The following is a 57,671-nucleotide window of genomic DNA, read 5'->3' as shown; positions in this document are numbered from 1 at the left end:
GCCTGCTCATGACCGAGGTGCGGAAGTATCTTTCGCCCGAGAAGCCGACGATCAAGATGATCCATGAAGGCGTCCAAATCGCCTTCGCCAAGCGTAATGCCGAACGGGTGAAAGTTGGGCTGGGTGTGTTGACCACGCCAAGCCGTGAGACGGTCCGCCGCGCTGTGCGCGAACTCGATCCCTTCCAAGTGACCTTGGCCCGGGAAGGCGAGGCCGCGGCGCGGAAGAAGTACCGCCCGGTGCTCAACGGCCTGGATCTCACCCGGCCGCTTCAGCGGGTGGAAATCGACGAATGGCAAGTCGACCTGATCACCCTCATGAAGGACTCCGGCATGTTCGATCTCCTGACGGACGAGGAGAGGACTGCCATGGGGCTCGACAAAAAGAAGGCGCGCTGGTGGATCACCGCAGCGATCTGCTGCACCACGCGCTGCATCCTCTCCATGGTCCTGAGCCGGGAGCCCGGGGGCGAGGCCGCTACCCAGGCGGTGCAGATGATCATGACGAACAAGGGCAAGTGGGCAGACGCCGTCGGCGCGCTCACCGCCTGGGACATGCATGGTCGGCCCGAATTGATCGTCACCGACGGAGGCCTCGCGTTCAAGTCCGAACGCTTTCGGTTCGCATGTGCTGATCTGGCGATCGCTACGGAAATCGCCATCAACGGCGTTCCGGAAGTTCGCGGGACCATCGAACGTGTGTTCAAGACCTTCGTCCTGGATCTGATGCCGCGCCTGTCTGGCCGTACCTTCTCCAACATTCTGGAGAAAGGCGACTCTGACCCCACCAAACGCGCTGCGCTGACCGTAGATGATCTGACCTTTGCGCTGGTTCGCTGGGTCGTCGACATCTACCACAACACGCCTCACCGTGGGCTGGACGGAGAGACGCCCATCGCCTGCTGGCGTCGTCTGAGCACGCAATGGGGTGTGATGCCGCCGCCGGACATGCACACTGCGCGCACCGTGTTCGGCCAGCATAAGACCGCTACGCTGGATAAGACCGGGATCACCATCCTCAAGGTCCGCTATCACTCCGAGAAACTGGCGACGTGGCTCCGTCGTGAGGACAGCTGCACCGTCAATGTCCGCTGGCATCCCAAGGATATCGGAGCCGTTTCGGTTCAGCTGGGAGATCGGTGGCATGAGGTGCCGTCTGTTGACGCCAGCCTCGAAGGGGTCTCCGCACAAACCTGGCTGACGGCAACCCGCACGGTTCGTGCCGGCAACCCGAAGTCGAACCGGCTGGATCTGCCGGCGGTCCGTCAGGCCATCAAGGCGATCGAAGAGCGCAACGAGGCAGCCATGGTTGCGGCGAGCCTGAACCTCGAGGACTGGTCTGGCGACGCCATCGAACGTGCGGAAAGGAAAGTGCTCGCGGGTGTGGAATTCCACGAGCGCGCCTCCAGCCCGCAGAACGACAGCGAGCTGGGCCGTGCCATTCGCGATCACGTCGAGCCCGCCGATGCCGCGCCTCCGGTGCAGCGCAACGCGGCGAAACGTGCCGGCAGCGCGCCCAAGACCCAGACGACCCTGAACATCGAAGAGGACTGATCATGTCGCATCTCGCTCAAACCGCACGTGCGCTCGAACATCTTCGGAGCCTCCACGTTGGCTCCGATATGGATACCGAGCTGACGGGCCAACTCGCGCGCCTCCTGAAACGGGACGACGAGGGGGAACTCTCCCCCGAGCCGATCCGCTTTACCCGGACCAATGAAACGCGCGGTATCATGGTCGTGGGCGGCGCCGGCAGCGGCAAGTCCCACCTCGTTCATCGCGCCCTCATGAAGTTTCCTGTCCTGGCAGAGGGGGAGTACGGCCGCCCGAGGTTCCTGGAATGCTCCGTACCGAGCCCGGCAACCCTCAAGAGCATGGTGCTGGAGATGCTCGAGAAGAGTGGCTACGGAACTGTGTCGCCGACCCGGCAGGTCTGGTCGCTTGTCCAGATCCTTCGCGAGCGCATGCGCGTGACGGGTACTGTTGTCCTGTGGATCGACGAGGCCCACGACCTGTTTTGCGCGGACAGAAACCTCATTCTGCGCGCGTTGAAGTCCCTGATGCAGGGGGATGATGCCGTGATCGTTGTCCTCTCCGGCACCGAGGAGCTTGCGCAGGTTATCCGGACGGACCCCCAGGTTCAGCGGCGCTTCTCGACGGTCGCTTTTGCGGCGTTGGTTCCCGAATTGCACGGTGACCTCTTCCAGCAAATCGTCGGTGACTACTGCCATCGGGCTGGCCTTGGTGCGCCGGTCGAGGCCGACCTTGTCGGGCGGGTCTTCCATGGGGCGCGCTACCGGTTCGGCAGGGCGATCGAACTGATCGTGCGCGCGATCGAGGTGGCCCTCTACGCGGAGGCCTGCGATCTGACGATCGATCACTTCGCCCGTGCCTGGGCCATGCATGAAGGGTGTCCTGCCGACCAGAACGTGTTCTATGCCGAGCAGTATCGGCTTCTGCGCCTCGATCAGGCCTCCGAGGTGGCACCGCGTGTCTCGACGCGGCGGAGGGGCTGAGTCATGGCGATGCTTTTCCCCCACCTGCCGTTTCATCCGGATGAAACTCCGCTCTCCTGGGCCGCGCGTAGCGCGGCCTTTCACACGGGTGGGCGCCTTGTGCCGTTTTTGAACGACCTTGGCATCGACCTCTGGTCCTTGAAGCGTGGCGAAGAGTGTGCGCTTGCGCGGCTGTGTTCGATCTCGGGGCAGGAGCGCGCATCAGTCGCGCATAACGCTGTGACAGCGCTCGGCGATCGGCAATATGCCCTCCGCGGTGAGCGCTTCGCTGCGGAGTTCCTGACTGGGCCCGTCACCCGCTTCTGCCCCTCCTGCTTGGCCGAGGATGCCGCGGGTGCTGCGCGCCCCGCCACCAGGTGGCGGCATCGTTTGATCTGGTCCCTGTCCGTGGTCAGGGTATGTCCCGTGCATCAGATCCCGTTGCTCAGCCGCCGCGGCGGGAAATGGGACGACGGAGCGCATGAACTTCAGGCGTTGCCTTGGGAGAAAGAAGCGCTGGCGGTCGGACCTAACGCCTCGCTGCGGCCTTCGCCGCTGCAGGACTATGTCGTCGCGAGGCTGGCGGGCGCTTCCGGCCCCGCATGGCTTGATGGCCAGGGGATCGAGCAGGGCGTCCGTGCCACCGAAATGCTGGGTGCGGTCATCGCGTTCGGAGCTGGGCAGAAGGCCTCCAACATGACCGAGAGCATGTGGGATGAAGCCGGCCGCGCGGGGTGGCCGGTGATGAGCGAGGGGGAGGCGGCGATCCGTACCACCTTTATGGATCTGTTGAAGCGTTCCGAGACCAACACCGGCTCCATGCATCCCAAGACTGCTTATGGCATGCTCTATGCTTGGATGTCCGCATCGCGGCTGACAAAGGATCCCGGGGCCATCCGCCCTCTTCTGCGGGAGCACATCCTCGACACGGTGCCCCTGACAAAAGGGCAAATCCTCTTGGGCAGCCCTGTTGAGGTCCCCCGTGTCAGCAGTGTGGCCAAGATCGCGGCCGGAGAACTCGTACATCCGATGACGCTCCGGAACCTGCTCGCCGACCAAGGGGCCATTTCCGCCTCTGACCGGGAGGCCCCGTGCGGTCATATCTTTCTGCGCTACGACGCCGCGCGCCCGTCCATTCGGATGCTGAAGCATGCTGTGCCGGTCAGCCGCTTGCCGGAGTTTCTGGGAGCATCACGCCCTATGGTCGCAGCCCTTCTTGAGATCGGGGCGCTCACGCGGCTTACGGGGGTCGAGGCGGCTTCCAGCAAAATGAGCAAGGCAGTCGATGGGCTGGAAATGGCGGCTTTCCTGGAGCGGATGCAGGTGCGCCTTCCCGAAGTCGCGGAGAAGCCGACGACCATGGTGACGCTCGCCAAGGCTGCAGAGAAGGGGAGGGTGAAGATGTCCGTCATTCTATCGATGTTGCTGCAGGGGCGCTTGCTGCGTGCATGCCGTTTGGCCGGTGCCGCTGGCCTGGCGGCCGTTCTCGTGGATCCTCAGGAGATCAAGTCGAAGCTTGCGCTTCCCCGTCCCGGGATGAGCGGGGAGTTGGCGCTCATCATTCTCGGGTTCGATCCCTCCCGAGGCCGTCGCGTGTTCTGCCATCCCGAAGCGGCACCGCTGATCGCATCCGAGCCTTATGGCGAGGACGTCTGGGTTTCGCCCGCGGCGCTCGAGAACTTCCGGCAGAAATACGTGACCAAGAAGAGGCTGCCTCTGGTCATGGGTGCAAGACCGCTCGCCATCGAGAAGTTGCTTCGTGAACGCGGGGTCAAGCCGATCTGGGACCCAAGGGAGTTCGGTGCTGCTATCTATGAGAAGGCAGACCTGCCCAAGGTTTGATCCGGACGCCGACGACTTTGAATTGGATGCCGCCGAAAGGCGGCATTTTTCTTGGAAAATCGATGGACATTAATCCTGTGCCAAAAGGACAAACTGGCCGCCGCCGGTGCGAAGGGGATTTCTTGCAGTGATTTATTTCAATGAGTTACGGGTATGTCGAGTGACCCCAATGGCGTTTTTTAGGTGGGTCCTACAAGTCAGAGAAAGCAGACGAATGCGCAAACGGAAGCATAAGTCTGCGCAAGGGGTGTCAAGGGCGAAACGTACCGCCTCGTGCCCTTCGGCTGCTCTCTGACGGACGGTGATAGAGGCGCTGGAGCAGACGCTCCGGCGCCTTTCGCGTATGAAGGGGATGTGCGGTTCGTGATATGAAGTCGCGGAGGGCCGTCGTGCCGTCGCTATGCGCTCCTGAGCACGGCGCAGCGGCGCTCGCGATGGTGAGACCCTGAACACAAGGTTGCTTTGAAACGGTGGAAGCTCTGACGAAGACTATGATGCAGACGCAAACTGTCGCTACGATCCTGAACCGATATCAGCGTCGGAGAAATTGTCAGGTGCCCATCACGGCAACCGATGTCTATGCCGACGGCATTGCGCGCGTCTGTGGAGAAGAAGTTGACCTTGACCCGGTCGAACGAGGCCTTATCCACCTCAAGCGTCAGAAGGTAATTTCTGGCCGAAGACTGGTCGCCCTCCTTGGCCGCCACCAGCGCGAGATTAGACCTGAGTGACGCCTCGCGAGGGCTTCCTGGGCCAGTTGACACAACGCTACCCAGGAAGACACTGAGCGTCGCGGCTCTGGGAACAAAGTGATGGCTTCAACCGGCCCGTAGACACCGCTCACGTCCGGCGCAGGAAGGCGAACTGACCTGGCTCGAAGGGCGGGAAGCGGTCTTTAGCCGCAGCGCAGCTAGCAGCGCAGCTAAGCGTTACCTGGCATGCTCGTCGTGTTCCACATTGAAGAATCCGGCATCATGCAAACAGTCCTTAAGGAGAGACATAAGATCCTGACTTACGTGCGCTTCGAGATTTCTCCTGCCGCCTGGCTGATTAGAAAGGCGATCGTTCAAATTCGATAACAACTTTTTACCATATGCTCTCTCTATATTCGCCCCCTCGTTTTCTGGCCAAAGATCATTTGTATTAGGGCTGCCGCCGTCCTTCCAGAATTTTTGGTTTGCCTCTTGGCGCTTTTTCCGGAACTTGTTTCGAAACTCTTCTGCGCTGCGATCAATTTCAGCCTGCACAAGCTGTTCACCTTCTGCAGCGTCCATCTCATATACTGCAGAAACGTGATTTGGCGTGCAGTGATATGATTCGATATCGCAAAGTGGGGGCGAGAAAACCACCATATCTCGATTAATATACTCCGAACCCCATACAGACACTTCGCCGTCTGTCATGAAATCGCGGTCTCGATGGATAATGATGATCGGATTGTTGTTATAAAGTTCGACCATCGCCTTGATTGCTATGGAAGAAGCTGCATTGTTGATTCCGTTGTACGAAATCACTTTAACACGCTCCGACAGGCCCAGGCCATCAACGCACTTCTCGAGTGCTTTTTTGCCCTTGTCCTCGGTGCAAATAATGCAGTCTGCACCTTGGGAATCAAGTTGATCCAAGGCGCCAATATCCATAAGAACGCTGGCCAAATCTTTGCACTCATCAGACTCAATCTTACCATCCTTCATCCATACTATTTTAGCGGTAGCTGATGCGGCAGCGACCAAGTGTCGACTGTGAGTGGTGACGACAATTGTCGAGCCATACAATTCCGAAAGCTTGTCGAAGGTCTTAGCTAGTAAGGCTTGGCGAGATGGGTGAAGGTGATTGTCTGGCTCGTCGACCAACAGAAACTTAGGTTCGAAGAGGCATACATAGGCAACAATCTGAACGAGCTGGAGGATACCAGTGCCAGTCAGATCAATTGGGACGCTTTTACCTCCTGCTTGGGAAAACTCCACATCAACGAAGAGGTCCCTTTCCGCGTCATGCTTAATTCCGATTTCGCAAGGACCTATGATATCCTCAAGGATGTTCTCGACTTCCGGTATTTTATCTGACTCTTTGAGTATTCGAATGATATTTCGAAATACCAGGTTTGCCTCTCCTCCGGCGGCCTTCAGAAAGACTGATGCGTAATTCTTGTGCTCTTCCCTGTGGGGAATTCCAGATATTCCGGGAACGAATACAGAAAACATACTTTTTGGGTCGCAAATTTCCGCCCCAAACCCAGGATACGTTCCGCTCCTGTCCACCCCTACGCTTCCATAGTTTCGACCTTTATATATCTCAACCCGATAACTTGCTACTGTATCATCATTTGCCTCCCCCGTAAATTCTATGCGCCCTCGTGAACCAGTAGCCTTATTTTCATATGGTGCATGATGTCCAAGCAAAGTGAATTCGGAAGTAGGGGAGTATCTTAGCTCAGACTCAGGAAGGACCTGCTCTTTTCTTTCCAAAGAAAGCTTCGCACATGATGCCGCCATATGAATTGCCTGGAGTACGCTGCTTTTTCCGGAGTTATTCCCACCAACAAGGTAATTCACCTTCGATAGGGAGATCTCAACCTCAGAAATCCTTTTGAAGTTAGAAATATTGATCTTCGTCACTTTCAAAGTAGAATACCTTCTTCGTTTTGCACAGATTAGACTGGCACACCACGAAATCCGCTGCAAGGCCCCAGAAGCGCTGTAGAGGCGGGTAACGGTGCAAAGGCGCCGTGCATGGCGGGGTGTCAGATATCGGATGAGGTGAAGTTGATATTCAAAACCTTGGTTCCGCGCCGCAGCATAAAAGGATTGATGGATGGCTGCTAATGGGATGTGCCGGCTGCTTCCCCCACCGTTGGGTTATCCTGCATTGGGATCATCCGCGCCAAAGGAGAAGCAGCCATGTGTGCGAAGAAGACAGGAAGCATTGAAGACTTGGCGGTTGTCGGCATCGACATCGGCAAGGATACATTCCATCTGGTCGGTTTCGACTGCTCGGGTCAGCTGGTTTTGCGCAAGCAGATCAAGCGGCTTGCGCTGGAGGCAACGTTCGAGAAGTTGCCGCAATGTGTGGTCGGGATGGAGGCTTGCCTCAGCGCCCATTTTGTCAGCCGAACGCTGCGGCGGATGGGGTTCGAGCCACGGATCATCCCGGCGATTTACGTGAAGCCGTTCAACAAGGGTCAGAAGAACGATTACAACGACGCCGAGGCGATCGCCGAAGCCGCTCTGCGGCCGAACCTGCGGACGGTGACGGAGAAGAGCCAGGACCAGCTCGACCTTCAGGCCCTGCACCGGGTGCGCGCGCGGCTGGTGTCGCGGCGCACGGCGACCATCAACCAGATCCGGGCCTTCCTGATCGAGCGGGGCATCACCGTCAGGTCGGGGCTGCGGGCGCTGAAGAATTCCTTTGAGACGATCCTCGAACAGCGGCGGGACGAGATCTCGCCCCGGATGCGAGGTATCCTGATCGGGCTTTACGGCGACTGGCTCTGGCTGGACAAACGGATCGAGGATGTCTCCGACGAGATCGAAGGGATCAGCCGAACCGAAGAGAACTGCGCCAACATCATGACAATACCCGGCATCGGGCCAATGATCTCGACGGCGATGGTTGCGGCCGTCGGCAAAGGCGAGGCATTCGACCGGGGGCGCGATTTCGCCGCCTGGGTTGGCTTGGTGCCCCGACAGTTCAGCACCGGCGGGCGAACGATCCTCGGCCGGATCACCAAACGCGGCAGCCGCTATCTGAGGATGCTGTTCGTGCAAGCTGCGAAAGTGATCATGATGCGCCCTCACCGATGGTCCGACTTCAGTTTCGGCCCGTGGCTGACCGAGGCAGTCGCCCGTATGCCGCGAAACAAGGCGGCCATCGCGCTTGCCAACAAGCTGGCTCGGACCGCCTGGAGCCTTCTGCGGCACGGCACCCGGTTCGACGCCTCACAAGACGCGGCGATGGAAGCGATTTGACGCCTTCCACAGCCACCAAGGAGTTCGCGATAGAGACGACAGCATGGAACGGAGAAGATACGCCCCCAGAGTCTGACGGCCCAAATGGTCATTTTGGACCTTGCCGGTAATGAGACCACGGCGCGTGCGTAACCCCATCAAGGCCACGGCCCGCGAGCCGATCAACAGGCCGGATACATATGAGCGATTTCCGAAGTCGTGCCAAATTCTTGATTGCGAACAGCAGCCGGCACATACATTTGGGCCGACACCAGGCGCTAGCAGCGCCTGGCATGAGCGGCAGGATTGGGCTGCCAGGCGCCAGAAGCATGGTTTCTTGGATCGACCGAGGTGATCTAGCCAGGTCGCTAATAACGATCCTTGATGTACATATTGTAAAATGACCCCTTTGACCTGGCAGCTAAGAATTCGTGAAAAACACTCTCGGGGACGCCGTAATAGTCGTATCTTCCGGTTTCATGAAACCAGATCGAAAGGGTTCCGCTAGTCCACTCGATGCGAGAAATGGCGGAAGATCTTACGTATGGCATATGCACCTCAAGTTTGCTGCGTTTCCCAGCAGCCTAACGCATTTCTAGAGGACAGGTAGCCATGGCTAGATGACTTGTAAGGGTATTCTAGAGCGCCGGAGGCTGTGGCGATGCTTGAGCCCACATCGTGTTAGCCCGTGTGACCAGTCATCCGCGGCACCTGCCACGAATGTCCGGAGAGGGCCGCGAGCGCCATATGTCCCGTCCTGGAGGCTTGCCCAGACTGCCGCACCGCCGCATGGCTACTTCGAGCCCGATGCTGACATTGTCAGGTGCCCCCTCGCAGCGCAGCGTTGATCCATGGGAGCCCAGACGACTTTTGATCCGCGCGAGAGATCACGCCACGCTATCAGGCAACTCGATCATGATCCTCCGAAAACTGGCGTGCAGCAAGCAGCACCGGCATCAGTGCTTCGCCGCGGTCAGTCAGGCGATACTCCACCCGAGGTGGCTTTTCACCGAAATCCGTCCTCCGGATCAGCCTGTCGGCCTCAAGCTCGCGCAGATGTTGGGTCAGCATCTTCTGCGAAACATCGGGGATGTCGCGCAGGAGCAGGGAGCTGCGCTGCATCCCGTCTGCATAAAGTCGGAACAGGATAGGCAGTTTCCATCGCCCGCTGATCATCTTCAGGCACCGGGTGACCTGAGCCACCGCGCCGTCCGGTCCGAGGCAGACACTCCGGTCGAGCTCGGCTACAGGCACCTTTTTGTGCGTTCTTGCGGGGTCCATCATGTCGCTCCTACATCACGGCTTCACCATAAAAGGAGCCCGACCATGAATCTACATCTTCACGGCAAGATTGCCCTTGTGACCGGAAGCAGCAAGGGCATCGGCGCCGGTATCGCACGCGGGCTGGCACGCGAAGGCGCGGTGGTGATGGTCCACGGGCGCAACCGGGATCAGGCCACTGCCGTGGTGCGGCAAATCCAGCTCGACGGCGGGACGGCCCATGTCGTGACTGGGGATCTGACAGACGAAACAGAGGTCGATGCGCTGTTGAACGACGTACGCACCGTCGGAGATGTCGATATCCTCGTCAACAACGCGGGCGGCTCAGGTGTCGGCTCGGACTGGAGCACGACAGAAGCTGGCGTATGGGCATCGACCTATGATGCCAACGTGCTGGCGGCCATGCGTATGTCGAAGGCAGTCCTGCCGCAGATGCGCCATGCCGGGTGGGGACGGATTATCAACATCTCCAGCCTCGCCGCTCTGATGCCCCCCGCAGGCAACCCCGACTATTCGGCCGCCAAGGCCGCGATGCTGGCGATGTCCGCATCCATGGCCAAGGCTGTTGCGGCCGAGGGGGTGACAGTGAACACGGTATCTCCCGGGACGATCCGCAGCGAGAAGCTCGAACGCAAGTTCCGTGAGGTCGCGAAGCAAAAGGCTCTCGCGCCGGATGCGCCGTGGGAGGAAGTGGAAGCAGAAGTCCTTCCTCTCTTCGCGAGCGTCCCGATCGGGCGGGTTGGCACGTTGGAGGAGATCGCGGATGCCGTTGCCTTCCTTGCCAGTCCGCGGGCCTCTTATATCACCGGCTCGAACCTTCGCCTTGATGGGGGGATGCTTCCAACCATCTGACACACGCCCACAGGCAACCAAGACATTAATGAAAGGTCACGCGAATGAGCATCTTCGATCATGTCAGCCTCAAAACGACCCGTCTGGAAGAGACACAGCGGTTCTACGAAGCCGCCCTCGCGCCCTTGGGAATAGACAAGAAGTTCTATGTCGAGCGCGCCGAGGGTGGTGTTGCGGGCTTCGGGCGCCACGGAGTCGATCTCTTCATTGGCGCAATGCGGGGACCAGAGCCCACTCCGGTTCACATGGCCTTTTGCGCCAGGACCCGCGAAGAGGTGGATGCCTTTCACGCCGCCGCCCTAGCCGCTGGTGGAGCGGAAAACGGCGCCCCGGGCATACGGCCGAAATATCATAAAGCCTACTATGCCGCTTTCGTCATCGACCCCGCCGGAAACAACGTTGAGGCAGTTTTCCAGGGCCCTGCAGGAACGTGTGCGCCGTCGGCAGCCGGACGCAAAACCCAGAAGTGACTGGTCGCTTTAGTCCGCCCTGCCGACCTTCATCCTCCGAAAATGCTGCGCGATGGACGAATGACCGTTCTGCTGAAGCTGCACCGCGGCGATCGGCCAGGGGCTGAACGGCAGGTCTGGGCCGGGAGCGACGGCCGCCGCTGCCTGCGAGGCGCACGACCCGCTGCGCGGCCGAAGTCCGCTTCGAGCCCAAACCAGCCGTAGGTATCATGACTTGTTGTGTCCATCATTCTGCGATGCAGCGGGGATAGCGGTTCACCTCGCCCGAGCCTTCACCGAGAGCATCAGCGCGCCACGATCGAAAGTCGCAGCACTATTTGGCCAGGATTTCACCCGCGGACGGAAGCGTGACGTCGTAGCGCTCAAGGAGCGCCTTGCCGAATTCCTCGCGCATCTCCCTCGCGCGGGTGCTGCGCCAGTCCTGCTCGACCTTCGGTCGGATTGCTTCAAGAGGGGGCAAGACCGCAGGGCGGAGTTCGATGACGCGGACAAGATGATGACCGTAAGTGCTCTGGACCGGACCGGACCAGCCGGAACCGGCGAGTTCAGAGATGGTCCTGGCGAAGCCGCCGCCAAACAGCCTGTCGATCGCGGTTTCGGCACTCAGAGGCAGACGGGTAGGCAGCAGGCTGCCGCGGCTGAGTGTTGCCGGATCAGCGCCCTGTTCGAGGGCACGTCGCATAGCATCGGCATCGCCGGCATCTGCCGGAAGGAGAACCTGCTCGAATGCCAGCTTCGTGGGCTCGGCGAACCGTTCGGCATGGGCTTCAAGGTGGGCCTGCAGCACCGCGTCATCGGCCTCCAGTGTCGCCGCCCCGGCCTCTGATATGAATTCCATCTTCTGGCTGAGGCGCATTCGGATCACCGAGTCATCCTGATCGAGGCCGAGCGCGACGGCCTCGCGATACTGCGCTTCTTCCAAGGCCCAGGCCCGCATCAGCCCCTCGAGTTCAACCTCCGTGGGCGGACGGTCCCAGGTCGCTGTGAACCGGGCGACCAGTTGGCCCGCCTCGGCAGGCTGCAAGGTGATGGCTTCAGGATCAGCGACTGTCGGGCTGTCGTTCACGAGCCCGTAGATCGCAAACACGAGGCCACCCAAAACGAAGAAATGCAGGAGCGGAGACGAAAGAATGGTGCGTGCAGTCATCAAGAACGTCCGGTCTTCCTTGGGCAGAGTGGCTCACCATGCAGGCATTTCCAGTATTGGCCCCGTGCAGCAGTTCGGGACCAAAGCGTTGCGCCCCACCGGCGCAATCTTGGTGGGGCGCAGCGCTCAGATCATTCGGGCGCGTACCAGATCGGCGAGGTCCATGCGCGTTCCTGGATGGACGTCGGCAGACCGTCGGGAACATCGACGCCAAGCGCCTTGGCATCATAGGTCGACCACCGCGGTGTCGGAATTTGCAGAACCCGCGCATAGTAGACGGCGGGGACCGCCGGGTCGAAGTCGGGATCGGTCCAGGCAGCCGTCAGGTCCGCAGCACCAATATCGTTGGTGTAGCTGGCATCGGCCACGTCGACCGTGTTGCCAACCGGCTCGCTTCCGTCGGTGCGACCGCCTGAGAGCGCGACATCATAGATTTGTTCCTTCTGTTCGCCGTTCTCGACCCATCCCTTGATGACCTGAATACGGTCGAGATTGGCACCGTCCGCCTCCTTCATGGCGGCGATGAGGAAGGTCGGGGCCGTGCCCTCTGGCGCTGCAGCAAGGTCTCCGCCCATGGGCACGCCACCGTCATAGGCCGCCTGCAGCCAGTCGGCGCTTTCCATCATGTCTTCGGCGTAGTCATAGCCTCCGAACATCCGGACACGCATGCGCACGCCGGAGGTGGCAAAGGTCTCCTTGCGGACCATGGCGTCGAAGATCGCCTCGCGCGTGTTCGACTCCGCCCAGACCCCGGCCAGACCACCCGAGCTGAACTCACGGACCTGCTGCGCGGCGGCTTCGCTCACGCCGGGAGGCCCTTCGAGCCGGTGTTCCGGATTGTTCTCGAACCCGAACTTGCCAGTGTAGTTGTTCTCCTCGATCGTCGAGGCCGCATTGTGGGTGTCGCTATCGCCAATGAAGCCGTATTTGAACGGGTTGCCCTTGCCCTCGGCCTCGAGGGCCATGCCGCGGATCAGCGCCTCGCGCATGTAGCCGCCGACCTTGTGTTCCGGCGGCGAGGCGGTTGACTCCAGCGTGTAGTCCCAGAGTTCGAAATTGGCGAATTCATCGTTCGGGCTGATCGACGGATGCACTTCCGATGTGCCCTTGATCTGCGTCAGCTCATACAGCGGCTCATTGCGCATCCGCGTCTCGGCGTAGGCGCTGTCGATATCGCTGCCGCCATAGCTCGTCCCGATCGGGAACATGAGTCCGTCACTGGCATTGCCATTGTGAGGCACGGCGAGGAGCTCTGCACCTTGCACGCGCTGAAGGTCCATCCAGGCCCAGAGGTCTTCCTCCCGGTCGGACTCGATCGCCGAGAAGGCGTGATCGGACACGTTCTCTGTGTCGCGGAAAATGACGACCCGGTGGAGGTTGCGCCAGCCCGGGTTGGACGTCCATTCAAACCCGGCAAAGGTCGTGAATTCGCCCGGCTTGTAGTGCTGGTCAGCGATGTCGATGATCTTCTCCCACACGCTGGCCAGAAGAACCGGGTCACCGAGAATTGGGTCGTTCCTGCGGTTAGAGATGCCATCGAGGATCTCGGTGTAGGCGGCAAAGGAGGCGGTGGCATCGTCGCCGCTGATCGCCGCGGCGAGCGGGTGCTTGCTGACCGGGCTTTCCGGGTCGGCCATGAGCGGAAGCGCTCCAAGGTACTCGGCGTGATCGCCGACAGAATACCAGTCGAGCGGTCGCAGAATCTTCAGGTCTGGCCCACCTCCGCCTCCCGGGATCGCCTCGCCCCTTGCCCACCGGTAGGCTTCGTCGGGGCCGGAGATCGCGCCGTTGATATTGGCATCGAAAGACCACGCCGTGTGAACATGTAGGTTGCCAAAATAGGCTTCGCGCAGGGGGTTGACCGGTACATCCTGTGACAACGCGGTGCTCGCAGCGCAAAGTGTGAGCACCGAAGAGGTGACGAAAACACGTTTCATTCCAATCTCCTCGGTAAATATCTCAGACACAATCAAATCTCATGAAGCCAAAGGCTTCACGAATCCCAATATGTTAACATGGATAAGTTCCCGGTGAGGACTCTTTGTTGCCTCAGAATGATCCCGGCTGAGCCCGAACCAAAAACGCTCGTGGCGTAGGTACGGACCACGTGAAATCGGTCTGGGCATGAGATCTCAATTCCACATCTTTCGCGACTGCAGCGAACGGCAGCAAGGTCCGCCCTGCCGACCTTCATCCTCCGATGATGCTGCGCGATGGACGAATGGCCGGTCTAGTGAAGCTGGACCGCGGCGATCGGCAAGGGACTGAACGGCAGGTCAGGGCCGGAAGCAGCGGCACTTCCGGCTGAGGTCTCCCACCTGCGCATCAATCAGGCCTTCGCTGACGCACGCAGGTCTCGAGGCGAAGTTACCTCGCCGATGTATCGTCAGCCGCTGTCGAGAGAAGTGCTTCAAGGAGCCCTGGTTCAAGCCAATTCCGGTCTTCCAGAACCTCTGCATCGACAACGGTCGGCTGACGCTTCAGCTCTCCCAGGCCAGACGCCATGATGCGTGACATGCGATATTCGCCGCGTCGGCATAGATAGACGGAACCTGATCGACCGAGGAAACGGTATTCGAGGTCGTCCGCATGAATGGCTTGAATGCCGGAGTTTATGCGCCACGCATCCCCATTGAGATACCCTCCGCGCCAGCCGCCCAACACTCTGAGCTGAGTGAAAGTTCTGTCCTGCATCTTAAATAAAACTTTCAGAATTACCCAGTCTTCAGGTGAATATTCCATTTGCGTCGTGTCCATAGTTTGCTTGCGGTGGTGCGGTATTTGGGGGCGTGACACCGCTGACCAGGGTGGAAGCCCAATACAAGGATTTCATCGGGGTTTGCGCTCGTCGTGCCGTGAAACAGGATGGCCGGGGGCTCTACGGGAACCAGTTTCAGATCGACCGCGATGCTGTGCCCTTGGGTAACCCGGTTCCGACGCCCGTCCCCCGAGAGGGTGAAGCGTTGATTGTCCTTCTCCCCTACGATCTGGCAGAGGGTGTCGGCAGTGATCCGATGGCCGGCCATTTTCACTGCGCGCAAAAGGTCATCCACCAGGACCCAGCCGCCTTCGGCAAGGTTAAGCCCCACAAGTCCAGGTGCGTGGCGCAGGCTCCGGGATAGCAACCTTCTCGATTTCGACGTGTAGGTACGATCCGTTGTGGGTGCTCAATGATATTTCAGTTGGCCAAGGGGACTGGCCCGCCACGCAGTTCTTCGATCAGTTGGGTCATAAGCATGTGAAGCTCTTCTGCAGCGGCTTTCGCTTGGGGTATCGGCATGTTCTTTAGCTCGAACCTTTCAGGGGCAGCATATTTGTAGACGGTGCCAGCTTCTTGACGAGATAGTAGCCTTTCAAACAAATCTACAACCTGCTGCTTGTGCGCACACAGGTTATCTTCATCTGCTTTGCACAGAGGCTTCCAATCATACACTACGTCGGCGAGTGTCCGTCGGTAAAGGCAAGTGACCCAAATGGTTTTATGTGCCCTGCACGAATTGGCGTAGGCGTTGATTGCCTCTGCGTCTTCTCGATGCGCGAATAGGTATTTCATCTTTTTTCCTTTTGATGGAGAGTGAGGAGGCGTCCACAGAGCCGCAGGCTCAGGTGAAATTACCAGGATGATCCTGAATGGCAGAGCGCTCGAAAACCGCGCCGTAGTCCTGCCCGTCCGGACTGAAGGGCGCTAGACCCGCAGCCGCCAGCTTGGGCCGGAGTGCTTGCCAGGGCATGCCAAGCTCGACGGCCAGACCGCGCAGGGTCACGAACCGCCCATGGAAAACTGCCAGGTCACCTGGCGCCAGGAAGCGCTGCCGCGCATTGGTCTTGGGGTGTCGGCCCTCTGTGGACGGGACGTGCCCCTCCCGCACCAGCCGCATAGCGGCTGAGCGGGTCAGACCGCACTGGCGGGCAAAGACATCGATGCTGAGACCCGGCGCCTCGGGGCGATCCAGAAGACGCTCGATCTCGCCTTTCGTGACCACGATGCTGGCGTAGCCATCACGGTTGGTGTGCCGACCGATCCGCTGAACCCTGCCGCCCTCGAGCAGCTTCAGGACCGTGCCGGGGGAGACCTTGAGGCATTGCGCGGTCGTCGGGATGTCATCCCAGCCGTGCATGCTCACGTAGATCGGCTCAGCCCCGGTCAAAAGACGTTCCAGATACTGGTAGGCAGCACGGACGTCCCAGAGTGGCTTGTGATCTCCGCCGTCGATTGTGGGCGGGAAATGGCCCTCTTTTCGCAAAAGCTCGAACTGCGAGCGGGACATGTTCAATGCTTCCTGGAAGTCCTTTGCGGACACCAGGGTGTTGATCCGGTCGAGATGTGGCTGCGCTGCCCTGGCATCGAACAGCTCCCACTGGTCATCGCGGCCGGTCTCGGCGGGCCGGACGAGATCGATATCGACCAGCAACTTGCGCAGGCGCCGGGGATCTATGCCGAGCTCGCGCGCGGCGGTGCGGACCGAGTGGACCTTTCGCTCTAGCACCGGCTCTCCCATGAGGTCGTCGCCCGGACCTAACGGCCAGGTACTCGCAATGTGGTCGCGGAGAAGCTCCCGGAAGGGAGCGTAGGCCTCGCCCAGGAGGTCGAACGCGAGCCTGTCGTACAGCGCGCCGTACTTCTTCTTGGGGCCGTCGGTCGGCTCGCCAATGGTCTCCTGCAGCTGCATCAGGGTATCGCGGACCGTCGCTTCCCCTTCGGTCGCGAAGCGGAAGCCCATCTCGAAGGACATCCAGGCACGCTCCGGGCCGAACTTTTTCCACTTTGGGTATCTGACCGCCCAGATGGCGCGGCCGAGCAACTCGCAGAAATGTGCTGCGGCGTAGAGGTCGAACTGATCCAGCCAGCTCTCCGTGGGGGTGCCCGCGAGGCGCGCTTCGATCCATTCATCGAACGGGTTGGGGGCGCGAGGCTCCTTGTCCAGTTTTCCGGCCCATACGCCGGGCGCGATCTCGGCCAAGCGAGCGGCAGCGTCGTAGCGCCGGCTGACATTGGCCTCGGCCCATAGCGGAACGAGAGGATGGTGATGCTTCAGGCAGAGTGTCACAGGCCGGAAGAGCCAGTGGCCCCTGATGTACATGTCGCCTTCAAAACTGTCTGGGGCGGCTTCCGCATCCTCCCGCAGACAGGCAGGACAGCCCCGGACGGTGCTTTCCTTGATGGCCTTGGCATGAAAGCGATTGCCGCGGAACTCGTGCTCTCGGTTGCCCAGGTAGAGGGGCGACCAGCGCCGCAGGTCCTCGACGTCAGCCGCGCTGAGATCTGCCAGACGGGCCAGGGCCTCAGGATTGCCGTCGATCACCTTGCTGAAGGACAGCCCCATGTCGGTGCAGAAGCCCGCAGTATCCACGCCGTTCATCGCGGCGAGGCGCGATGCGAAGGAGAAGGCAGTTTCCCGATCCTGGAGATCGGGCGCGAGGGGGAGTGGTGTGGTCAACGCGGCGCCTCGTGGTCTTTTGAGTCTTCCTCAGCAGGCTCGGCCTTTTGCGCGCGAGAGGGCCTCGCTGTGGGGCATCGATCCTGATGAGCGTAAAGCAGGTGGCCGGGGATCGGCGCGGCGCTTTCGACGAAGCGTTTTACGCGCTGCGGATCAGGTTCAGCCGAGCGCGTGGTCTGCCGGTAGGCGATGACGACATGAACAAGGCCAACCAGACAGACCAGTATCCCCGAGATCGAAATGATCGCATCAAAGGGCATCATTCAGAACCTGGCCGTGTCTGGCCGAACGCGACGATGACATCGGTCGCGTAGTACGCGTCTCCTTCCGGCACGACAGGGCAGGCGCATCCCCTCAACGCATGGTGCAGAAAGGTGCGCGTTTCGGGTGTGACCTTGTCCACGAGGACAGGAATGCCGGTTTCGCTGCACCGAAGCGCGTACTCGAAGTCCTGCTCGAGTGCCTGTCGGTCGGCCGGCAGCTCCCCAACCTCATTCGAGGACTGCGTGTTCAGCGCCGCCGCAATGAAGCAGACCTCCGCCAGGTCATCCTCGTCGTCACCGTGATCTTCGTCCGGATAGCCGATTGAAACATTCTGGATACGTGTCCCTGCGACTGTGCAGGACAGCCGCCGGTGCGAATGTCCGAAGAACCAGGTGTCGATGTCGCTCCGCTCGAGGGCTTCGGTCAGGTTTGAGTGGAAGGCTGGCGTGAGGCCCTCGATTGGCCCTGCGGCGGACGGGTGCGGACCGTGGTGCGTGACAACAAAGGTCCTGCCACTACCGGCGAAATGTGGGGTCGCCAGTCGTTCTTCCAGCCAAGCGCGGTGTTCCCGATGCACGGCGATTATATCCTCAGGCGTAACCGGGACTATGCGGCGCGGCAGCACCTGGTCCGGGTCGAGCCACACATGACCGGGCGCTTGGATGAAGATCATGTCGAAGTCGCGCATGAATCGGCGGGCGAAGTTCTTGGCAGCCTCCTGATCCCCCAGTAGGTCGAAGTCCGTCCACAACGTGGCGCAGAGATACCGGTCGCTGCGATGGCGGAGTTCGGTCTTCTGCGCGAACCAACTCCCGCTGGCGTGAATCAGGTCACGGAGCCGGTTCTCGTCGTCAAGCCGCCCAGAATAGTAGTCATGGTTTCCGGGGAGGAGGTGGATGCGATCGGCGGGAACATAGCGGCTCAGATATGCGAGCGCGTCCTGCAGTGACGGGCCGAAACTGTCAGACAGGTCACCCGCGACGATCAAGGCATCGACGTTTTCCCCGAGGAGCCGATCTTCGAGGCCATGAAACTCGAGCGGGTTACTTCCATGCCAAAAATAGGACTTGAGGTGAAGGTCGGCCATTACTGCGACCGCCCCGCCATTGTCCGGGATTTCGATAACGGTAGGGGCGGCCAACATAGCCTCCGATGAATTCGAGCGAGTTTTGACCCACAGGGAGGGCAGGCCGCGTCACGGCTGATCGGGAGGAGTTGGAATGCTCGCCTCGCTCAGACGAGGGCAAAGTGCCCTCCGGCGGTACGGATTGCAAGCAATTGGAAATAAAGGGTTTTCGCAAAAATTCTGGCAGCCTCAAGCCCCTGGATTCGCTGGACTTAAGGCGTCGACAGGTTTCTTTTTCGCAAACGACCTTCATTTGGTCGTCACGCCTGCCTGGTTGTGACCCTAGTTTGGGGCCTATCCAGCCGAGGAAAACTGCAGGCCGCCGCAATCCGGCAGTCCGTATCCGGTACAGCATCGGGGTCTACGACGGGGCGTCAGCAGGCATCGGTGAAAAGCGTGATCAGACGGCATTCGGAGATATCCTCGACCACCAGCAGCTTGGATCGCCTTTGGATAGCCACGCCGCCAAGGATGCGGGGTGTGCCAGGGCGGAGGCAACCTCAACCTCATCGAGGCCCGGCAGGTGGGGCCGGCCCAGAGCTGCCGTTTATCGGCCGGTCAAGATGCTACAGTTGCAGCCCGCTTTGCTGCCATTAAATCTGTTCGGTATAATTCGTGTCGACGAAAAGGCACTCGAAACCTGGAAAAGATTGGCCTGATTGCAAAGGTTGCAATGATCGGGTTGAATGTCAGGAATTTCCTGAAAAATTTGGGGTAGGCGTGAGACTTTTCGACCAGACATATACAGGCGCTCTGCAATTCTTCAGCGATTTTGAGCAGATTCTTGATGTGGTGCGCGCTCCATGCTGAAAGGCGATGAGGTAGAAGATCAGGCGCCGGAGGGCGCAATCGTTGCGGAAGGCGTCAACTACTGGTTCGTTGGCGCTGCGTGGAACGAAGGCGATCAGACCCCGCGCTTTCTTGCCGACCGCATCTGGCAAAATGGCTACGACGACAAGTTTTCTCATCTCGTGCGTCAGATGAAGCAGGGCGATCGGATCGCGATCAAGGCGGCCTACACCCGCAAGCATGATGTCCCGTTCGAGAACCGGGGGCGCACGGTAAGCGCCATGCGCATCAAGGCGGTCGGGACGATCACCGGCAATCGCGGGGATGGGAAGACCGTCGACGTCGCTTGGGAAGAGGTCGATCCGCCGCGGGAGTGGTTCTTATACACTTACCGCACGACCGTGGCCCGGGCGCGCTTCGAGGATGACGACATGGCGCGGCAACTGGTGGCCTTCACCTTCGAGGGGAAGGACCAGGACATCGCGCGTTTCCTCGTGAATCCCTACTGGGCGGAGAAGTTCGCTGAAGACACCGAGCCACTGACCGTCATCGAGGAAGAGGAACAGTCCGACGGGGAGACCGACGCGCCCCCGGTTGAACCCGGCGTTGTTGCAGAAATCTCATCGTGAAAGATTCACATCACGAATCCAAGCGGTTAGACGGGCGTCATGAGCAAGCCCAAGCCCAAGCCCAAGCCCGCCCGCTACCGCACGACGAACTGGTCCGCCTACAACGCTGCGCTGACGAAGCGCGGGTCTCTGCTGATCTGGCTGGACAAGGAGATGGCTTGGCACGCGCCGCATGAGGGCCGCCCCGGACGCCCGCCAGTCTTCTCGGATGCGGCGATCCAGTTCTGCCTGTCGATCAAGGTGCTATTGAAGCTGCCGCTCAGGCAGACTGCCGGGATGGTCGCAAGCCTCCTGCGCCTCGCCGGGCTGGACTGGCCCGTTCCAGACTTCTCCACGCTGTGCCGCCGGCAGAAGACTCTTAAGGTGCAGATCCCCTATCGCCGTGCCGGCGGGCCGCTGAACCTGCTGGTGGACAGCACCGGCATCAAGTTCCTCGGCGATGGCGAATGGCAGGCCCGGAAGCACGGTTTGCAAGGCCGTCGCCAATGGCGCAAGGTCCATCTGGCCATGGACACCGCCACTTCCGACATCCGCGCGGTCGAGTTTACCCCCAGCCGGGAAGGCGACAGCCCCGTCCTGCCAGACCTGCTGGACCAGATCCCGGACGACGAAGACATCGGCACCGTGACCGCAGACGGCGCCTACGACACCCGCCGCTGCCATAGCGCCATCATCGCACACGGTGGCACTGCGATCATCCCGATCCGCAAGAACGGTTGGCCATGGAAAGGCGACTGCCCAGCTTCCCGGGCGCGCAACGAAACCCTGCGCGCCACACGTCACTATAGCAGGGCGTTCTGGAAGCGGTGGACCGGATACCATATCCGCAGCCGCGCCGAGGCCAGGATGCGATGCCTGAAGGCCTTCGGCGAGCGCATCGCCGCCAGAGACCCCGACCGCCAGACTGCCGAAATCCACATCCGCGTCGCCCTCATGAACCGCTTCAACGCCCTCGGCACAGCCGAGATCGTCCGCGTGACCTGAACCTGACGGGGAAAGGGCCCCCCACGCCTCAGGACGCCGTTCTGCAACAACGCCATTTCATGCAAAGGAAAAGGTTTGGAATCCTTCCTCCATCCATCGCGACATGGTAAGGGTCGAAATAAGCGGCGTCATGAGATAAGAATACTGTACAGCTCATTCCAGTGCGAGCAAAGCGAACTTGGAAGTCAGGATATGTCTGCGCGGTTCGAATGATGTCCGCTAGAGGCAATTTACTATCCACCCCTTCTTTTCCGTTGTTCAATTTGTTTCTGAACTGCTTTTCTGAAGAATTTGGATCAAGGAGAATGATCTTGGCAGGTACTCGCTTGTCGAGGCGATCCTGAAAATACTTCCAATGGCGGTTCACTCCTCGAGACAAGTATGAGGCGCCGGAGTTGGCGGCTAACTTGAGAGTCTGGGCTTCTTCAATCGTCTCCTGGGTGTCGGAATTTCTCCGACTTTTATCTGCCCGGCTCTGCATATTATATGTTTCTTCCAATCCATATGAAATCAATGAATCAGCAATGCGATCTGAGAGGGTTGAGTGAGCCAATAGCTCCACTCTATCCCTTGATGTGCCGATGACACGAACCGCGACATAAATAGCTACCGCGATCGCCATGACGATTAGGTAGGTTTGCCCTTCAACTTCTTCGTAGCTCAAAAGGTAGTTTGCGCCATAGCTAGATAGTCCGAACAAGCCGATATCTAATAGCAAAATTAGTCGAAATAGCGGACGTCTGCGCACTTTGTTTACCTCTTGGGATGTGATGCGCACTCTTTGGAGAGGGAGCAACTCCGATAGGTAAAAGCATAAGACGACTTCAATCTCAAGTTGGCCTCGTTTGTAGCAGAACAGTAGACCATGACGGCACACCTCGTGAGCTGCATGCGAACCTCTTTGTAGCGAAACGGTAAGGGAAGCCCCTTCCAGGCCAGAAGTGTAGGCTAGGTCGGGACTCGGACCGGCACCCCCCCTACGCGGTGCCGACATTCGTACGGAGTGCAGCGAAGGGCGGCTCCCCGCCCATGTCGTTGCTACCTTGGCCCTTGAACCGCGTATGATCGCTATCTTCGGCCTGGCTTGTCCAATTGGCGCTGCCGCTTTCCGGCACCTATTTAGCCACCTGTTCGCTTGCCTGCTTAACGACCTAACTTCGACTTTCCTGCGCAATCAGGGAAACGTACGCAGCCCAGGAAAGCCCCGTATCTTCCCCTCCGTTCCACGAGCCAGCCGTCGGTGCATTTCGGACACGGCTCCTGGACGGCTCCACACTCCGCGCAAATCTTCTCGCCTTGCGGTTCCTTGCGAACCGGAAGCCCGGTGCCGCAAGCGGGACAGGCGGGCATGCGATTGCCGCAGTGCTTGATGTGCTCGCAACGGTACCAGCCTGGGCCGTCGCCGCCGGGCATGAACAGCAGGCGCCCACCACATTGCTCGCATGTATGGGTGCGCTCCTGGGCTTCGCGTGGGCTGGCTACGTCATAGGCGGGATCTTTCAGCAACTCCGTGACGAAAGCTGAAGGGCGGGCCTCGGACGCCAGGATCGTCACCGTTCGTCGTGCCCGGGTCATGGCGACATACATCACGCGGCGCTCTTCCGCGTTGGCAAAGGGTTCCGCTTCGGGCGAGACAAGGGCGAGAAGCGGGTCGTCGACGATCATCGATGGAAAGCCCATGCGTGCGCGATCGGCGCCGAGCAGGACAACGTGGTCGGCCTCCAGGCCCTTTGAGGCATGGATGGTCTTGAAGGTGATTGTCAGGTTCGGATGCCGTCGACGGAGGCTGCGCATGTCGGGCTCGATAAAGCGATACCGGCCCAGCAAGAGCACCGTGGCCTTGCGACCGGGAGGAGCAGGCTCTGCCTTCAGAGCTTTCAGGGTGTCGTCCAGCACCTGATCGCCGGTCTCGCGCCGGGTCCAGGCAATCCGGATCGCGGGATGCTCTGCTTCGCCAGCAGGAACAACCGTCTTGGTGATCTGCGCCGGGTTGCACAGCACGAAGCGCCGGGCAGCCAAGGCGATTTTGTCGACCGACCGAAACGTCCGTCCGAGGTCGACCGTGCGGTGGACACCGGTGTGGCCCGCGAAGACGCCGCCGAACTCGCGACCGAAGTTGCGCATGATGTGGATGTCGGATCCAGCGAACCGGTAGATGGACTGCCAGTCGTCGCCGACCGCAAATATCCTCGCCTCCGGATGCTGGTTCTTGAGCGCCTGGATCAGCCGCGCCCGGCCGGTCGAGATGTCCTGGAATTCGTCGACAAGAATATGGCGGAATGGGCTGTCGTAGCGCCCGCTTTCCACCAGCGCGGTCGCGCGGTTCACCATGTCCTCGAAATCGATGCGCTCGCCCAGCCTGTCCTGATATTCGCGGTACACCGCCCCGAAGATCTTGAGAAAGGCCGCGCCGCGTTTGCCCATCTTCAGGGTCGTGGCCTTCGTTTCGCAATCATCCAGGCGATACCCACCATTCTTGAAGTGCCGCAGGAAGGTCGCGATCAGTGACGTGAAGCCGTCGACGACACCAAGGGATGTCACGCTGTCGTAGATCTCGAGGGCAGGGCGCGGGCGGAGCGTGACATGCGGCGCGACCTTCTCTGCCAGCGCTTCGAGCAGGCGACCTTCCTCGTTCTCCCAGCTATAGGTTTCGATCAGGGTCGTGCCGTGTTCGGCATGGACCTGGCGTTTCCACGCCATGCTCTCCAGGTAGGCGTCGCGATCGATGAAGGGGGCGGTCGTCAGCTCCTCTGTACCGTCCTTCCGCGTCGTCTTGCGGACGCCGAAATGCTCGAGATAGACGCCGCTCTCGGTGAGCCGGAAGTCCGGTGTGTAGGCGCGCCTGCCGGTCCCGGTCAGCTTGTGCTCGTAGGTCGGCTCGTATTCGTAGGCGATACCGTTCAGGTACAGCCAGTTGGCGATCATCAGCTCCTCGAAGCTGGCGACGGTGTCGCCCTTCAGGCTTCGCAGGTTCCGGCTTTCAACCTCGGAATACCACTTGTGGGCAGAGTCGTAGTCCCATGCGTTGGGGATATCTTCGAAGAAGCCGGCGAACCAACCTACCACGGTTCCGGCGATGTCGGCCATCCGGCTCACGATGTCGCGCAGGATGTCCTTGATCAACTGGAGGAAGGCCTTGTCGTCGGTGGCCGTCGATGCGAGGGGCGGCTTTTCGCCTTCGACCGTGCCGATGATCTCATAGGCCAGGGCGTGAAAGGTGCGCGCCATGATCGGCACGCCGCACCGCGCCTCAATGCGCTCGGACATCTCGGTGGCGGCATCCTTGGCAAAGGCCAGAAGCAGAAGCTCATGCGGCTGCCGGATACCGGCCTTCACCAGATAGGCGGCCTTGGCGGTGATGACCGAGGTCTTGCCCGAGCCTGCGCCGGCGAGGACCAGCGTCGCATCCTCATCGACCACGACGGACAGCCGCTGCGCCGGCGTCAGTGGCATGGACTCGACGGTATCGAAGAACTCTTTCCAGTCCGCCAGCTGCCGATCGACGAAGGCGGCGATCGCCGCATCGCGGAGTTGCTCTGGATTGCGCGCGAGCTCCATGATCGGAGCCAGCCGCGCCATCGTTTCCTCACCTATGGCTGCTGGGTTGAGCTTCTTCAGAACGCGAGCGTCGAGGTCGGCGGCCTGGCTTGCGACCGGGTCTACCAGGCAGGCGGCGGGATAGCTCGCCGGTGCCTTCAATCCCTCAACCGCCGTCAGCAGGGCCGCAATCGCGTCGTCTTCCCTAGAAAACTGGGCAAGATTGTAGCCTGACCAGGCTGTCTCGACAGCTTGCGCGAATGCTCTGGCGGGTGCCTCCTGGACCCCGGGCAGCAGGACGCAGGACTGGTTGCCGAGATCCAGGGTGAGGCGGGCGGAGACACGGCCACGCCGCACCACGGGACTTGCCGCGATCTCCGAGAGGTGGATCCTGGCATGCGTGCCGCCGGACGCCGCAATGGTGTCGTCCTGAAGTACCAGCGCTCGCGGGTGCTTGCGGAAGGGGTCGAACAGGAAGGCGGGCAGTGGGCGCGATACAAGTTTCATCGAAATCCAGACGTCGAGTTCCATTCTGAAATACCAGACGCTCCCCAGGTGGGAAGCCTTCTCATCCAGGTGGCATTGACTGGTTCCGAGTGCTTATCGACTGGAATACTGTACGTCACTTCGGCGACATACCTTTGTTCTTAAGCGTCCAGTGTCCGGATGCGGTGGTAGCGCGCTAAAGGGCGCGGGTCCCAAGGTCCCGGCCACCTTTCTCTATGCGGCCGGATGTCGAGGTTTGCGATTTGGCTGGATTGTCCCCACCAAGGGAACAAACTCGCCGATCTCCAAACCGCCGTAACAGCGTCTCCCATCGACACGCCCCTAGCCGCCGAGGTCTGGGCATCGGTGCAGAGGCGGCGGCCGGTACATGCTGTGCAGCTCTGGGGCGAGCTTGTGGAAACCACGTTACCTCAGGGGGTGATCACTCCAAGAAGCGTGGCAACTTTTTTCTCGCGATGCCCTGATCATCACCGTGCGAGAACATGTCCGCCATCGTCGCGCCGGCCCCGGAAACGTGGCGCCGATGGCCCTTGAAGTGGTCATCTGAAGAAAATTCAGAGAATATTTTTTCGAATTTTCAGGGGATTGACTCATTTCTGGCCAGAGCCTTCAAGGCCGGGCGCATTTTTCTGTTTTGGATTTTCAGCGGATTCGCGGACCTTCCCCTTGTGGAAGGTCGGCGGTCCACGAGGGCCAGCCCAGCCTGCGGGTCGCGGGGCTATGGAGGACTTGGCGTATTCCGCGCCTTTCGTCGTACATCGGCAGGGGGCATCAATCTTCGACATGAGACCCCGTCGAACAGCCAGAACTCGCAAGTGAGTCCTCCTCGCACATATCTGCGACACGCCTCGAGGGGAGGTCGCTGATTTGCATGAGTATAACCTGATGGAATATGGGTCGAACATTTTCGATTTTGACGACATATGGGTGGGTTCCCATAGTCGGCCATATCAAAACAACAGGGAAACGATCATGTCTGGAAACGCAGTGACAAATCTGAGGCGCATGCTGGGGCTGGCCGTGGCTTCCGGGGTGTCGATGACCAGTGCGGCCGCGATTGCCGCCACGCTGAATGTTGGCATCAACATGGATGCCACCAACCTCGATCCGCATCGTGCAACCGCGACCACCGATGTCGCGCTGGCGGGCTGGATGTTCAATGGTCTGGTACGGTTCGCACCGGGCAGTGCCGACCCGGCTTCCATCGAGCCGGACCTAGCGACCAGCTGGGAAACTTCCGAAGACGGGCTGACTTGGACGTTCCACCTGCGCGACGGTGTAGAGTTCCAGCGGGGCTACGGCCCATTGACCGCCAATGACGTCGTCTATTCCCTAGAGCGAGCGGCCGATCCGGAACGGTCGTCCTTCGCGAATGACTACGCCGCCTTCGAGAGCGTCGAGGCGCTTGATCCGGAAACCGTTCAGATCAAGCTCAGCGCGCCGGTTCCGGGCTTCCTTGGTCTGGTCGCCAACTACCACGGTGGCATGGTCGTCAGCCGCAAGGCCGCCGAGGAAAAGGGCGATGCGTTCAATGGTGATCCCGTCGGCACCGGCCCGTTCGAGTTCCAAGAGGCCGTGACCCAGCAGCACGTCGATCTGGTGGCGAACCCCGATTACTACCGCGGCGCCCCCGAGCTGGACGGTATCCGCCTGCAGATAATCCCTTCAGACTCCAGCCGTGAACTGGCCTTGATGTCTGGCGAGCTGGACTTGATCTACGGCAAGCGCGAACAGCGTTGGGTCGACCAAGTCAGTCGCAACGAGAACATAATTGTCGATATCTTCGCGCCCGGCGAATACCGCACCCTCTATCTGAACGAAACGCATGCGCCACTGGACAACATCAACGTTCGCGAAGCCGTGGCTCATGCCATCAACGTGGACGAGATCTCGGCCTTCGTGGGGGAAGATGTCGGTCCGCGCGGCTGCTCTGCGGTGCCCCCAGGCTACCTTGGCGAGAGCTGCGATGCAGGCATCTTCAGCCATGACCCGGAGTTGGCCAAGTCGCTGCTGGCGGAGGCGGGCTTCCCCGACGGGATCACGCTGACCGCGGTCGTTTCCTCCAGCTCGTCGCAGAAGCCGATCATGGAAGTGATCCAGGCGCAGCTGGCCCAGGCCGGCATCAAGATGGAGATGAACGTCGTCGATCACCCGACCTATCACCAGCAGATACGTCAGGACCTGAGCGACTTGGTCTTCTACGGTGCCGCGCGCTTCCCTGTGGCCGACAGCTACCTGAGCCAATTCTACCATTCGCAGGCGATCGTCGGCACGCCCACAGCCGTGACCAACTTCTCGCATTGCAAAGTGGCGGACGCGCAGATCGACGCGGCACGTGTTGAGACCAATCCGGAAACGCAGATGCAGCTCTGGGCCGAGGCGCAGAAGCTGATCCACGATGACGTCTGTGCCGTCCCCCTGTTCAGCCTGATGCAGGTCTGGGCGCGCAGCGAAAAGCTAGACTACGGGTACGAGCTGACGGGCAACCTGAACCTGGCGCCCTCGATCACCGAAAACACCGCGCTTGCGGAGTGAGCAGAGCTTTCAATACTTTTCTGAAGCTTGCAGACGGCGCCCTATTGGGCGCCGTCTTGACGTTTGCTTAGAGCCGGTAGCTGTCTTCTTCCCAAGCAGAAATCGCGGCAGCTCGGGTGACCTCTTCGACGAAGGCGCTGACCAGCTTCGAGTTGCGGCTGTGCGACGGCCAGCTGGTGTGGAACTCGAAGCTGGTTGCCGGGTCGAAGGGGCGCATCTCGACCCGGCCTTTGACTCCTTCCGATACCAGCGGATCGACCACCGTCACCCCCATGCCGCCGGCGACGAATTCGCAGACGTTCGGGGCAGTGGCGGCCTCAATCCGGATATCGGGCCGAAGGCCGGCCCGTTCAAAAACTGCATCGACGCGGTTGCGCGTCAGGCTTGCGCGGGCAAAGGCGATGAAGGGCTCCCCGTCTAGGTCTTTGGGGGTGATCCTCGCCTTCGCGGCAAGCGGATGCCCGATGGGGAGCAGGCAAACCATCGGTTTGGAATGCACCGGCCGTGTAGATATCGTGGGGTGATCCAGCCGCGTCACTAGGATCGCCACGTCCAGCCGGCCAGATACCATCCAATCCGCCAGAAATTGCGAACTGCGCGTATCGACAGAGATGAAGGCGTCGGGGAAGCGCTCCCGGAAGGCGCGGACCGCACGGACGATGAACCCGCCCGACAGGCCCGGCATGACGCCGACGCGCAGTTGCCCACGATTTTCACGCCGGATGGCTTCGACAGCGCGGATCAGCTGGCCCACGCCGCCAAAGACCCGGTTGGCCTCGTGGTAAAGGCGCATTCCCTGTTCGGTGGCGACCAGACGGCCGCTGGCACGGTCGAAGAGCTGCATTTCGGTGTCGTCTTCCAGCGTCGCGATCAACTTGCTGGCAGCGGGCTGCGAGATTGACAGCCGTTCCGCGGCGCGGCTGACGCTGCCGGCCTCGACCACGGCCATGAGCGCTTCGAATTGTCTGAGGCTGGGTTCACGCATGGGTATAACCTAACGGAATAATTCTGGCAAATTTTCGATTTTGACTTTCTACCCTCCGATTTGGATAAAAATCAACAACAAGCGAGGTAATCCAGCGTGGCACAGCCAGACTACATTGTGATCGGCGCAGGCACCGTGGGCGTCTCTCTTGCTTACGGGTTGCAGAAGCGCGGGCAATCGGTCTGCGTGGTTGATGGCGGCGCGCGCGACTTTCGCGCGGCGCGGGCGAATTTCGGCCTGGTCTGGGTGCAGGGCAAGGGTGGGAACCTGCCCGCCTATGCCCGCTGGACGGCCGAAAGCGCGGCGCTGTGGCCGGGGTTCCGCGATGCGCTGGAGCAATGTAGCGGCATTGGCTTGGATTATCAGAAACCCGGGGGACTGGCCTTTGTCCTTTCTCAGCAGGCATTGAAGGACCGCCAGTTGTTGCTGGAGAAGATCGGCGGCGGTGCCTTGCCACAGGGTGTGGAGATGCTGGACCGGGACGCGCTTCAGGCCCGGCTGCCCGATGCAACCCTGGGGCCTGACGTCGCGGGCGCCAGCTATGGCACCAGTGACGGTCACGTGAACCCGCTCAAGCTTCTGGCGGCGCTGCAGCAGGGCCTGTTGGAACTTGGCGGAGAGATCCTTTGGGACTGGCCGGTTCGGACCTTGCGTACCACCGGACAGGGCTACGAGCTGACCGGCCCCGACGGTGCGACGCTTCGGGCGCCGAAGGTGATCGTGGCGGCAGGGCTGGCCACCTCAGACATCGTCGCGCCCTTGGGGATCGACCTGCCGCTGCGTCCGCAGCGCGGGCAGTTGCTGGTCACTGAACGGATAGCGCCGATGTTGCCCATGCCCTGCAGCGGGTTGCGTCAGACGGCGGATGGCACCGTGATGATCGGGGCCACGCACGAAGATGTCGGCCTAGACACTGGCACAACCCAGGCCTCCGCCACATTGCTGGCAGAGCGCGCCCTTCGCATCCTGCCCGCGCTCGCGGGTGCGCGCATCGTGCGGCAATGGTCGGGGCTGCGGGTCCTCTCGCCCGACGGCGGGCCGCTTTACACCCAGCCCGAGGACTATCCTGGCCTCTGGACCGTCAGTTGCCATTCCGGCGTCACCCTGGCCGCCGTGCATGCCGAGCGGTTGGCCGAACAGATCCTTGCCGGTGCTTTGACCGGCGATACCCGTCACTTCTCAGAGGACCGTTTCCATGTTCCGACCCCTGCCTGACCGCCCGACTGGGCCAACCGTGACCGTGTTCGTCGAAGGGCAGCCGGTCGAGGCACGCGACGGAGAGACTGCGGCCAGCGTACTGTTGCGCCATCTCGGGTCCGCGCGCATCACCCCGGTCAGCGAAAGTCCGCGCGCGCCCTTCTGCATGATGGGCTGTTGCTTCGATTGCCTGGCCGAGATCGACGGCAAGGGATCGACGCAAAGCTGCCTCGTGCCGGTGCGCGAAGGCATGACCATTGCCCGCCAGATGGGCGCGCGGAAGGTGGTGGGATGATGACCTTCGACGTTGCCATCATCGGTGCCGGCCCCGCCGGGATGCAGGCCGCCTGTGACCTTCGCGCGCGCGACCTGTCCGTTGTCGTGCTGGATGAACAGCCCGCTCCCGGTGGTCAGATCTGGCGCGGGGTCGAGCGCAATTGCCAACCCGGATCGCACCTGGCGCAGGGGCTTGGCGCCGAGTACCGCCAAGGGGCCGACGTTGCCCGTTCCTTCCGGGCCTCCGGGGCCGACTACCGCCCCCTGTCACGGGTTTGGCAGATCGAGGAAAGCGGCAAGGAGGCCACGACGCAAAGCTGGCAGGTCTTCGTGACCCGCGAGGGTCAGGCCGAGGTCATCGAGGCGCGGCGCGTCCTTCTGGCCATCGGCGCACAGGAGCGGCCCGTGCCCTTCCCGGGCTGGACCCGGCCCGGTGTGATGACCGTTGGCGCGGCGCAGATCCTTCTGAAATCCGGCGGTCTGCTGCCTGAAGGACCGGTCTGGATTTCTGGCGCGGGCCCGTTGCCTTTGCTTTACGCCCACCAGCTCCGTAAGCTGGGCGGCCAGATCGAAGGCTTTCTCGATACCGCCCCGCGCGACACGCTGCGCCGGGGGCTGCCGCATCTGAACGGTGCCCTGCGCGACTGGAAGAGCCTGGTAAAGGGTCTGGGCTGGCAGGCCGGGATACGGCTGTCGGGGCTGCGCCGCGAAACCGGGGTCACGCAGCTTCGCGCCGAGGGCGGCGAGCGCCTCGAACGTATCCGCTGGCAGACCCCCGAAGGCGAGAAATCGGCCGCCGCAGGGGTGCTGCTGATCCACGAGGGGTTGGTGCCTTCGGTTCACCCGACCCTTTCCCTGCAGTGTGAGCACGCCTGGTCCGACACGCAGAAATCGCTGCGGCCCGTGCTGGATGCCTGGGGGGAAACCACGCGCAGCGGGCTGTTCGTCGCGGGCGACGCGGCGGGGATCGACGGGGCCAAGGCGGCGCTGGCCAAGGGGACGCTGGCAGCCATCGGCATTGCCCGGTCGCTGGGTGTTCTAGAGGACACAAAGGCGCGGCAAGCCCGGGCGGCGGGCGATCGCGCCCTGTCGAAGGCACGCGCTGCGCGGCCGCTGCTCGATAGCCTCTATCCCGCGCCCGAGGGCAAGATCAGCGACGACACCATCGTTTGCCGCTGCGAGGAGCTGACCGCGGGCCAGATCCGCGCCGCAGCCCGCCGTGGCGCGGCAGATCCCAACCGGGTGAAGGCCGAAACCCGCGCCGGCATGGGGCCCTGCCAGGGCCGCCAGTGTGGCTATACTGTCGCGCGGCTGATCGCCGAGGCGCATGACCTCCCGCGCGCCGAGGTTGGCTTCCACAACATCCGCCCGCCGTTGAAGCCCGTGACGCTGGGCGAACTGGCGTCCCTCGGGAAGGCCAAGACATGAAGGCACGCACCGACCTCATCGTGATCGGTGGCGGACTGCATGGGCTCTCTGCGGCGCTGCAATCTGCCCGGCGCGGGCTGCGCGTGGTCCTGCTGGAGGGCGCCTTCACCGGGCGTCATGCCTCGGGCGCGACGGCTGCCGGCGTGCGCAGCCTCAATCGTGCAGTAGAAGAGTTGCCGCTGAGCCTTGAGGCCCAGGCCCAGTGGGAGGACATGACAACCCTCGTGGGCGACGACTGCGGCTTTCACGCGGGTGGACAGGTGCAGGTGGCCATGGATGCGGATGCCGAGGCCCGGATCAAGGCCCGTATCGCGCGGCTGGAGGCCCTGGGGATGCACCACGAGTGCTGGATCGGCCCGGACCGCCTGGCTGAACTGGTGCCGGTCATGCAGCCCGGCGCGCTTGGCGCGGCCTATGTCGCGCGTGATGGCTCTGCCGACCCGCATCGCACCATCCGGGCCTTTCGCGCGGCCTGCCTAGACACCGGCGTGGAGATCCTTGAAAACCACACCGTCACCTGGCTGGCCCGTGAAGAAACGCGCTGGACCGTCGTGGCGGGCGGCATCACCCATGTCGCCCCTACGGTCGTCAATGCCGCCGGAGCCTGGGGGCGCCAGATCGCCAAGTTGGCCGGCGATCCGCTGGACGTTGGCATCAAGAATTCGATGATGATCGTGACCGAGCGCTGCGAACCCTGCCTTGGCCCGGTCATCTCGGCGCAGAACCGCAAGCTGTCGTTCAAGCAGACCGCGGATGGCACTTTTCTGATCGGCGGTGGGGTCCAAGGACGGTTGCGCCCCGGCGGTGGTTCGGCCTCGGTGGACTTCGGCGCGCTTTCGGGGGCCATGTCCACGACCCTGGCCCTCTTCCCCTGGGTCGCGGACCTGCGCCTTGTCCGGGCCTGGGCCGGCATGGAGGCGGCCACCGCCGACCTGCTGCCCGTCATAGGACCGTCCCGTCGGGCCCCGGGGCTGATTCATGTCTTCGGATTCTCCGGGCACGGATTCCAATTGGTCCCGTCCGTCGGACGGGTGATCGCAGACCTGGCAGAGACCGGGCGTACAAGAACCGAACTGTCGGCCTTTGATCCGGGCCGGCTGGCAACCAACAGGAAAGCCGCATGACAAGATACATCTTAAGGAGATTGCTGGCCGCGATCCCGACACTTCTGGCCATGTTGACCATGGTCTTCGTACTGGTCCGGTTGGTGCCGGGCGATGCGGCCATGGCCATGCTGGGCGACCAGGCAAGCGAAGCGTCGCTGGCGGCGCTGCGCGCCAAGCTGGGGCTCGATCAGCCGATTGGCGTGCAGTACCTGGCTTTCCTGCGGGACATGCTGGGCGGCAACTTCGGCGTCTCGATGAGCAGCGGGCGGCCGGTGCTGGAAGAGGTCGCCCGCGTGCTGCCCTATACGCTGGAGCTGACAGCGGCGGCGGTCATCATCGGTGCCATCTTCGGTCTGCCGCTTGGCATGGTGGCGGCGCTGCGCCGCAATGCCTGGCCGGACTACCTGTCGCGGATCCTGTCGCTGACCGGCCTTTCCTTCCCGGGCTTCGTGTCTGGTATTCTGATGCTGCTGGCCTTCGCGGTCTACCTGCGCTGGTTCCCGGTCATGTCGACCGCGTCCGACAGCTTCGGGGATCATATCCGCAACCTGACTCTGCCGGCGCTGAACCTTGGCCTGATCATGACGGCCTACATCACCCGCGTGACGCGCTCGTCGATGCTGAACGTGTTGGGGGAGGATTTCATCCGCACCGCCCGTGCCAAGGGCGTGCCGCCGCGTCGCCTGATTATGCGGCACGGTCTGCGCAACGCGCTCATCCCCGTGGTCACTGTTGTTGGCCTCTACTTCGGCACGCTGATCGGCAATTCGGTGCTGGTGGAAATGGTCTTCACCCGTCCGGGCCTGGGCAAGCTGATCCTGGGTGCATTGCAGGCACGTGATTACACGCTGCTGCAGGGGCTGATGGTGATCTTCGCCAGCTTCGTGATCCTCGTGAACATCCTGACCGACCTGATCTACGCGGTCGTCGATCCCAGAGTGAGCTATTCCTGATGACCGCCGTGACTGAAACCATCCCCGTCCGCAAACCCAATGTCGTGCTGCAGACCCTGAACCGCAATCGCCTGTCCTGGGTGGGTGTCGGGCTGTTGGCGCTGATCCTGCTCTCGGCAATATTCGCGCCGCTTCTGGCGCCGCATGATCCGCTGCAACAGAACATTCTGCATCGCCTGGAAGGTCCGTCACCGGAATTCTGGCTTGGCACCGACAGCTATGGACGCGATGTGCTCTCGCGCCTGCTGTACGGCACCCGCATCTCGCTCGCCGTGGGGTTCCTGTCGGTGCTGATCGCGATGACGGTGGGCTCTGCCATCGGGATCTTCGCGGGCTATGTCGGCGGCATGGTCGACCAGGTGATCATGGGCATTGTCGACGTGATGCTGTCCTTCCCGACACTGCTGCTGGGCCTCATGGTCGCGGCGATGCTGGGGGCGAGCCTGGAAAACCTGATCATCGCCATCGCGATTACCGAAACCGCGCCTTTCGTGCGCATCGCCCGAGCGCCGACTATCTCGGCCAAGCGGAAGGAATACGTGGAAGCGGGCCGGGCGCTCGGCTTCTCTCCCCTGCGGATCATGGGCGTGCATATCCTGCCCAACATCCTGTCTGACATCGTCGTCGTCGCCTCGCTCTGGATGGCCAGCGCGATCCGCACCGAAGCCTCGCTGTCCTTCATCGGCTTGGGGGTGCAGCCGCCGACTGCCACTTGGGGCGGGATGATCCGCGAAGGCTTCGAGAACATCCTGTCGTCCTGGTGGCTGGTGGTCTTCCCGTCTCTGGCGATCCTGCTGACCGTGCTGGCGCTAAACATCCTGGGTGACGCCCTGCGAGACGCCATCGACCCGAAACTGAAAGGTGAGTCATGACTGCTCTTCTCGACATTCACGGCCTGACCACGGAATTCCGGGTGAACGGCCGCTGGCATGCCGCCATCCAGGATGTGGACCTGTCGCTTGCCGCCAATGAAACCTTGGCAGTGGTGGGCGAAAGCGGTTCCGGCAAGAGCGTTACTGCGCTGTCGGCTCTGCGGCTGCTGCCACAGGCGGGCGCCCGGATCGGTCGCGGCGAAATCCTTTTCGAAGGACGCGACCTGGCAAAGCTGTCCGAACGGCAGATGGCCCAGATCCGCGGCAACGAGATCGCGATGATTTTTCAGGAGCCGATGACATCGCTGAACCCCACGATGACCGTGGGTGACCAGATTGCCGAGGTCCTGACGATCCACCGTGGCATGAGCCATGGCGCGGCGCTGAAGGAAGCGCGTGATCTGCTGGACGAAGTGCGCGTGCCTGACCCGGGCCGGCGGATCACCGAATATCCGCACCAGTTCTCGGGCGGGATGCGACAGCGGGCGATGATCGCCATCGCGCTGGCCTGTCGCCCGAAGGTGTTGCTGGCCGATGAACCCACTACTGCGCTGGACGTGACGGTGCAGCACCAGGTGCTGACCCTGCTGGATGATCTGAAGCGCGAACGCGGCATGGGGGTGATCTTCATCACCCACAACCTCGGTGTCGTGGCCCAGATCGCGGACCGCGTCGCAGTGATGTACGCAGGCGAAATCGTCGAGACGGCGGACTGCGAGCAGCTCTTCGCGAACCCGGCCCATCCCTACACGGAGGCACTCCTGCGGGCGATGCCGCGTGTGGACCGGCGGGCCGACACGCTGGAGCCTATCCCCGGTTCGGTGCCCTCAATCACCGCGCGGCCTGCAGGCTGCCACTTCGCGCCGCGCTGCGGCTATGCCCGGCCGGAGTGCGGCCGTCACCCGGCTCTCGGGCCTATCAGCGGGGCAGGTGGCTCCGATCACCAGGCGCGCTGCATCCTGCGCGCAAAGGCGGAGGTAGCAGCATGAGCGGTCTGCAAGTCGAGGGTCTGAAAAAGCACTTCACCATCGGGGGCGGGTTCCTGGGCGGCAAGGCCCGTACGGTGCGCGCAGTAGAAAACGTCAGCCTTTCGGTCGCTCCCGGTTCCAGCGTCGGGCTGGTAGGGGAATCCGGCTGCGGCAAGTCCACCGCTTCCCGCGCCATCCTGCGGCTGGAGGAACCGACCGCCGGCCGCGTCACCTTCGACGGCATCGATGTGGCTTCTGCCTCGCCGGCCGAAATGCGCCGCCTGCGCCAACGCATGCAGTTCATCTTCCAGGACCCCTATGCCTCGTTGAACAGCCGCCGGAGTATCCGCAAGACGCTGGAAGAGCCGCTTAAAGTGCATGGCATCGGGGATTCGGCCGATCGCCGAGCCCGGGCCGAGGCGATCCTGTCCGAAGTCGGGCTGCCGCGCGATGCGATGGACCGCTTCCCGCACGAATTTTCGGGCGGGCAGCGCCAGCGGATCGGCATCGCGCGTGCGCTTGTGCTGGAACCGGACCTGGTGGTTGCGGATGAACCGGTCTCGGCGCTGGACGTATCGGTTCAGGCGCAGATCCTGCGGCTGCTGGACGACCTGCGCGAAAAGCGGACGCTGTCCTTCCTCTTCGTGTCACATGACCTTGGCGTGATCCGGCACTTCTGCGACACGACCTGCGTGATGTACCTGGGCCATGTGGTGGAAAGCGGGCCGACGCAGGAGATCATGGATGATCCCGCGCACCCCTACACGGTGCTGTTGCGGCAAAGCTCCCCCATCCCGGACCCGGCGAACCGGGTGAAGCCGCCGCGCATCGCGGGCGAGATCCCGTCACCGGCCAACCCGCCCTCGGGCTGTCCGTTCCACACCCGCTGCCCGCGCGCTATCGCGGCGTGCCGAGAAAGCATGCCCGCCACGAAGGAGATCGCGCCGGGACGGCAGGTCGCCTGTCACCTCTTCTGAACATAAGCAAACGCCAGCGCGTCGTTCCCTTGGGAGCGGCGCACGCACCCGAAGGAAGCTCCATGAACGTCGGTATCGTCGGCGCGGGCAATATCGCTCGCGCCTACTTCGCCTATCTCTCCAACGCGGGTCACTGCCCCCGGATGTGGTCGCCGCGCGGCGTTTCCGGTGCAGAATTGCGGGTGGTAACTGAACTTGTCGTTTCAGGCGCTGTCGAGGAGCGTTTCGCACCCAAGCTGGCCGCGGATATCGCAGAGCTGGCCCAGGCAGAAGTCCTCATCCTGGCCTTGCCGGCCACTGGCCACCGCGCCGTGCTGGACGCGCTGTTGCCGCATCTGCGCGACGGGCAGAGCATCATCGTAAGCGCCCACCTGTCCTTTGCGGCGCTGCACCTCGGGCAAGCGTTGCACGCGCGGGGCCTGTCCCTGCCGGTGATCTGCTGGAACACCACCGCCATGACCTGCAAGAGCCCCGAACCTCCGGCGATCCGAGTGGGGGCGCTGCGCAAGCGGGTAGAGATCTGCACTTTGCCGGGGGGCGACATCGCCGGCGCCCTGGCGCTTTGCGAGGCGCTCTTTGGTCCGCGGTTCCAACATGGCGGCGACCTTCTGGACAACGCCCTCAGCAACCTCAACCCGCAGACTCACCTGGCCATGGCTCTGTGCAACCTGACCCGGATAGAGACCGGGGAGCAGTGGCATCAGAACTCGCTGATGACGCCTTCCGTCGCCCGCTTCCTTGAAGGGCTGGATGCAGAGCGGCTGGCGATTGCTCGCGGTTTTGGCCGCAGGGTGAGGCCGCAGGCAGAGGGCGGGCTGGACGCGGTATTCCGCGCACGTGTCGCGGCCGGAACCGATCCTCTGGGGCCGGTCGATCCCGAGACCCGCTACATCACCGAAGACGTGCCTTTCGGCCTGGTGCCGCTGGTCATGCTTGCAGAGATGGCAGGCGTTCCCGCGCCGCTGCACGAAAGTGGCATCAAGATCCTTGGCGCCTGCCACGGCCGGAATTACAGAGCCCTGAACGACCTGCTGCCGCGAGAGGGCGCATCGGGGCTTCGGGCGCTGCTTGGTCTGGCGTAGGGCGCAGGCGCCTCGCACGAAAAAGGGTGAACGCCGGTCCCAGACAGGGGCCGGCGTTTTCCGGTCAAAGCGGTGTGGAAAGCTGGGACAGAAGCGGGCGCATCTCTCCGGCCTTGAGGGATGCTATTGCGCCCAAGATCGCCTGCTGCCGATCCATCTGAAGCGCCAGGCGGGTGGCACGTCGGAACTTGGTGTCCAGTTCTTGCCAGCTCATCAGCGGCTCACCCTCGGGCGGGGTTGGTGCCGAGGTCAGAACGCGGTCCCCACAGGTCAGGGTCACGCGGCCAAGGATCTCGTTGGGGTAGGACTCGGCGAATGCGTCGCTCGCCTCCAGCGTGACCTTCCGGGCCAGCTCCCTGACGCCCGGAAGCGAAAGGGAAGCCTCGGTCACCGGTGTAAGCATCTCTGGCCCGTGCAACGCGGACAGCGCCAGGTCGAAGGGTATGCTGTACTGCACGTCGACCAGGTTCACCGGATCGGCCTTATTCGAAATGCGCAAGGCAGGAGGATGGGTTTCGACGTGGATCGCGTCGATTTCCGCTCCGCTGACCCCGTGATCTGCCATCACCTGATGCAAGGCGGCAAGCGGCGCGTGGATGTGGCGGCAGCATGCGTAGGGCTTGAAGTAAGTCTGGCAAATGTGCAGTGCAGCGCCCAGGCGCAGGTCCTCGGGGAAGACGTAGTGGCGGCGGCTGTCCAGAATGTTGCGCGGTCCGGTGTGGCCGGCTTCGGCCATGACGACTGCGGTCATGCCTGTGACAACGCCCCAGGGGATGCCTTCCTTGATGGAGGCCCCTTCGGGATGCGGGATGCGCGGCGAAGGTCCGCCTGCGAAGCTTTGGTTAGGGGCGCTTTCGCCGACGATCGCCAGCGCGTGCTCAATGGCCCCAAGTGGGGTGCCGCGCAGCGCGGCGACTGTGGCCACCACACCGAACGGCGTCCAAGTTCCCGAGCTGCCGTAGGTCGTGCGCGCCGAGCCGACGGTCACCGCGACCTCGTAGCCGAGGACAATAGCGGCGAGGGTCTGGTCTAGCGTTGCGCCGACCTCCTGCGCGGTAGCCAGGGCCGCGGGAATGATCGCGGCGCCCGGATGACCGGCGGCAAAACGGTTGCCGTCATCGAGATCCTTGGCTGCCGCAGCGCTGCTGTTGGCCCAGGCCGCACCTATAGCGCTGCGGGTCTGGTCGGCGAACCAGATCGTAGCGTGGCCGGGTGCGTAAAGCTCTACGGCGGCTTGGCGAAGTGAGGTCGGTCCCGGGTCGCTAAATCCAACGATGGAAGCCACGATGAGATCAAATATACACTGTAGCGCGGGATCCTTGGCCGCGGAGGGCACTGCGGCGTCACGCGCTTGAACTACGTAGCGCGCAAGTTCTCCGACAATCTCATATGGGGCTTGGTAGTCTCGGGAAGACACTGTCGCGGCCTGGTCCAATGGGTCGTTCCTCTAAGTGATTGCTTGATGTCGAGAGGTTTATCGGAGTGCTCGATCAGTAGTTCAAAGGCAAATTTATTGCTGGTGCATTCCTGCGGGTTATACTGCATGTGCGCGGAGCAAAGCTGTCTCATCAGGATACCTGCCATAGCGAAGTGAAAAGCTGAGGCCGGGCGGCTTCCATTTCAAAGCATTGAGACCGAGGTTTAACGCTTTTAGAGTTTGTTCCCGCCAAGGATACAAACTTGCCGATCTTCAAACCGACGGACTATCTGCACCCATCGGCTCGCCCTTCGCCGGCGCCCGAGTTGCGCGGATTTTGCGGGAACGTCGACAGCGGCGCGGCGCGCAACCAGGGCGCGATCTAATTGCCACTTTGTTTCCGTCAAAGATGACCACTCGGCGGGAGAGCTGCAACTTTCTTCTCGCGATGTTCTGTGCATGGCCTTGCGAAAACATGTCCGCCATCGTCCTGCCGGCTCCTAGAACGTTGTGCCTGCGGTCTTCGACATGGCCACTTCAAGAAAATACACACGATATTTTTTCGCATTTTCAGTAGGTTGACTCTAATTCAGCAAGAGCCTTCAAGGCCTGGCGCATTTTTCTGTTTTGGATTTTCAGCGGATTCGCGGACCTTCCCCTTGTGCAAGGTCGGCGGTCCACGAGGGCCAGGTCCTGCGCAAAAGAAAACGCGCACCCTCGGGTGCGCGCCTGGAAGTTGGGGCAAAGATCGCCCGTGTATCACTTGCCAAGCTAGAGGCCGAAAACGGTCCGGGCAAGCGCGGTCTGAGCTCCAGGATGAAAAGATGACTACCCCGGAAACGCCTCGTTTCCGGGAACGGAGACGGCATGTCGAATTACGAAGACTGGTTGCAGGACCAACCGGCACCCAAAAAGGAACAGCCCGCCCTAGTGGTGGCACCGATCCACGGGGTGCTCCCCTATGCAGGTGCTCTTAATCCCCTGAACCGCAGCGACACGGCCAAGCGGGTGTCGACAGCTCTGGCAACGCCGATGACGGGCGGCATCCGGCAGGTTTACCATTTCGATGGCGATTCCGAATATGCCGTCACCCTGGATGCCCTTCGCAGCCCCGAACTCTATGGACTGGAAGTGCAGCTTGCCCCTGTTTACTACTATTGCCGTCGCCAGAAGGGAGTGTACCCCCATCACTTCGACTTGCGGCTGACCTTCCGGGACGGTTACCGGCGCGCGGTCTTCGTCCGCAACGCGACGAGCTTGGCGAGGCGCGAAACCCAGGACGAAATCGACGACATCTTCGCCGCGGTCACCGAGGACTTTGCTGACGACTGCATGGTCGTCTGCACCGATGACTACACGCGCGCCTATCGCGACAACCTTCGCCGTATCTGGGACTATCTGCAGGTGTCGGACGATGACGCGGATGCGCTCGTCGAGGAAGCCGCACGCAATACCAGCTATTGGTACCTGAGCGACCTGATCGCGAATTGCGACATGGAGCCGTGGCGCTGCTACCAGGCGGCGATGCGGCTCATCGGTCAGAATGTGCTCTGGACGGACATGCATGGGGTCATTGATTACCCCTCCCGGGTCGCGCTGAACGCATGACCTCGCAACCGCTCTACAACATCCCCAAAGGATCCATCCTGAAGCTGGATGGTCGCGAACTGACGGTGTCGGTTCGCGAGGAGAGCGGTTATGCGGTGGAATGCAAGGAAACCGGCGAGTGTTTCACGCTGCCGCTTGAGCGGGTGGAGACTGCAATCCGACACCGGGATTGCGAGGTCATCAAACCGGCCGATGTTGAAAAGCGGAAGGCCCTGCTCAAGCATACCGACGGCCTCGAGTGCGTTGAGCAGCTTTCGGAAAAAGACCAGCGGATTGTCCAGGCGCGCCTCGCCCTTGTTATCGCTCAGAACGAGCTGCGCGCCGAGGGCGTGAAGCTCACCCAGCGCAGCATGAACAAGGACGGTACACATCGCCGTTTGCTACTGACCCGCGCGGAAAAGCTTGCGCCTGGGCACAATTTTCTCGGGACACGCCGCGGCGGGAAGCTCGCAAGCGGCTTCGATGTCCCGCAAGGTCGGACCCTAGCCAGCTACCGCGACGTCTATCATCGCTTCGATCAGAACCCAATCGTCTTGGCGGATCGTGACCGCATGAAGGGGCGTCGGGAGCCAAGGCTCTGCGAATGGCAAGAGCGGTTCATCGACTACGTCCTGAACCGTTGGCATGATCCTAAGCAGCCAAAATTGGCATCTGTTTACAAGCTGGCGACAAAAGTCTTTCACCGCTCTCCCCGAGAGATGGCGCAAGTCATCAACTTTCCCTCGATCACGACGATCCGCACGCGTGCGAAGGCGATTTCTGGTGTCGTGACCGTGATCGGTCGCGGAGGAGCGCGGCATGGGACCAACACCAAGGGAGCTGGTTCTACCGATGTGCGCGCCCTGGGATTCGGTGAGAAGTTCGAAACGGATCAATACTTATTGTCAATTTTCACCTCCGGCGATGGTGTCGTACGTGCTGAGGTTATCGATCCCAAGGAAGCTCCGCAGGAGCTTGCGGACAATGAGATCCGACGCTGCTGGCTCCATGTGATCCTTGATATCGCGACCCGCGAGGTGCTGGGCTGGGTCATGTCTGAAACGGCCGATGCTGATCACAGCAAGGCTCTGCTTCGCATGGCGACGCGGGACAAAACGAAGGAGAAGGTGCGATACGGCTGCAAACAGGATCCCGTGCCGCCCGTCCGCCTGGGACTTGCGCTGGCGGACAATGGCACGGCCACCCGGAATGCAGACGTTTATGCGGGTCAGCTCGGAATGGGCATGACCGTGATGACGGCGCGCGCGCACCAGCCAATGGACAAGCAGATGGTCGAGCGGCTTTTCGGCACGACGCAATGGGACGTGCTGAACTTCCGGCCAGGGTACACTGGTAGCCGCCCTGGCGAACTGACCGGCTACGAGCCCAAGCCCTCGGCCGAAATCAGCCATGACGACCTCTATGGCACCCTCACACGATACTTCATCGATGAGTATCCCTTCCGGCCGCATCGCGGCACCGGGATGTACGGTGCGACCCCTCGTCAGAAGCAGGAAGAGGCCCTGAAGCTTTACGGCCCGATGGAACCGCCGTCGCAGCGCGACCGGTGTCTGCATTTGGGCGCGAAGGTCCAGGCAACCACGACGTCAGAAGGGGTAAGGGCGTTCAATATCCCGTTCAACTCTACGGAACTCCAACGCTTTGCAGCGGGGAGCCCAAAGCGGGTCACCGTTCACCTCGATCCCGACGACCTGCGGAAGGTCCATGTCACTGCCGAGGGTGAAGACGCCGTGATTGAAGCCCGCCTTAGCATGACCGTCTTCAAGGACCAGACGCTCGAAGAAGCCATCGAAATCATGGAGGCTGCGACGAAGTCCAATCCGAGCTTGCGGGAACTCCATGATCGACACCTGGGCGAAGCGATGAAGCGTCGCGCGTTTGAATCCGGCTTCTTCCCCGATTCCCGCGATCCGTCGAGCTACCAGACGCTCGCACAGCTCGAGGCTCGCGCGAGCAAACTGCTTCAGGTCGAAGCGCGCCCCGCCGCCTATGTCGGTGCGACTGCCGCACCCGGGCACCTCATGAGCAGGGGCCGCACGTCGGGTGTGGTGCCGGCACGCCCCGCCGGTGCGGCACCGTTCAGGCCCCCGTCCGCATCGACGCCTCTCAGGGCAAGCGCACCTCCGCCACAGTCCGCTGGACCGACGGATGTACCCCCAGAGAAGGGGGCCACTTCGGCGCCAGGCCCTGACGACATCAAGACCATGACCTTCCTCCCCATCAAGGATAGCAAACTGTGACCAACCCCTTCATCATTCCCTCGTTGGCAAACTTGAATGCGGACCTGGCGCAGCGTCATTTCCCGCTCGCCAGGGGCGAGGAACTTCAGCAGACCTTCGCGCAGCTCTTCAGTCGCCACCTGGGGCGTCTGCAGTCCGGGAAGGGCTTCGAGGCACGCAGCCTCCTTGTGACGGGGCGATCTGGTTCTGGCAAGACAGCCGAGATCTCGGACATGCTGAACCGCTTCAACGAGAGCGCTGTTCGCATGCCTGACGGCAAGGATGCGCGGTTTGCTAGCTGCGTGCTGGAGGCGAAAGGGAGTTGGAAGGACCTTGGTCGCAAGACGCTGCACGCCTTGGGCTATCCCATTACGAACAAGACGCGCAAAACCCAGTTTGAGATCTGGGATCTGGTCGTCAAGCAGGCCAAGCTCCAGGGCGTCGTCGGGATCTACTACGACGAAGCCCAGCATATCATGCGCGGAAAGTCAGATGCCGAGGTTCTGAGCGTCCTGGATGCTTTCAAGACGCTCATGAAGTCACATGACTGGCCCCTCATGTTGATCCTTTCGGGTGTTCCGGAACTGGGAGGCTATGTGCAACGCGAGCCGCAGCTCGATCGGCTGATGACCAGGATCGAGTTTCAGGAAATCGATCTGAGCAGCGCACCCGGGCATCCGGCACAGGACTACGAAACCCTCAACGAGATCGTCGGCAGCTACGCGATCAGCGCGGGGCTCGATGTCGATGCGAGTCTACCGACGGGAGATTTCCTGCACCGCCTTGCGACCGCCGGCGCATTCAGGTGGGGCTGGTCATCGACATGGTCGTCGATGCCGTGGCACTTGCCGTTGCCAGGAGGGAAGGGATGGTTGAACGGTCGGATTTCGTGGCGGCTTGGTGTGAGAAAACCGGAATGAACCAGCTGGCGACACCGTTCACCCATGACAGCTACGAGCGGATGTTCCGGAGGGACAAGCCGTTCCGGGCCGCCATCGGCACCTGATCTTCCAGGACAATTCGGTCTTCGAGAAACCCGCGCTTCGGCGCGGGTTTTTTCATGCCTGGAAGTTGGCGTCCGGATGCCCGCATGAGCTAACCCTCTGAAGCTGCGCAGGTTTTTGGTTTCTGCGCAGGCATATGCTTTCACTCTGGGAATCGCGTCCGACAAGTTGTTGAAAATGTTTATGGATTCCTGGCGCCGAATCGGAAGTGATTGATTTTGCGCATTCATCTGCTTTCTCTGACTGTCAGAGTCAGAGCAAGCATATGAGTGCGCAAAACGAAGCATAAGCGTGCGCAAAGGGTGTCAAGGGGAAATCACTCCCCCAAAGGCTAACTTCTGACACAGGTCGATTTATAGAAACGGCGGAGTTCTTGCTCCGCCGTTTTCCTTTGTGGGGTTGCATGTGGCGTCCCGCTCATGATCGGCGAAGCCACCCTATGGGGGCGGTCGGACTGCCTCGCGGGTTGTCTATCCAAACTCTAGGCGGTCGCACCGCTTCTTATTCGATAGGGACGGGCACTACCTCCCAGGTCTTCCGCTCCCGCGGTGCCGGACGCGACGGGCCTAAGCCGTCGTTCCCCGAAAAGTTGGCATGCTAAGTTTGGGCCCAGCTAACCGGCCATTCACTGCGGTCGCGAACTTGTCCAAGCAGAGAATGCGCACGCGCGGGATCATGGAGTTCAAGAGCGGTCTGTGGCAGCATCCTGGCATGATCAATTTCCGCACTCTTGCTGACGGGCATCCCGATCTCGCGCATTCGCCACTGCTCCGTGGCGCTCTCCTGACGCTACATTATACGCGCACGCATGGGGCAATCGGCCTCACCAAGAACATGGCCTTCAAGCGCATCTTCGTCCACTGGGCCGTCGAGAATTTCGACTGGCCAGGCAAAACCGCCGAAGAGATGTTTCGCTACAACAAGGTGATCAATGAATACGAGTTTCCGCCGCTTGAGATTCTGCATTTCTTACTGATTTCTCTGCGCCTGGGCCGTCACTTCAAGGGTGAGTTTCGGCTGACCAAGCGCGGTACAGAGCTGGCGCAAGCCCCGGCTCTACTGTTTTCTGAGCTGATCCCATACTTTCTGCTCCGGATGGATCACTCATCCTATGCGCGCTTTGAGGACCGTCCGTTCGGAACATGGGATGTCTGGATTAATGTGATTAACGTCGAGGCAGATTTTGGCACGACCGAGGCTGCCTTGTTCAAAATCTTCTACGGCGAGCCCGAAGATTGGCACACTGCAGGGTGGCGAGAAATGGCGGCGTTCTCATCCTGCGTGCTGCGACCGCTCGAATGGGCGGGATTTCTGAAAGAGACCCGCGAAGATGCACTCGGCAAACAGGCCTGTCATGTGTTCAAAACGCCGCTCTGGCGCAGCGCACTCCACCTGGACTCCGATGATATGCTGCGACCTATGCCTGTTCATTGATGCTCTTTAGCAGTCTTCAAGTCGCGCCACCGGTCAAGTGGGATCGGCCCAGATGTATGTGCCGGCTGCTGTTCGCAATCAAGAATTTGGCACGACTTCGGAAATCGCTCATATGTATCCGGCCTGTTGATCGGCTCGCGGGCCGTGGCCTTGATGGGGTTACGCACGCGCCGTGGTCTCATTACCGGCAAGGTCCAAAATGACCATTTGGGCCGTCAGACTCTGGGGGCGTATCTTCTCCGTTCCATGCTGTCGTCTCTATCGCGAACTCCTTGGTGGCTGTGGAAGGCGTCAAATCGCTTCCATCGCCGCGTCTTGTGAGGCGTCGAACCGGGTGCCGTGCCGCAGAAGGCTCCAGGCGGTCCGAGCCAGCTTGTTGGCAAGCGCGATGGCCGCCTTGTTTCGCGGCATACGGGCGACTGCCTCGGTCAGCCACGGGCCGAAACTGAAGTCGGACCATCGGTGAGGGCGCATCATGATCACTTTCGCAGCTTGCACGAACAGCATCCTCAGATAGCGGCTGCCGCGTTTGGTGATCCGGCCGAGGATCGTTCGCCCGCCGGTGCTGAACTGTCGGGGCACCAAGCCAACCCAGGCGGCGAAATCGCGCCCCCGGTCGAATGCCTCGCCTTTGCCGACGGCCGCAACCATCGCCGTCGAGATCATTGGCCCGATGCCGGGTATTGTCATGATGTTGGCGCAGTTCTCTTCGGTTCGGCTGATCCCTTCGATCTCGTCGGAGACATCCTCGATCCGTTTGTCCAGCCAGAGCCAGTCGCCGTAAAGCCCGATCAGGATACCTCGCATCCGGGGCGAGAACTCGTCCCGCCGCTGTTCGAGGATCGTCTCAAAGGAATTCTTCAGCGCCCGCAGCCCCGACCTGACGGTGATGCCCCGCTCGATCAGGAAGGCCCGGATCTGGTTGATGGTCGCCGTGCGCCGCGACACCAGCCGCGCGCGCACCCGGTGCAGGGCCTGAAGGTCGAGCTGGTCCTGGCTCTTCTCCGTCACCGTCCGCAGGTTCGGCCGCAGAGCGGCTTCGGCGATCCCCTCGGCGTCGTTGTAATCGTTCTTCTGACCCTTGTTGAACGGCTTCACGTAAATCGCCGGGATGATCCGTGGCTCGAACCCCATCCGCCGCAGCGTTCGGCTGACAAAATGGGCGCTGAGGCAAGCCTCCATCCCGACCACACATTGCGGCAACTTCTCGAACGTTGCCTCCAGCGCAAGCCGCTTGATCTGCTTGCGCAAAACCAGCTGACCCGAGCAGTCGAAACCGACCAGATGGAATGTATCCTTGCCGATGTCGATGCCGACAACCGCCAAGTCTTCAATGCTTCCTGTCTTCTTCGCACACATGGCTGCTTCTCCTTTGGCGCGGATGATCCCAATGCAGGATAACCCAACGGTGGGGGAAGCAGCCGGCACATCCCATTACCTACCGTTCAGTCCCTGGCCGATCGCTGCGGTGCAGCTTCACCAGACCGGCCATTCGTCCATCGCGCAGCATTTTCGGAGGATGAAGGTCGGCAGGGCGGACCTTCCTGCCGTTCGCCGCATCTGTAAAGGTCGGCGCGCGAGGGCCCGGCGGCGGTTCTTCGCTGCCCACGCAAAAATGAAACGGGTGTGGAGCTGATAGGCTTTGAAATGCAAAGCCCCCGGCGAAACCTGCCGGGGGCATGTTGTGTTTCAATGCGCCATCAGTGCGGAGCCGGGGAAATCCCCTTGACCATCTCGTCGATGTCGAAATCGAAGCTCTGCATCCGCGGCGGATACTCTTGTAGGGACGCCAGCAGTTCTCCGACCACACCCAGCATCGGAGTAAAGATCCATGAGCGCTCTTCGAGCCAATCTTCGTAGCCTCGGGCCTCGGTGAAGCGCTCGAATGGGTCGAGCTTGAGATTCACCAGCTGCGGGATGACATAGTCCTGCCGTACGCCGTTGAACCAGCGATCCTGACTTTTGAACAACAGCTTGTAATCGCCGTAGCGGACACCATTCAGGGTGGTCTCGGTGAAGTAAAAGAACTCGTTGCGCTGGGTCGGGCCCTCGCCCTTGATCAGCGCGCTCTGGTCGTAGCCGTCGAGGTGGATTTTCTCGAAAGTCTTTTCACCAGCGGTGTAGCTGGTCAGGAGCTCTTCCTTTAAGTCAGGCTGACCGAGCTGTGCCATGATCGTCGGCACCCAGTCTTCCATCGACATGAACTCGCCCGTACTTTCTCCCTCGGGGATGACGCCCGGCCACTTGACCATCATCGGCACCTTGAAGCCGCCCTCATAGCCACCGACACCCTTCTCGCCTCGGAAGGGATGGTTGCCCCCGTCCGGCCATGCGACGGAATAGGCGCCGTTATCGGTGGAGAACATCACCATGGTGTTGTCCGCAACCCCGAGTTCGTCGACCAGGTTCAGCAACTCACCCACGATGTCATCCATCTCCATCATACCATCGGCATAAAGCCCGTACCCGCTCTTGCCGTCGTACTCTTCCGAAAGATGCGTGTTCAGGTGCATTCGCGTGGTGTTGTGCCAGACGAAGAAGGGATCGCCCGCTTCGACAGCGTCGGTGATGAAGCGCTTGGATTCCTCGAGGATTTCCCAGTCGAGAGTTTTCTGACGCTCGGCCCCGAATTCGCCCTTGTCCTCAATCCGCTGAGAGCCGTCTTCCTCGGCCCAGGAGTGAATGACGCCGCGCTGTTCGCCCCCGCCCAGGATCGAGGGATCGTCCGGATAGTCATAAAGCTCGAAATATTCGCCGGCGTTTAGGTGATAGAGGATGCCAAAGAACTCGTCAAAGCCATGGGCGGTGGGTAGGTGCTCGTCGCGGTCGCCCAGATGGTTCTTCCCGAACTGACCGGTCGCATAGCCGAGAGGTTTTAGCATTTCCGCCAGCGTTGGGTCAGCGGCGTTCATGCCCTGCTCGGCCCCGGGAAGGCCGACGGTCGCGAGACCAACCCGGATCGGATACTGACCGGTAATGAAGGCTGAGCGGCCCGCTGTGCAGGACGGATGGGCATAGTGGTCCATGAACAGCATGCCGTCGTCGGCAATCCTGTCGATGTTCGGGGTCGACCCGCCCATCAGGCCGCGATGGTAAGCCGAGATGTTGTACATGCCGACATCGTCACCCCAGATGACAAGGATGTTGGGCCGGTCGGCTTCCTGGGCAAGGAGCGGGGTTGCGAGCAGGATCGCCGACGCAACCGTGCCCGAGATCAGCTTCATCATTGGAAAATCCTCTGCCGGTAAACTTCAAGTTGAATCCCCAACACTTTCCCATAGGTCACACAAAACGCAACATGTTTTGAATAAAAGATATTTGTCAGCGAAGGTCTGCCTGAAACTCGTTGAATAATGGCGCCGATCCCGCCTAAAGCGCGCCTTACCCCGCACTTTCTGCTGCGACTGCAAACCGCCGTCGCAATCGATGACCGCTTGGGGCTCGGAGGGGTCGATCGCTGCGCTCAGCCTGAACCGCAGCTTCCGTGAAATGTGTTCAGCGGTGCGATGTCGGCTACCTGCGCATTGCTGCCGGAGGCCCGAGGCGCTTTGCATGACCGGAGCCAGCCCTAGCTCGACAGTCTTCTCGAGTTGCCCCGCACGGTGAAGCGGACCTTCACCCCAAGACCATTGGACGAGCGAGGAGCGGACAAAGCCGCCGCTAAACACGTTTGCCTCTACGGCCGGACTCGGCCTGAAGCTGCCGGTTATCGCCTATCAGTATCGACTACCTGCGGAGGTGCGGCAGAGCTTTCGGCCCGGGAGTGAGCGAAGCCTCGACCTCTAACGGTCGCTCAGGCCACCTCATGGTCTGACAATCTCTGCCACCGTGAGAGCTGCGAGACGCTCTTCGAAGACCTGCCGCGCCGACTGAAGTGCGTCATTCGTGGCGGTGTTTGCTGCTCGGGCCAGCAGGCATGTGGGCTGGTCCTCGTCAGGAGCGATCGCAAAGAGCTCCGGCGAGCCGAGTGCGCTGTACAGATCCAGCAGGGAAATCTCGCTCAGCGGCCGTGACAGGCTCCATCCGCCGCCATGCCCCTTGGTGGAAGTGAGCAGCCCCGCCTCTCGAAGCCCTGCAAGGGTGCGGCGCACGACGGTGGCATTGGTTCCCAGCATCACCGCGATCTCCTCGGACGTAGCTGGGCGGTCCATTTCGGCGAGATGCAGCAACGCGTGAAGGACGCGGGGAAGGCGGCTGTCGGTTCGCATGACACCTCTCATGATACTTTCGATGATGCGAGAGTTGATCGCCCACCAATAACGTGTCATACGATGTTACGAAAGATTCGACCCAAACACCAGAGTTCAGACATGACCGTGCCCACTCCGCGGGCCCGATGGCTTGCCATGGGGTTCCTCTGCCTTGGCAGTTTCATCAATCTCCTCGACGTAACCATTGTCACCGTCGCCTTGCCGCGCATTCAGTCCGACCTGGCGGCCACGCCGACACAGCTGGAATGGGTGGCGGCTATCTACGTGCTGGCGCTGGCGGCGGGGATGCTGCCCATGGGCCGGTTCGGGGACAGCTGGGGGCGCAAGCATCTCTTCATCTGGGGGATGATCGGTTTCACCCTCGCGTCCGCTGCATGCGCAGGGGCTTTGAGCATCACCATGCTGATCGGCGCACGTCTGGCGCAGGGGCTGTCAGCGGCGGTGATGGTGCCACAAGTGCTGGCCATCTTGAACGTGACCTTCCCGCAAGAGGAGAAGACCCGTGTCTTCGGCCTGTTTGCGGCGGTTTCCAGCCTTGCATCGGTTGCCGGACCGGTGCTTGGGGGCGGGCTAATCGCGCTCGATCCTTGGGGCTTGGACTGGCGCGCCATCTTCATAGTGAACGTGCCCTTGGGGATTGTGGCCGTCATAGGCTCGATGTTCACGGTGCCAAGAGAACGAGGCGTGTCGCAAGCGGTGGATTGGACCGGCACGACGCTCTTCGCGCTGACGACTGTCTGCCTCGCCCTGCCCCTGGTCGAGGGGCGCGCGATGGGCTGGCCATGGCCGATCATCGCACTCCTTGTCGCATCCTTGCCGCTGGCGGGGTTGACCGTGGGCCACATGCTGCGGCGAGATCGTCGCGCCCGGACAGCTCTGATCCCCACCCTTCTTTTGCGAAATGCGTCCTTCCTGCAGGGCCTCTGCCGGGTCGTGTTCGTGTTTTCCGGCATTCCTGGCTTCTTCCTTGTGCTGACAGTCTACTTGCAATCGACCCTCGGCTTAACGCCCATGCAAAGCGGGCTTTCCACGGCAGCCTTTCCGGTGGGGGTGATGGCGGCCTCGATGAACGCGTCGCGCGTGGGCGATTGGCCGCTGCCTCGAAGGATCGGGGTTGGCGCAGGACTCCTTGTGGCGGGCATGGTGCTGACTGCTCTGGTGCTGTTGCAGATCGGAGCCAGCATTGCGCCGTGGCACCTTACTGTCCCGCTCCTTGTCTGCGGACTCGGGATGGGAACGGTCGTGGTGGCCCTGTTCCAGTCCGTGATGGCGACGGCCGCTACGGCAGAATCCGGCGCTGCTTCGGGCGCGTTGCAGGCGTTTCAGCAGATCGGCGCGACACTGGGTATCGCAATTGTCTCGGGCATCTACTTCGGCCTTTCGGCGAACGGTGCTTCGCTCCGTGCCATGATTGCCGCCTGTCTTTATCCAATGATCCTCTTCGCGCTCCTTGGCCTCGACAGCCTTCGCAAACAAGGAAGGAAAGCCACATGAAACCGACCATACTCGATACCGACACCGCGGAAAAGTTCTGGGATCGCCATTGGTCCGGGATGACCCGACCGAGCAGTGGAACCCCCTCCGCAGCACTGGAACGCCTCGTCGCTGGACGACCTGCCGGCCGCGCCGTCGACCTTGGCTGCGGGCGTGGCGATGATGCGATTTGGCTTGCGAGGAATGGATGGCAGGTGGTTGCCGTAGATGTATCGCAGACAGCCCTCGATACGGTTCGACGCAGCGCCGAGACCGCCGGGGTCGTAAGGCAGGTCACCTGTTTGCGTCATGACCTTTCCACGACGCTGCCTGACGGCCCGTTCGATCTGGTTCTTTCAATGTTCACCCATACGCCATTGGAATTTGATCGTACCGCCCTGCTCCGTGCCGCGGCTACTCTCGTTGCGCCAGGGGGACTCCTTTTGATCGCAGGGCACGGAAGCCTCGCCCCCTGGGCATGGAGCGATCCGGAGATACAGCTCCCCAAGGCGCAGGACGTTGCTGACGCCCTAGCGCTGTTCGATTGGAACATGATCGAGATCGCGGACTACCCGCGCGACGCGCGCGGTCCCGATGGTCAGGTTGCGCAGGTCCTTGACAGTGTTATCGCCCTGGAACGCCCATTCGATTAGGCGTTTCAGCTCAGGCCGAGGAGCGCTTCCCAGCCTTCGAAGCATTTGGAGCAAATCTTCGCACGGCTCAATTTTAGATACGCTGTACGAAGTGAAGAGCACAGTCTACCGCCCGACAGCAAGGTCGCCATGTTGCGTTAAGCGGTCTTACATTTCAGGCGCAGCATCAGACAAGAAGGGCTCTCAATACGCTTTGGCCGCAATCGGTTCCGACGGCCGGTTAGAAAACCTCGCCGTTCATCAAGCCGAAGCTGAATTCACCGAGTGCGGACTTCCTGCCGTTGGCGGCACAAGCGTTCCGACACCCTTGAGGTGGCCTTGCCCTGATCTGTGTCTGCTCGGTTGAAGATGCGGTCATGCCATTGCGCCTCAGTTTCTGGGTGAGCCGCAAAAACAGGAATCCTGGCGCTGCACGCCGATCGGAGCGGTTGCCCTTAAACGAGCCTCACGCTACCGTGATGGTGAAAATTGATTGTTTCTGGCCGAGCGACCCGCTCCAGAATTTTTGCACCGACGCGCCCGCTTTGCCGCGCCCTTATTTAATCCAGGGAGATTGCCATGCGTCTCGTTTCCACCTCCATAATCTGCGTCGTGCTCGGGCTACCCCTCGCTGCGCAGGACATCGCCGTGACCGAGGAAGACATCAAGATCGGCGGCGCGGAATACTCGCCCTATCTCCACCAAAGCTACCCCGACCGGGTCTTCTTCGGTGATACGCATCTCCACACCAGTTACTCCACAGATGCGGGGATGATCGGCAACACGCTGGGACCGGATGAGGCCCTGCGCTTCGCCAAGGGCGAGCAGGTGATTTCCTCGACGGGACTTCCCGCACGCTTGATCCGGCCGCTCGATTTTCTCGTGGTTGCAGACCACGCCGAGAACTTGGGTCTCGCGCCGATGATCGAGGTCTCCGATCCCGAGCTGCTTCGGGATCCGCAGGGCAAAATCTACCACGATCTCGTCAAATCCGGGAATGGCTGGGAAGCCTACCAAGGCTGGAAGCAATCCGGCGCGGCGCTCGAGGATTCTATGCCGAACCCGAAACTTCTAGCGAAGGCCTGGAACCAGATCATCGATGCCGTCGACCACCACAACGAGCCGGGTGTCTTCACCGCCTTCCATGGTTTCGAGTGGACCTCCTCGCCTGACCTGCGCAACTTGCACCGCAATGTCATCTTCCGCGACGGGGCCGAGGAAGCGCGGCAGGTCATCCCGTTCAGCATTTTCGACTCCACCGACCCCGAGGACCTCTGGGACTACATGGAGCGCTACGAGGAGAAGACCGGCGGCAGCGCTTTTGCCATCGCGCATGGCGGCAACCTTAGCCAGGGCCTGATGTTCGCAGTCGAGCGCATGAATGGCGAGCCGCTTGATGCCGCCTACGCAGAGCGGCGCATGCGCTGGGAGCCGATCTATGAGGCGACGCAGATCAAGGGCGACGGCGAGGTACATCCGATGCTCGCGCCGGATGATGAGTTCGCCGACTACTACCGATGGGACAAGGGCGATTTCGGGATGAACCCGAAGGAGCCGCAGATGCTGCCGCATGAGTACGCCCGCAGCGCGTTGAAGATCGGCCTTGAACAGGCCATGGCAACTGGAGGCAATCCGTTCAAGTTCGGCATGATCGGCTCGACCGACAGCCATACGTCGCTCGCCTCGACACGAGAGGAGAATTTCTTCGGAAAGTTCGCCGGCACGGAGCCGGCCACCGACACCCGTTACAGCGATCTCGTCAGCCAAGACCTGCGTCCGGACGGAGACGGCTCGCTCAATGTCTACCATTGGGAGTCGCTCGCTTCGGGCCTTGCCGGGGTCTGGGCCAAGGACAACACGCGCGAGGCGCTCTGGGACGCGATGTACCGCAAGGAAGTTTACTCAACCACCGGGACGCGACTTCTGGTTCGGGTTTTCGGGGGATGGGATTTCGAGCCCGATGAGGTCAACCGTCCCGATTTCGCGCGGTACGGCTATCAGCAAGGGGTGCCCATGGGCGGCGATCTGAGCAGCGCGCCCGAGGGAGCCGCGCCGAACTTCATGGTCCGCGTCCTGCGCGATCCGGATGGCGCCAATATCGACCGCATCCAGATGGTCAAAGGCTGGCTCGACGCCGATGGCGTGTCGCAAGAAAAGGTCTTCGACATCGCCTGTGCCGACCGGGAGATCGTCGACGACAAATGCAGCGGCCCGGTGGGCGACACCGTGGATGTCGAAAACGCGAGCCACACCAACACGATCGGTCGCGCCGTCCTCGGCACCTATTGGGAAGACCCGGAATTCGATCCGACGCAAAGCGCCTTCTATTACGTCCGCGTCCTTGAGATCCCGACGCCGACCTGGATCGCCTATGACGAAAAGGTCTTCGGCAAGCGCGATGCCCCTGAGGAGGCCCTCCGGAAACATCAGGAACGCGCCTATACGTCGCCGATCTGGTACACGCCGGGGTGAGTTGATCGTGGCGATACACAGGGCGTTGTTGCACAAAGGGGCGAGGGATTCACCTTGTGAATCCAATGTAGTAGCCGGAAGGTATGAGCAGACCTCCGAAGACGACCTACAAGACCACCAACTGGCAAAGCTACAATCAGGCGCTGAGGCAGCGCGGATCACTGACCGTTTGGTTCGATCCCTCGATGCATTGGGAAGCCATTCCGTCGGCGCGTCGCGGCCGTCAGCAGGCCTATAGCGACGCTGCGATCCAGGCCTGCCTCACCCTCAAGACACTCCTCGGGCTGCCGCTCCGCCAAGCGACCGGTTTCGTGGCGAGCCTGCTCGAACTGTCCGGGCTCGGCTGGTCCGTGCCGGACTTCAGCACTCTGTCACGTCGCCAGAAGACTTTGAGCGTGACAATCCCGTATCGCGGTTCCAAGGGGCCGCTGCATCTGCTCGTGGACAGCACCGGCATCAAGGTGGAAGGCGAAGGCGAGTGGCACACGCGCAAGCATGGCGGCTCGAAACGAAGGGTCTGGCGCAAGCTCCACCTCGGGATCGATGAGGAAACGCTGGAGATCCGGGCGGTCGAGGTCACCTCCAGCAATGTCGGCGACGCGCCGATGCTGCCGGACCTGCTTGCCCAGCTGCCCCCGGATCAGGAGATCGCCACCGTTACAGCAGACGGTGCCTACGACACGCGCGCCTGCCACGACGCCATCGCTGACCGCGGTGCGGCAGCAATCATTCCGCCCCGCCGCAACGCGAGACCCTGGACGCCGGACACGGCAGGAGCCCGAGCGCGCAACGAGATACTGCGGACGTCAAAGCATCTTGGCCGGGCGCTGTGGCGGAACTGGAGCGGCTACCACCGACGTAGCAGGGTGGAGACGAAAATGAACTGCGTAAAGCTACTCGGACAGAAGCTGATGTCCCGCGACTTCGACCGCCAGGTTGCCGAAGTTCAGCTCCGTGCGGCGGTGATGAACCGCTTCACTGCCCTCGGCATCCCGGTCACCGTGGCCCTGGGATAAGTGTGTCCGGGGAAAGGGGAACTGCGGTAATCATCTGATTTGTGCAACAGCGCCGAACTACGGTTCCGGCTTCGTCAAGCTCGAATGTCGAATTTGGGCTCGGTGGGGCCTTGCGGCAGCGCGTCGGCGGCGCCCCGGAGCCAATCTTCTTCACCGGTCATTCGCGACATCGCTTAGTATCGCAGGGTCACGCGATGTCGACGCCTGGGCCGGGAGGGACGGATGCAGAAAGTCTCATGTCCAAAATCCAGCTCCCCGCCATCAAACCGAAGCGACGCCCCTGGAACCGTGGCAGGCTCGTTGGCCAGAAACGGCCTCTGCTGCCGAAACAGGTCTGGGCGATCCGTGCGCGCCTCGAACTCGCGGACAACCTTCGCGATCTAGCTCTGTTCAATCTCGCCATCGACAGCAAGTTGCGGGGCTGCGACCTCGTCGGTCTGAGGGCGCCGAGCTCGTTGTCGGCGATCGTGTCCGCGAACGCGTATCGGTCATCCAGAGCAAGACGCGGCGCCCCGTGCAGTTCGAAGTCACGGAAAACACCCGAGCTTCGATCTCGGCGTGGGTGAAGCGGCCGGAGATGATCGGCTGCGCCTTCCTGTTCCCGAGCCGGTTTCATGCCAGCCCGCACATTTCGACGCGACAATACGCGCGACTCGTCCGAGAGTGGGTGAGGGCGATCGGTCTCGAGCCGAGCGGCTACGGCACGCACTCGTTGAGGCGCACCAAGGCTGCACAAATCTACCGCAAAACAGGCAATCTTCGCGCGGTCCAGCTCCTGCTCGGTCACACCAAGGTGGACAGTACGGTCCGGTACCTGGGCGTTGAACTTGAGGATGCTCTGAGCATCGCGGAGTCGGTCGACATTTGATACCTTAGGCGAACGGCGAACGCCGTTCGCCAGCTGAGACCGGACGTGCGACGATCAAAGTGCCGACGTGGGCTTCGAGCCCTTTTGCGACATTTGAACACTGATCAAGGTGGGCGGAATGATGTCGCGCGATCTCACTGAGATCGGTATGATTGGCTCCACCTTTCCAGCGACGACATTGCTTAATGGGAGAGTACATTGTCATGATGAAATACATTATTGCATTTGCCATTGCCCCTTTGTCCGCCATCGCACAGTCAGAGATCATCGCGATCGACGTCTTGATCGAGCCTGACCAGGCCATGATGGAAAAGGCTGAAGAGTGGAACTCGCGACTGCGGGCCGAACTGCCGCAGGGCTTCGAGCTTGACGCGGCTCATGCTCCACACATTACCCTGCTGCAAACCTTCGTCTTGCGTGATGACATGGACGCCATCCTCGCGGCGGTTGCAAAAGTCGGCGGCCAATTTGACATCGACGCACTCACGATGGAGGCGACCGGCCTTTACCATGTTCCCGCGGGAGAAATCGGCCTGCAGGGGATCGTCATCGAGCCATCGCAGGATCTGCACGCGATTCAGGATGAAGTCATTGAAGCGATTGAGCCTTTTCGCAAGCCAGCGGTCGGTGAAGAGGCGTTTGTACCGGACCCATCAGGAGCCCCCTTCGATCCCCAGCTCTTCACCTATGTTGATAGCTTCGTTGCCGAGCAGTCGGGCGAGAAGTTCAACCCGCACGTCACTACGGGTGTCGGTCCTATCGACTGGGTCGAAGCGCGAGAGACTGAGCCGTTCGAGGGGTTCACCTTCGGTGCTGAGGGCATCGCGGTGTATCAGCTTGGCAACTATGGGACCGCTGCTGAACGCCTGTCCGGAAAATAAGTCAGTTCGCTGCGACAGGGCGTATCAAGAGTGTCCGGATAGTCCGCATCGGCGGCGCTGCGACGACGCGCAGCGAAAGGTGGCATTAAATTCCCTGGTTTGACGCAGCCTTCAACGACCGCTTCCATGATCTTCGCCGCGACGCAGAACCCAGCTTGCTGCATCTGCGCGCGCCTCCATTGTCATGCTGCAGTTGCATTGGTTGGCCGCCGAACGACCGGAAAGTCCTGCACTGCCGACCTCGGGTCGTGGGAAATGCTGCGGCCAGGAGGAATGGCCGCTTCTGTGACACTGCGGTGGGGCGTCCTGGCCGAGGGTCAGGGTCAGCTATGGGCCGGTCACGTCATGAAGGGAGAATAGTGATCGCCGCATCGCCATGTCCGCTACCTGCGCCTTGCTGCCGGTCGCGCAGCACTCCGTGGTTTCTACAGCAGCTAAGAAGTTGACTTGCTTCGGATTCACCCTGCTGACTGGGCCAGCTGCCTTCGCTTTGGCGCAACGGCGCAGCCGAGCATGGCTGTCTTCATCTTCACCCTCGCCGCTCTCGCGCCTAGCTGGTCCAAATAGTGCCGAGCACGGGCACTCAGCTAACGAAGGCACTCGAACGATGCTATTCGCTCGGAAATGAACGGTCGGACCTTGAGTCGCTGGAGATCAATAGCGGCCAGATGCAGCATTTAGAGTGTTGAGAAGTCGCTCCGGCATTATCTTGACCCGCCGCGCCAAAGAATTGCAACATCCCAACGTCCG

Annotated in this window: 45 protein-coding genes and 1 pseudogene (1 of these 46 only partly in view); 28 read left to right on the top strand and 18 right to left on the bottom strand. The window is 61.4% G+C overall.

The features are described from left to right. The 3 genes in view from CEW88_RS18980 to CEW88_RS18970 are tightly spaced (at most 3 nt apart) and all read left to right on the top strand, a layout consistent with a single transcriptional unit that may run on beyond the window. Window positions 1–1,553, top strand: partial view of a Mu transposase C-terminal domain-containing protein gene (locus CEW88_RS18980; RefSeq protein ID WP_108969723.1) — the 3' portion only. It extends 601 nt beyond the left edge of the window; only the last 1,553 of its 2,154 coding nucleotides appear in the window; the start codon falls outside the window, past its left edge; it ends in the stop codon at window positions 1,551–1,553. A gap of 2 nt (window positions 1,554–1,555) precedes the next feature. Further along, the gene (locus tag CEW88_RS18975; RefSeq protein WP_108969721.1) at window positions 1,556–2,515 is read left to right on the top strand and encodes a TniB family NTP-binding protein; all 960 of its coding nucleotides are present in this window, start codon (window positions 1,556–1,558) and stop codon (window positions 2,513–2,515) included. Window positions 2,516–2,518: 3 nt separating this feature from the next. Then, on the top strand, window positions 2,519–4,336 hold the full coding sequence (locus CEW88_RS18970) for a TniQ family protein (RefSeq protein WP_108969719.1): 1,818 nt from the start codon (window positions 2,519–2,521) through the stop codon (window positions 4,334–4,336). A gap of 929 nt (window positions 4,337–5,265) precedes the next feature. Here CEW88_RS18970 and CEW88_RS18965 read toward each other — a convergent pair. Beyond that, window positions 5,266–6,954 (bottom strand): ATP-dependent nuclease, encoded by a 1,689-nt coding sequence (locus CEW88_RS18965; protein ID WP_254694549.1) that lies wholly within the window; start codon window positions 6,952–6,954, stop codon window positions 5,266–5,268. Window positions 6,955–7,236: 282 nt separating this feature from the next. Between CEW88_RS18965 and CEW88_RS18960 the strand changes: the two genes are divergently transcribed. Continuing rightward, complete coding sequence (locus tag CEW88_RS18960; protein ID WP_108969715.1) at window positions 7,237–8,304, top strand: IS110 family transposase; 1,068 nt, start codon at window positions 7,237–7,239, stop codon at window positions 8,302–8,304. Between the two features lie 347 nt (window positions 8,305–8,651). On the opposite strand, the gene CEW88_RS25255 is transcribed toward CEW88_RS18960, so the two are convergent. Then, window positions 8,652–8,834 (bottom strand): KTSC domain-containing protein, encoded by a 183-nt coding sequence (locus CEW88_RS25255; RefSeq protein WP_108969714.1) that lies wholly within the window; start codon window positions 8,832–8,834, stop codon window positions 8,652–8,654. 349 nt (window positions 8,835–9,183) lie between these two features. Then, window positions 9,184–9,567: a winged helix-turn-helix transcriptional regulator gene (locus tag CEW88_RS18950; protein WP_108969712.1), complete on the bottom strand. Its 384-nt coding sequence runs from the start codon at window positions 9,565–9,567 to the stop codon at window positions 9,184–9,186. Between the two features lie 42 nt (window positions 9,568–9,609). On the opposite strand from CEW88_RS18950, the gene CEW88_RS18945 reads away from it, so the two are divergent. Both CEW88_RS18945 and CEW88_RS18940 read left to right on the top strand, forming a co-directional pair. After that, entirely contained in the window at window positions 9,610–10,416 is an 807-nt protein-coding gene (locus tag CEW88_RS18945) for an SDR family NAD(P)-dependent oxidoreductase (protein WP_108969710.1), read from the top strand. A 44-nt stretch (window positions 10,417–10,460) separates the two neighbouring features. Continuing rightward, the gene (locus tag CEW88_RS18940; protein WP_108969708.1) at window positions 10,461–10,886 is read left to right on the top strand and encodes a VOC family protein; all 426 of its coding nucleotides are present in this window, start codon (window positions 10,461–10,463) and stop codon (window positions 10,884–10,886) included. A gap of 313 nt (window positions 10,887–11,199) precedes the next feature. Here CEW88_RS18940 and CEW88_RS18935 read toward each other — a convergent pair whose 3' ends face one another. The 8 genes from CEW88_RS18935 to CEW88_RS18915 form a co-directional block, all read right to left on the bottom strand. Beyond that, window positions 11,200–12,033, bottom strand: coding sequence for a peptidyl-prolyl cis-trans isomerase (locus CEW88_RS18935; RefSeq protein ID WP_108969706.1), 834 nt, complete (start codon window positions 12,031–12,033; stop codon window positions 11,200–11,202). A 131-nt stretch (window positions 12,034–12,164) separates the two neighbouring features. Beyond that, window positions 12,165–13,970 carry a DUF3604 domain-containing protein gene (locus CEW88_RS18930; protein WP_108969705.1) on the bottom strand — a complete coding sequence of 602 codons (1,806 nt, stop codon included), beginning with the start codon at window positions 13,968–13,970 and terminating at the stop codon, window positions 12,165–12,167. Window positions 13,971–14,400: 430 nt separating this feature from the next. Continuing rightward, window positions 14,401–14,790 (bottom strand): hypothetical protein, encoded by a 390-nt coding sequence (locus tag CEW88_RS24590; protein WP_193989098.1) that lies wholly within the window; start codon window positions 14,788–14,790, stop codon window positions 14,401–14,403. Further along, window positions 14,748–15,158, bottom strand: a complete 411-nt coding sequence (locus CEW88_RS18925) for an RNA 2'-phosphotransferase (protein WP_108969703.1) — start codon at window positions 15,156–15,158, stop codon at window positions 14,748–14,750. The genes CEW88_RS24590 and CEW88_RS18925 overlap by 43 nt, the downstream gene beginning before the upstream one ends. 53 nt (window positions 15,159–15,211) lie before the next feature. Further along, window positions 15,212–15,586: a hypothetical protein gene (locus CEW88_RS24585; protein ID WP_159099673.1), complete on the bottom strand. Its 375-nt coding sequence runs from the start codon at window positions 15,584–15,586 to the stop codon at window positions 15,212–15,214. Between the two features lie 49 nt (window positions 15,587–15,635). Beyond that, on the bottom strand, window positions 15,636–17,471 hold the full coding sequence (locus CEW88_RS18920) for a TniQ family protein (protein ID WP_108969701.1): 1,836 nt from the start codon (window positions 17,469–17,471) through the stop codon (window positions 15,636–15,638). Further along, the gene (locus CEW88_RS24580) at window positions 17,468–17,734 is read right to left on the bottom strand and encodes a hypothetical protein (protein WP_159099672.1); all 267 of its coding nucleotides are present in this window, start codon (window positions 17,732–17,734) and stop codon (window positions 17,468–17,470) included. The genes CEW88_RS18920 and CEW88_RS24580 overlap by 4 nt, the downstream gene beginning before the upstream one ends. Then, complete coding sequence (locus CEW88_RS18915; protein WP_159099671.1) at window positions 17,731–18,876, bottom strand: metallophosphoesterase family protein; 1,146 nt, start codon at window positions 18,874–18,876, stop codon at window positions 17,731–17,733. The genes CEW88_RS24580 and CEW88_RS18915 overlap by 4 nt, the downstream gene beginning before the upstream one ends. A gap of 788 nt (window positions 18,877–19,664) precedes the next feature. On the opposite strand from CEW88_RS18915, the gene CEW88_RS18910 reads away from it, so the two are divergent. Both CEW88_RS18910 and CEW88_RS18905 read left to right on the top strand, forming a co-directional pair. Beyond that, window positions 19,665–20,279, top strand: coding sequence for a hypothetical protein (locus tag CEW88_RS18910; protein ID WP_108969697.1), 615 nt, complete (start codon window positions 19,665–19,667; stop codon window positions 20,277–20,279). A gap of 39 nt (window positions 20,280–20,318) precedes the next feature. Beyond that, the gene (locus tag CEW88_RS18905; protein ID WP_108969696.1) at window positions 20,319–21,263 is read left to right on the top strand and encodes an IS5 family transposase; all 945 of its coding nucleotides are present in this window, start codon (window positions 20,319–20,321) and stop codon (window positions 21,261–21,263) included. A gap of 28 nt (window positions 21,264–21,291) precedes the next feature. On the opposite strand, the gene CEW88_RS24575 is transcribed toward CEW88_RS18905, so the two are convergent. Next, on the bottom strand, window positions 21,292–22,011 hold the full coding sequence (locus CEW88_RS24575; RefSeq protein WP_159099670.1) for a hypothetical protein: 720 nt from the start codon (window positions 22,009–22,011) through the stop codon (window positions 21,292–21,294). Between the two features lie 395 nt (window positions 22,012–22,406). Continuing rightward, window positions 22,407–25,331 (bottom strand): UvrD-helicase domain-containing protein, encoded by a 2,925-nt coding sequence (locus CEW88_RS18900; protein WP_254694495.1) that lies wholly within the window; start codon window positions 25,329–25,331, stop codon window positions 22,407–22,409. Between the two features lie 948 nt (window positions 25,332–26,279). On the opposite strand from CEW88_RS18900, the gene CEW88_RS18895 reads away from it, so the two are divergent. Then, a complete protein-coding gene (locus CEW88_RS18895; RefSeq protein ID WP_254694494.1) occupies window positions 26,280–27,842 on the top strand; it encodes an ABC transporter substrate-binding protein in 1,563 nt (520 codons plus the stop codon). 67 nt (window positions 27,843–27,909) lie between these two features. On the opposite strand, the gene CEW88_RS18890 is transcribed toward CEW88_RS18895, so the two are convergent. After that, window positions 27,910–28,827 carry a LysR family transcriptional regulator gene (locus CEW88_RS18890; protein WP_108969694.1) on the bottom strand — a complete coding sequence of 306 codons (918 nt, stop codon included), beginning with the start codon at window positions 28,825–28,827 and terminating at the stop codon, window positions 27,910–27,912. A gap of 96 nt (window positions 28,828–28,923) precedes the next feature. Between CEW88_RS18890 and CEW88_RS18885 the strand changes: the two genes are divergently transcribed. The 9 genes from CEW88_RS18885 (at window position 28,924) to CEW88_RS18845 (ending at window position 37,686) form a co-directional block, all read left to right on the top strand. Then, the gene (locus CEW88_RS18885; RefSeq protein WP_108969693.1) at window positions 28,924–30,042 is read left to right on the top strand and encodes an NAD(P)/FAD-dependent oxidoreductase; all 1,119 of its coding nucleotides are present in this window, start codon (window positions 28,924–28,926) and stop codon (window positions 30,040–30,042) included. Further along, complete coding sequence (locus tag CEW88_RS18880) at window positions 30,023–30,319, top strand: (2Fe-2S)-binding protein (RefSeq protein ID WP_108969691.1); 297 nt, start codon at window positions 30,023–30,025, stop codon at window positions 30,317–30,319. Before CEW88_RS18885 ends, CEW88_RS18880 begins: the two co-directional genes overlap by 20 nt. Continuing rightward, window positions 30,319–31,728, top strand: a complete 1,410-nt coding sequence (locus tag CEW88_RS18875) for an NAD(P)/FAD-dependent oxidoreductase (RefSeq protein ID WP_108969954.1) — start codon at window positions 30,319–30,321, stop codon at window positions 31,726–31,728. The genes CEW88_RS18880 and CEW88_RS18875 overlap by 1 nt, the downstream gene beginning before the upstream one ends. Next, complete coding sequence (locus tag CEW88_RS18870) at window positions 31,725–32,852, top strand: NAD(P)/FAD-dependent oxidoreductase (protein ID WP_108969689.1); 1,128 nt, start codon at window positions 31,725–31,727, stop codon at window positions 32,850–32,852. Before CEW88_RS18875 ends, CEW88_RS18870 begins: the two co-directional genes overlap by 4 nt. 20 nt (window positions 32,853–32,872) lie before the next feature. Then, window positions 32,873–33,787 carry an ABC transporter permease gene (locus CEW88_RS18865; RefSeq protein WP_254694493.1) on the top strand — a complete coding sequence of 305 codons (915 nt, stop codon included), beginning with the start codon at window positions 32,873–32,875 and terminating at the stop codon, window positions 33,785–33,787. Then, window positions 33,787–34,659 carry an ABC transporter permease gene (locus tag CEW88_RS18860; RefSeq protein ID WP_108969686.1) on the top strand — a complete coding sequence of 291 codons (873 nt, stop codon included), beginning with the start codon at window positions 33,787–33,789 and terminating at the stop codon, window positions 34,657–34,659. Before CEW88_RS18865 ends, CEW88_RS18860 begins: the two co-directional genes overlap by 1 nt. Then, a complete protein-coding gene (locus CEW88_RS18855; RefSeq protein ID WP_108969684.1) occupies window positions 34,656–35,648 on the top strand; it encodes an ABC transporter ATP-binding protein in 993 nt (330 codons plus the stop codon). The genes CEW88_RS18860 and CEW88_RS18855 overlap by 4 nt, the downstream gene beginning before the upstream one ends. Then, window positions 35,645–36,604 (top strand): ABC transporter ATP-binding protein, encoded by a 960-nt coding sequence (locus tag CEW88_RS18850; RefSeq protein WP_108969682.1) that lies wholly within the window; start codon window positions 35,645–35,647, stop codon window positions 36,602–36,604. Before CEW88_RS18855 ends, CEW88_RS18850 begins: the two co-directional genes overlap by 4 nt. Window positions 36,605–36,666: 62 nt before the next feature. Continuing rightward, window positions 36,667–37,686: an NAD/NADP octopine/nopaline dehydrogenase family protein gene (locus tag CEW88_RS18845; protein ID WP_108969681.1), complete on the top strand. Its 1,020-nt coding sequence runs from the start codon at window positions 36,667–36,669 to the stop codon at window positions 37,684–37,686. Between the two features lie 64 nt (window positions 37,687–37,750). Here CEW88_RS18845 and CEW88_RS18840 read toward each other — a convergent pair whose 3' ends face one another. Then, on the bottom strand, window positions 37,751–39,103 hold the full coding sequence (locus tag CEW88_RS18840; RefSeq protein WP_438839485.1) for an MmgE/PrpD family protein: 1,353 nt from the start codon (window positions 39,101–39,103) through the stop codon (window positions 37,751–37,753). Between the two features lie 867 nt (window positions 39,104–39,970). Here CEW88_RS18840 and CEW88_RS18835 point away from each other — a divergent pair. The 4 genes from CEW88_RS18835 (at window position 39,971) to CEW88_RS18820 (ending at window position 45,368) form a co-directional block, all read left to right on the top strand. Further along, window positions 39,971–40,711 (top strand): hypothetical protein, encoded by a 741-nt coding sequence (locus CEW88_RS18835; RefSeq protein WP_108969677.1) that lies wholly within the window; start codon window positions 39,971–39,973, stop codon window positions 40,709–40,711. Then, entirely contained in the window at window positions 40,708–42,951 is a 2,244-nt protein-coding gene (locus tag CEW88_RS18830) for an integrase catalytic domain-containing protein (protein ID WP_108969675.1), read from the top strand. Before CEW88_RS18835 ends, CEW88_RS18830 begins: the two co-directional genes overlap by 4 nt. Then, window positions 42,948–43,850: an ATP-binding protein gene (locus CEW88_RS18825; RefSeq protein WP_254694492.1), complete on the top strand. Its 903-nt coding sequence runs from the start codon at window positions 42,948–42,950 to the stop codon at window positions 43,848–43,850. Before CEW88_RS18830 ends, CEW88_RS18825 begins: the two co-directional genes overlap by 4 nt. A gap of 759 nt (window positions 43,851–44,609) precedes the next feature. Next, complete coding sequence (locus CEW88_RS18820) at window positions 44,610–45,368, top strand: hypothetical protein (RefSeq protein ID WP_108969952.1); 759 nt, start codon at window positions 44,610–44,612, stop codon at window positions 45,366–45,368. 291 nt (window positions 45,369–45,659) lie between these two features. On the opposite strand, the gene CEW88_RS18815 is transcribed toward CEW88_RS18820, so the two are convergent. The 3 genes from CEW88_RS18815 to CEW88_RS18805 form a co-directional block, all read right to left on the bottom strand. After that, window positions 45,660–46,727 (bottom strand): IS110 family transposase, encoded by a 1,068-nt coding sequence (locus CEW88_RS18815; protein ID WP_108969673.1) that lies wholly within the window; start codon window positions 46,725–46,727, stop codon window positions 45,660–45,662. 341 nt (window positions 46,728–47,068) lie between these two features. Further along, the gene (locus CEW88_RS18810; RefSeq protein ID WP_254694491.1) at window positions 47,069–48,595 is read right to left on the bottom strand and encodes an arylsulfatase; all 1,527 of its coding nucleotides are present in this window, start codon (window positions 48,593–48,595) and stop codon (window positions 47,069–47,071) included. A 576-nt stretch (window positions 48,596–49,171) separates the two neighbouring features. Then, window positions 49,172–49,576, bottom strand: coding sequence for an Rrf2 family transcriptional regulator (locus CEW88_RS18805; RefSeq protein ID WP_108969671.1), 405 nt, complete (start codon window positions 49,574–49,576; stop codon window positions 49,172–49,174). A 102-nt stretch (window positions 49,577–49,678) separates the two neighbouring features. Between CEW88_RS18805 and CEW88_RS18800 the strand changes: the two genes are divergently transcribed. The 6 genes and pseudogenes from CEW88_RS18800 (at window position 49,679) to CEW88_RS18775 (ending at window position 56,921) form a co-directional block, all read left to right on the top strand. Next, window positions 49,679–51,073 (top strand): MFS transporter, encoded by a 1,395-nt coding sequence (locus CEW88_RS18800; RefSeq protein ID WP_254694490.1) that lies wholly within the window; start codon window positions 49,679–49,681, stop codon window positions 51,071–51,073. Then, window positions 51,070–51,705 carry an SAM-dependent methyltransferase gene (locus tag CEW88_RS18795; protein ID WP_108969669.1) on the top strand — a complete coding sequence of 212 codons (636 nt, stop codon included), beginning with the start codon at window positions 51,070–51,072 and terminating at the stop codon, window positions 51,703–51,705. Before CEW88_RS18800 ends, CEW88_RS18795 begins: the two co-directional genes overlap by 4 nt. A gap of 558 nt (window positions 51,706–52,263) precedes the next feature. Beyond that, complete coding sequence (locus CEW88_RS18790) at window positions 52,264–54,156, top strand: DUF3604 domain-containing protein (RefSeq protein WP_108969667.1); 1,893 nt, start codon at window positions 52,264–52,266, stop codon at window positions 54,154–54,156. 83 nt (window positions 54,157–54,239) lie between these two features. Then, window positions 54,240–55,172: an IS5 family transposase gene (locus tag CEW88_RS18785; RefSeq protein ID WP_108969665.1), complete on the top strand. Its 933-nt coding sequence runs from the start codon at window positions 54,240–54,242 to the stop codon at window positions 55,170–55,172. A 236-nt stretch (window positions 55,173–55,408) separates the two neighbouring features. After that, a pseudogene (locus tag CEW88_RS18780) lies at window positions 55,409–56,040 on the top strand (tyrosine-type recombinase/integrase). A gap of 203 nt (window positions 56,041–56,243) precedes the next feature. Next, window positions 56,244–56,921 carry a 2'-5' RNA ligase family protein gene (locus tag CEW88_RS18775; RefSeq protein ID WP_159099669.1) on the top strand — a complete coding sequence of 226 codons (678 nt, stop codon included), beginning with the start codon at window positions 56,244–56,246 and terminating at the stop codon, window positions 56,919–56,921. The last annotated feature ends 750 nt before the right edge of the window (window positions 56,922–57,671 follow it).

The organism is Alloyangia pacifica, assembly GCF_003111685.1.
GTDB classification, from domain to species: Bacteria; Pseudomonadota; Alphaproteobacteria; order Rhodobacterales; family Rhodobacteraceae; genus Salipiger; species Salipiger pacificus_A.
The sequence above is the reverse complement of the archived record's forward strand: the minus strand, read 5'-3'. Positions and strand labels throughout refer to the sequence as shown.

Excerpts from the sequence above, each read along its gene's own strand:
- CEW88_RS18975 (WP_108969721.1), top strand. The coding sequence starts at position 1,556 with ATGTCGCATCTCGCTCAAACCGCACGTGCGCTCGAACATCTTCGGAGC.
- CEW88_RS18970 (WP_108969719.1), top strand. The coding sequence starts at position 2,519 with ATGGCGATGCTTTTCCCCCACCTGCCGTTTCATCCGGATGAAACTCCG.
- CEW88_RS18960 (WP_108969715.1), top strand. The coding sequence starts at position 7,237 with ATGTGTGCGAAGAAGACAGGAAGCATTGAAGACTTGGCGGTTGTCGGC.
- CEW88_RS25255 (WP_108969714.1), bottom strand. The coding sequence starts at position 8,834 with ATGCCATACGTAAGATCTTCCGCCATTTCTCGCATCGAGTGGACTAGC.
- CEW88_RS18950 (WP_108969712.1), bottom strand. The coding sequence starts at position 9,567 with ATGATGGACCCCGCAAGAACGCACAAAAAGGTGCCTGTAGCCGAGCTC.
- CEW88_RS18945 (WP_108969710.1), top strand. The coding sequence starts at position 9,610 with ATGAATCTACATCTTCACGGCAAGATTGCCCTTGTGACCGGAAGCAGC.
- CEW88_RS18940 (WP_108969708.1), top strand. The coding sequence starts at position 10,461 with ATGAGCATCTTCGATCATGTCAGCCTCAAAACGACCCGTCTGGAAGAG.
- CEW88_RS18935 (WP_108969706.1), bottom strand. The coding sequence starts at position 12,033 with ATGACTGCACGCACCATTCTTTCGTCTCCGCTCCTGCATTTCTTCGTT.
- CEW88_RS18930 (WP_108969705.1), bottom strand. The coding sequence starts at position 13,970 with ATGAAACGTGTTTTCGTCACCTCTTCGGTGCTCACACTTTGCGCTGCG.
- CEW88_RS24590 (WP_193989098.1), bottom strand. The coding sequence starts at position 14,790 with ATGGACACGACGCAAATGGAATATTCACCTGAAGACTGGGTAATTCTG.
- CEW88_RS24585 (WP_159099673.1), bottom strand. The coding sequence starts at position 15,586 with ATGAAATACCTATTCGCGCATCGAGAAGACGCAGAGGCAATCAACGCC.
- CEW88_RS24580 (WP_159099672.1), bottom strand. The coding sequence starts at position 17,734 with ATGATGCCCTTTGATGCGATCATTTCGATCTCGGGGATACTGGTCTGT.
- CEW88_RS18910 (WP_108969697.1), top strand. The coding sequence starts at position 19,665 with ATGCTGAAAGGCGATGAGGTAGAAGATCAGGCGCCGGAGGGCGCAATC.
- CEW88_RS18905 (WP_108969696.1), top strand. The coding sequence starts at position 20,319 with ATGAGCAAGCCCAAGCCCAAGCCCAAGCCCGCCCGCTACCGCACGACG.
- CEW88_RS18900 (WP_254694495.1), bottom strand. The coding sequence starts at position 25,331 with ATGGAACTCGACGTCTGGATTTCGATGAAACTTGTATCGCGCCCACTG.
- CEW88_RS18895 (WP_254694494.1), top strand. The coding sequence starts at position 26,280 with ATGTCTGGAAACGCAGTGACAAATCTGAGGCGCATGCTGGGGCTGGCC.
- CEW88_RS18890 (WP_108969694.1), bottom strand. The coding sequence starts at position 28,827 with ATGCGTGAACCCAGCCTCAGACAATTCGAAGCGCTCATGGCCGTGGTC.
- CEW88_RS18880 (WP_108969691.1), top strand. The coding sequence starts at position 30,023 with ATGTTCCGACCCCTGCCTGACCGCCCGACTGGGCCAACCGTGACCGTG.
- CEW88_RS18875 (WP_108969954.1), top strand. The coding sequence starts at position 30,319 with ATGACCTTCGACGTTGCCATCATCGGTGCCGGCCCCGCCGGGATGCAG.
- CEW88_RS18870 (WP_108969689.1), top strand. The coding sequence starts at position 31,725 with ATGAAGGCACGCACCGACCTCATCGTGATCGGTGGCGGACTGCATGGG.
- CEW88_RS18860 (WP_108969686.1), top strand. The coding sequence starts at position 33,787 with ATGACCGCCGTGACTGAAACCATCCCCGTCCGCAAACCCAATGTCGTG.
- CEW88_RS18855 (WP_108969684.1), top strand. The coding sequence starts at position 34,656 with ATGACTGCTCTTCTCGACATTCACGGCCTGACCACGGAATTCCGGGTG.
- CEW88_RS18850 (WP_108969682.1), top strand. The coding sequence starts at position 35,645 with ATGAGCGGTCTGCAAGTCGAGGGTCTGAAAAAGCACTTCACCATCGGG.
- CEW88_RS18845 (WP_108969681.1), top strand. The coding sequence starts at position 36,667 with ATGAACGTCGGTATCGTCGGCGCGGGCAATATCGCTCGCGCCTACTTC.
- CEW88_RS18835 (WP_108969677.1), top strand. The coding sequence starts at position 39,971 with ATGTCGAATTACGAAGACTGGTTGCAGGACCAACCGGCACCCAAAAAG.
- CEW88_RS18830 (WP_108969675.1), top strand. The coding sequence starts at position 40,708 with ATGACCTCGCAACCGCTCTACAACATCCCCAAAGGATCCATCCTGAAG.
- CEW88_RS18820 (WP_108969952.1), top strand. The coding sequence starts at position 44,610 with ATGGAGTTCAAGAGCGGTCTGTGGCAGCATCCTGGCATGATCAATTTC.
- CEW88_RS18815 (WP_108969673.1), bottom strand. The coding sequence starts at position 46,727 with ATGTGTGCGAAGAAGACAGGAAGCATTGAAGACTTGGCGGTTGTCGGC.
- CEW88_RS18810 (WP_254694491.1), bottom strand. The coding sequence starts at position 48,595 with ATGATGAAGCTGATCTCGGGCACGGTTGCGTCGGCGATCCTGCTCGCA.
- CEW88_RS18805 (WP_108969671.1), bottom strand. The coding sequence starts at position 49,576 with ATGCGAACCGACAGCCGCCTTCCCCGCGTCCTTCACGCGTTGCTGCAT.
- CEW88_RS18800 (WP_254694490.1), top strand. The coding sequence starts at position 49,679 with ATGACCGTGCCCACTCCGCGGGCCCGATGGCTTGCCATGGGGTTCCTC.
- CEW88_RS18795 (WP_108969669.1), top strand. The coding sequence starts at position 51,070 with ATGAAACCGACCATACTCGATACCGACACCGCGGAAAAGTTCTGGGAT.
- CEW88_RS18790 (WP_108969667.1), top strand. The coding sequence starts at position 52,264 with ATGCGTCTCGTTTCCACCTCCATAATCTGCGTCGTGCTCGGGCTACCC.
- CEW88_RS18785 (WP_108969665.1), top strand. The coding sequence starts at position 54,240 with ATGAGCAGACCTCCGAAGACGACCTACAAGACCACCAACTGGCAAAGC.
- CEW88_RS18775 (WP_159099669.1), top strand. The coding sequence starts at position 56,244 with ATGATGAAATACATTATTGCATTTGCCATTGCCCCTTTGTCCGCCATC.